This window comes from Spirosoma sp. KCTC 42546 (assembly GCF_006965485.1).
GTDB lineage: Bacteria > Bacteroidota > Bacteroidia > Cytophagales > Spirosomataceae > Spirosoma.
The window spans coordinates 691345-749015 of the sequence record NZ_CP041360.1; the positions used below are offsets into that span (position 1 = coordinate 691345).

Here is a 57671-nt window from a genome sequence, read left to right on the forward strand (position 1 = left end):
AGGTTTATTATGTTTTACTTTTATGCTATCGAGCAAGGGTTGAAATTGTGTTGTATCCCAGGGTGTATCAAACATAACAACGCCTTCAGACGTAACAAGATACATTCCATTGGCTGGTACCTGACTTTCCTGGTATGTATTATATGTTGTATAAATATAAAAATCGCCTGTTAATTGTGAGATTTTAAGTTTCGCAATCTCTGCCTGCCCGAAAATAGTTGTTACAGAAAAAAGACAAAATAAGGTTACTATAATTGATCGCATACTGTTTAAGTGAATTAATTGGTTTTTGCTTGTGAACATATTGCTAATGAGCAGGGACTTGTGAATGTTGATGTGTGTGCTAGTGTTTGTCAGCTACTTTTTAGTTTTCGCCTTAACAGGATAAGTCTGAATTTTATGTTATCGTAAATCAGCCCTAACACTAATGTAGCTGCTGCAAAAATTAACGCATGAAGTCCAGTTTTTGCATATAAAACGCCACCAATAATGCCACCAATAAAAAAGAAGCTTATTATGGTTAAACGCAACTTTATGGATGCTATGAGCGTGTATTTCTGCTCTTTGGCTTTGTAGAAAAATAATTGCGATAATTCAATGCCTAAGTCTGTGAAGAGTCCTGTTAAATGAGTTGTTCGAACTCGGGCACTTGAAATTGAGGTCACCAACGAGTTTTGCAAGCCCATGGCAAAAAGCAGGCTACAGGTAATTATATCGGGATTATTGCTCATTAAATCATGCCCCCAAAGGCCGATAATAAACAATATTAACGATTCTATTAAGGCAGGAAAAACGTAAATATAGTGGTCGTCGTGTCGTGAAATAATTTCGATGAGTAGATTGGAGCAAAATGAGCCCAGAAAAAAGAAAAATATATAAAGAAAATAAATAAATCCCTGCCAAAAATTGAGCTTAAATACTTCGTCCATAAAGAAAGCAAAGTGGCCCGTTACGTTAGTTGTCAGCCGTTGCACCGCAAAAAAACCTGCTACATTGACTAACCCTGCAACAAACGATAATAACGAAGCAATTTTTAGGTTATGGCTTAACGTTCGGGTCTTACCCTGATGTCTAAACATTTTATATTTTTTCGTTGTTCAACGCTCCTAAGCGGTCACTTTAAAACGGCACACAGCGAATAGAGCTTTGTGCAGGTTGTGGTATAGAATTCCATCTGCCTGGAACCACTACTGTTTTAAATTATAAATACTAAAGCGGATGGATTGTGTCAGCCGAAACCGAAGCGAATAGCGAACAAAAAAATGATTATGAAGCTACTCTCGGAGCGAATTCTCGACTCCATATCGTATTGCCGCTTCAAGTATATTAATGTTTATATCGTTTAGCGATTTGAACTTAATGCAATACCCGCTCACACTCGCCTTGCCGAGGTTTTTTCCATACGTTTGCGCTAAGTAAGTTTTATCGCTGATACCAAGGATGTAGATGGAGATTCCTGTTGTGTTTGCGCTTAAACCAATCTGGTAAAAATCTTTAGTTGTTCCATCTGCATACTTTATGGTGCGAAGTCCATATCCTATATTAGGATTAGAAACCGTTTTGTTTTCACTGTTTTTGCCGTCCAGAAACCACAGTTTACATGCTGGCACAATTTGTAGAATAAGTTGGTGCAACGCTTGCATGTCGGTTCGTTTTGCTTCAGGTTGACTAGCAATATATTCGTTGATTTGTCCTTCTACGTTCATGTGAAATTATAGGTCACCAAGCCCTTTTTAGTGGTTCGTTGTTTATTTATTTGCACGTCATCCCGCGTGACGCAAAACTCGTGTTAGTGCCTGCCTTTCTTTATCATTTTTGGTTTGTCTAAATATTTTTTCATTATCCAACCTGTCTGTGGTAAGTTGTCAATTGGGCTAAAGTAACTTACATAAATCCACTTATGATTAACTTGTAAAATAGTTACTTCAAAGTCAACTGGAAGTTTTTCAATTACAAATGACTTCAATCGTGACTTTGACATTACTTTGCAAACTCTGCTAGTAATTCGAAACTCTTTGCCTTCTTTTAATTTCTTTTCGTAAATGCCAAATTGTTCTTTGATTAATGTTTCAACTTCTTGCTTTGTAGCATATTCTGTTTTAGGTAACCAATTTCTTGCTTCTCCCATGACTGCAAGAATAAAACTTAATAATGCTAATAGTTTCCAAAACAGAGCATTAGCATCTGCATCGATTTTGTCAACTTTGATTTCAATTCTTTGAAAAAACTCTTTCAGTTCATTAAATCCTTATTTCGTTACTCCGTCCTTGTCAAATATTCTTTCATTTAGAGAAACGACTTCTTCAGTAATTTCTTCAAAGTCGTCTATTAAATCCCATTTTCTTTGAGCTGCTGCAATTGAAGCTAATTGTCCTGAAATACCGCTAATCGCAAACTGCCAATTATTAATTTGAGAAAATACGGATTTATTTTTAGTAAATGTTTCTGTTATATTTCTAAGATTCCCAAAAAGTAGGCTGTGTTGTCTATTGATAGATGTTATGGCGTCAAGCGTTGTCTGTGGAATAGCAAATCGAATTGATTTTGTTAGTGCGTCAATTGCTGAAAAAGAAGGGTTTGATCCTATTTGTTGTTGGATACTTTTGGTAAGGTCAGCCATCATACCTATGCTTCCCCAATTTTTTGTAAACCGTTCTTGCTGTTGCATGCTTTTAGCAAGTTCAGTTAACATACTTATTCCACTAAGGTTTCTTATAGACGTTTCTTGTTGTTGAAAGTTTTTAGCCAGTTGAGTAATCGTGTTAAGTCCACCGAAACCGCTTGTCATTCTTTCTTGAGCTTTTAGCATTTCAGAAATTTGTGAACTTAGCCCTAAAGATTTATGAACATTTTGGACCCACTGGGTAGATTTTATTATGTCGTCAAGTCCTGCCATTTTTACTTACAATTTTGCTGTTTACTTTGTAAACTAAGGTTGCTAATAACTCCTAAGTATAAGAAGTATTTATGATTATTTTTATACTTATTTGTATTTTTTTATGTTTTCACGTATGCGATTGTCGTTCCCTAGATGTCAAAACGTTTTTTTGCACGCTCTAGATACCCACTGGCCTGACTACCCTATCAAAGCGATAACGCAACCAATTCTCCGGGATGCCCGATAGCGCCAACGGCCACAACGATATATTGCTTGCCGTTAATGGAATACGTCATGGGTAACCCGGCCTGATTGGCGGGTAACGTGATCTCCGAGATGATTTGACCGGTTTGTTTGTCGTACGACCGAAACTTGTTTCCGCCACCACCATCAGAGCCATACAGACCCGCTCCTTCTCCGGCAAATAGCAGGGTTTTCGTTATCAGCATTCCCACGCGATCCGGCAAACCAGTTCGGGGAATTTTGAGGCCTTTTAACGCTGGAACATCCTTTACCCAGTTGGGCGTGTCGGCATTGGGCACCATCCATTTGTGGTCGCCGGTGTTCATATCAATGGCCGTGATTCGTCCGTAGGGTGGTTTTACCAACGGCAACCCATAGGGGCCGATGCGGGCATTGCCCATGTATGCGATGTAATCCATATCCGACAGATTGGGGGCCGACTCCAAACTCATGGGCCGGATAACCGTGCTTGACGACACATAGAGCATCCCGGTTTCTGGGTCCAGAACACCGCCCTGCCAATTCGCACCGCCCACGGCATCGGGGAGCATTAAGGTGCCTAAATTATTGGGCGGATCGTAGGTACTAATTGGCGTATAAAGCGGCCCTTTTTTATAGCGACTGACAATTTTTAAGGCTGCTTTTTTGATTTCAGGCGTAAAATCCACCAGGATGTCATCCGAATAGCCCTGTCGGTCGAAGGCGGCTGGTTTTGTTGGGAAGGGCTGCGTAAGCGATGTCCACTCGCCTTTCACATCACTTTGGGGTACGGGGCGCTCGTCAATTGGCCAGACGGGTTTCCCGGTAACCCGGTCGAACACGAAGGCAAAGGCCTGCTTCGTAACCTGCACAACCGCTTTTATGGCCTTGCCATCTACCGTAATGTTTGCCAGAATAGGGGGCGCTGGTAGATCATAGTCCCAGATGTCGTGGTGAATCAACTGGTAATGCCAGACGCGCTTGCCCGTTTTCGCATCTAAACAAACCAGGCTCTGCGAAAACAGATTGTTCCCTGGTCGGTGCCCGCCGTAGAAATCGCCCGTAGCGGCCTCTAACGGCAGGTAAACATAGCCTAACTCGGGATCGGCCGTTAGCGGTGCCCAGGCTCCGGCGTTTCCAGTATACGTCCAGCTTTCCTTTTCCCAGGTTTCATTCCCGGCTTCTCCCTGTTGCGGTATGGTGTGAAAAATCCATAACCGCTTTCCTGTTTTCACATCGTAGCCCATGATGTCGCCCCGAACCTGCTTTTTAGAAACAGGGGCCAGACCGACGGGGAAAGATGCCCCCATAATGATGACATCATTGACAATAATGGGGGGCGATGTAGAGCCAATCGTTGCGGTAAGTGGATCAACAGGCTGATCCAGGCCTTTCTTTAAATCTACAATCCCGTTATCGCCGAAATCGGGCACTACATGGCCCGTTTTGGCGTCCAGCGCAACTAATTGAAAACTTGGCGTAATGTAAATGACCCGATCGTTTCCTTTGTCGGGCGAGGTCCAGTAGGCGACTCCCCGCCCGGAATTCTGGCGTGGTACGTACGTTTTTCGCTCTTTTTCGTCGAACCGAAACGTCCAGAGCGTTTCCCCAGTTTCGGCATCTATGGCGGCTACCGTTCTGCTTAGCCCGGCTGTGGTATACAATACACCATTCACCATCAAGGGCGTCGATTTAAAATAAAATTCCGGGCTCGATCCAAAATTGTCGGTTTTCCATCGCCAGGCAATTTTTAGATTTTTGGCATTTTCTTTATTGATCTGATCTAAGGGAGAGTAATTCGTACTGGCGTAATCGCCCCGGTGCTGTCGCCAGTCTGCTTCAATGGTGGTTGGTTTCGCGTTGTACGCAGCTGGCTTAAACTGCATACTGACCCGCGACGAAGGAGGAGGAGTGCCAATCGGTATTGTCTTTAGTCGCGCTGTTGTTGATGATAACGCCACATCGCCCTCTGGAAATCCATTGGCATTCAGGATAAACGCTACCAGCGACGAGTACGAAGCATCATCCAGCGAATGAGGGTTGCTTTTGGGCATGGTCGATTTTGTCAACTCAACTAATTGCCCCACCGATTTACCGGCCCATTTGGCTAGGAAACGATCCCCAATCAGCACGTTGCCGCCTTCCGTTCCGCGTAAATCCCGCCCATGACAGGCAGCGCAATGCGTTGTAAATAAAGCTGCCCCAAGTTCTACCTGTTTTTTCGTAAAAACGCCCGAGTTAGCGGTTACTCCTGCTCGTTTAGTTGACGGCTGTTGCGCGTTTACGTGCGAGCCAAAAAGTAGATTGAGGACTGCCAGGCAAACAAACAGGGACAGGATTTTCATGTAGCCAAGGTTACAGGGGATGTCAGTCCAGTTAAAAGCAGGTTTGATAATGTAAATACCGCCGGGGATAGTTTTTATACAGGAGCGGTTAACTTTCTTATTCTATTGAATATGAGGTTATTTTCTGTCATTCCGACGCCAGGAGGAATCTCAAGTTCCATAATAGGCAAGCTTGAGATTCCTCCTGACGTCGGAATGACAGAAAACAAGAGCTTATCTGCTGTATGATTACTCCCGCGGCCAAACGTTGTCGGCTGGATTGACATCTGGGAAACGACCGTGCGGATCAAACGTTATCTTTTTGATCTTGCGATCGCCAAAATTCATGACGGCATTAAACGTGCGGTTGCCGTCGAACCAAACGGACGCAGGCCATGTAACTTCGGCCGTCGTGGCATCAATTAGTTTGGCGTTAGCCACTGGTTTAAGGGCCGGGCCTGCTGCGTCAAACTCAACCTTCAGCACAACTGGGGATGGCATTTGCCCTGCCTGATGAACCGTTACCGTTGTTTTGCCATTTGCGGTTTTCACTTCCTGGATCGATCCGTCAGCCGTCTCCGTTGTCCATAGCCAGTAGTACCAGAACCAGTCAAGATTCTGTCCCAATTCATTGTTCATAAAGAACATATAATCCCAGGGTGACGGATGTTTGTACGCCCATGCTGCCGTATATTTTTTCATGGCATTAATAACCGCCTGATCACCTACAATGCCGCCCAGCATGGAGAGCATCAGGGGCGCTTTGCCATAGGTTTGAAATCGATAGCCACTCCCGGCATCATTGGCGTTCCACATCATAGGCGCTTCGTTTTCGTCACCGCTCATCTGGCCATAGCTTTGCCCCAAACCGTCCAGATTATACGGCTTTCCGTCGCGGTCAGCAGCCGAGAGAATATTCATGTACTGGTTGAAACCTTCGTCCATCCAGCCGTAACGCGTTTCATTCGTGCCTAACATCATAGGCCACCATTGGTGCCCGGTTTCATGATCGGCAGCGCCCTGGTTTGAGTTAATGACCATCGGATATTCCATACCCGCGCTGGGACCATCCTGAAGCGTCAATTGAGGGAATGGATAAGGTGCCCAAAGTGCTGAATAAAACTCAAGTGCATGGCGTGAAATCTTACCGGCTTGGTCAAAAAGCTTGGCCCGTTCGGGCAGATAAACCATATGAATTGGAATGGCGCCTTTGCCGGGAATGGTGGCGCGTGTGGCCTTCCAGACAAAGTTTTCGGCGGTGGCCCAGGCAAAATCATTTACCCTGTCGGCAACAAAGTGCCAGGTCAGTTTGTCGCCCGGTGCTGTTGCTTTACCAGGGCCTTTTTCCGTCTCGCTTACAATGATTACGTCATCATTTGAGTTGAGAACCGTAGTAAGTCGCTGTCTGGCGGTTTCCGTCAATACCTCGTTTGGATTCTGAAGTACGCCTGTACCGCTTACGATCCACCCACCGGGTACGGTTATGGATACATCGAATTTGCCGAAGTTATTATAGAACTCCGAAGGTCCGAGATAAGGGCTGGTCTCCCACCCACGCAGATCATCATATTTCCCAATACGCGGAAACCATTGCGTAGGTTGAAAAAGCTTACTGTCAAACCGTTGCGTCATGCGATGGCCTCGTCCATTTGGCCCACCGGGAAGTTTGGTGTGCCACTCGATTTCCAGTTCAGCCGTTGCTCCCGCTTTCACCGGATCGACCAGATTGATGGTGGCTATCGTTTGAGTAAGTCCGGAGATGGTCATTTTTGTAGACGCATTAGGACCACCGCCATTCCCACGACGCGTCATCACTGGAGCCGCTGCGGTGAGGTCTACTGCCTGGCCCGCTACTTTCAAGCTCGTTACGATCATGCCATCGGTTGCTTCGGCTGGTACGGATGCACCGCGCTGGGCTTCCGGGCGAAAGAGGTTATGATCAAGGCGCAGAACGATCGTTTTCAGATCGTCTTTGCTGTTATTATGCATGCTGATCTTTTCCGAGCCGGTAATTGTCTGCGTTGCCGGATCGAGGCTTGCCTTAATGGTATAGTCGGCTTCTAATTGCCAGTAATTGGGGCCTGGCTTACCGGAAAAATCACGCGTACCCGCCTTGAACGCGTTGCGGATCGAGTTAGTCATCGGGACATCGAGCCGTATCGAACGTTTGGGCGTGTCAACCGTTTTCCGGATCGGAAGATTGGTTTGTTGGGCTGATGCAACCGTACTGGCGATCAGTAGTGTAAGAACGGTAATTCGCGTGATCATGAGTGAGGAAGTGTTAAATCGTTATTGGCTAGACAGGCAACAGCACTTAGTCTTTCTTGTCTCCTTTGAAAATCCAGGAAACGCCATATTTATCGGTGAATTGTCCATAGCTCCCAAATGGCACATTATGAAGCTTAATGAACGTTCTGTTATCCTGGTCTGCTCCGTCTGCAAGTTTGTCGAACACGGTTTTCAGTTCATCATATGCTTCGCCGACGACATAGATGCTAAACGTGTTCCCCGGTTTTGGTTCGAGTGTAGGAGAAGCCATCCAGTCGGTAGCCGAAAAATCGATGGCACCACTTTTCAGTTGGGCATTGATAATTCTGTCATGCTTTTCTGGTGGAAACTGGACTTTCATGGGTGTATCGCCGAGTTTGATTAGTGTTAAGTCTCCGCCAAGACACGTTTGGTAAAAGGTCATGGCCTCAGCACAATTTCCGTCGAATAAAAGAAAGGGGGTACAGTGTAGCATCGTTGTCTAATTAATTACCTCGTTTGGGTGTAAAACCGTATTGTTGTTTGTAGGCTTTAATAAAATGAGATACGCTCTCATAGCCGATTTCCATACTTACTTCCGATACGTTTTTATCGGTATTTCGGAGCAGGAAATGGGCATGATCGAGCCGTTTTCCACGAATCCAATGGCCCGGTGCCGTATGAAAATGGGCCTCAAAATCGCGTTTGAACGCCGATAAGCTTCGCCCTGATAGTCTGGCCAACTCACTCATTGATAAGGGTTTGAGTAAATAGGTACTCATCAGATAATCGAGGTCTGTTTTTTGACCCTGATAAATGTGCCATAGAATAGCCCGTAGTTGACCCAGCGTATCGAGTTCGAGCAAATGCAGCAGTAATTCCTGAAACTTAAGGCGTAGTAGTTCGTTCAGAAAGGGCGTTTTGGCCCCAAAATACGGCAGGAGCGAATTGATAAATGTCGTGAAGGTAGGCGATGACGAAAACGATAAAATAAGATCAGTAGGAAGTGAAGTTGATGCCGACTGAAATAGGGATAAATGCTGATTGACAAACTCTTTCAGCATTTTCTCATTGACGAAAAATACCAGGCTGCGGTAGCTGTTGTCAATTGACTCGTTCATGGAGTAACAGCCCCGCTGGAAGAATAGAATATCGCCTGTACGTACGTGCAACTCCTGTGTGGGTGAACTGAATTTCTTTTCCCCTTTTAGTACGACAATAACCGCGTGTTCTTCGAAGAATACCTCATTACGTTCAGGATATACGTCGCTTCGATAGGCCACAAACTTCATTTCTGAAGCATCGGGGCGCTGAATATTCAGTGATTCAAACTGATTGGCCTGGATGGAGGAGGGAACGCGGAGCATACTATGACAAGCTAACTACAGTTGCCCCAGTCGGGAGAGATCTACTGAGCGTTTCGCGCATCTGAGGAAGCAATGGTTCTAAAAACGGCATCGAGTTCCCCCAGGCATTAAGTACCAGAACGGCTATGGGATACTTAGCAAAATTCTGTTGATGACGTAAGTTTTTATCAAATGTAATAAGGACATTGAAGTTATCGGCCATCATCAGCATTAACAGTTCACCATTCTTTTTTCCCTGCCAGCCCATATCGCGAACTGTGTATATTTCGTGTTCAGGGAAATGCTGTTTTAAACCTTTAGGTAGATTTTCATCAAGCAGTAATTTCATAAATCAGTGGTAATAATTTATCTGAACTGAGTGCTTTGCCAGCTAGATCGAGTACGGAAATTGCCTGTTCTCGTGAAACAGAGGGGAACTCAGTCAAAAAAATATCCAACGAAATGCCACTCTCAAGATGCCAGAACAAAGACTCAACAGGTACTCGTGTTCCAGTGAAAACGGGCGTGCCAAACTGGATGTCCGGGTCAATTGTGATTGGGTTTTTCATAGTGAGAAAGCCTGTCTGGTTTACACGAAGCTACACCAAAAACTGAAATAAATCAGGTTGGTCATTCAGGTACTCAAACACGATGTTTTGGGCATGCATTCGCTGGATGAGCGGTTCGAAATCGTCGCGACTCTTTAGTTCGATACCTACTACGGCAGGGCCGGTTTCCCGGTTCGTTTTCTTGGCGTATTCGAACCGGCTGATATCGTCATTGGGGCCAAGCACATTTAAAAAATCGCGGAAGGCACCGGCACGCTGCGGAAACCTGATAATGAAATAGTGTTTCAGGCCTTCATACAATAACGAACGCTCTTTGATTTCTTCTGTGCGAGTAATATCATTATTGCCTCCACTGACTAAACAAACAACGTTCTTGCCTTTTATTTCATCCTTCAGCATGTCGAGCGCGGCAATGGTTAAGGCACCGGCGGGTTCGGCTACGATGGCGTCTTCGTCGTATAGCTTTAGGATTGTTGTGCAGACTTTGCCTTCGGGGACTAACAGAACGCGGTCGAGGTTTTTACGACAGATTTCGAACGTCGTATCACCCGGACGTTTTACCGCGGCTCCATCAACAAACTTGTCGATCTTATCGAGGGCTACAACGTGGCCTTCGTCGATAGAGACTTTCATGGATGGCGAGCCAAGTGGTTCTACCCCGATTAGTTTGGTTTTAGGGCTCAGTTGCTTGAACACGGTTGAGACGCCCGACGCTAATCCACCCCCACCGATGGCCATCAACAGGTAGTCGATTTTGCCCGTGGCATCCCGGAGGATTTCCAGCCCAACGGTTCCCTGACCTTCCATCACCAGCACATCGTCGAAAGGGTGCACAAACGTGCTGTCGTGGGTATTGACATAGTCCATAGCCGCGTTGTAGGCGTCATCGTACGTATCGCCAATGAGACGCACCTCAACGAACTCCTTGCCAAACATGCGCACCTGTTTCACCTTCTGGTTTGGTGTGGTGGTTGGCATGAAAATGATACCGGTCACCGCCATCTTGCGGCACGCATACGCCAATCCCTGCGCGTGATTACCGGCGCTGGCACACACAACTCCTTTGGCCAATGCTTCGGCAGACAGGCTGGCCATTTTATTATAAGCTCCCCGAATTTTATAGGACCGAACGACCTGCAAATCTTCACGCTTCAGGAAAATGTTGGCACCGTACCGGTCCGACAGGTTGATGTTTTCCTGCAACGGCGTATGCGCGGCAATACCCTGAAGTCGCTCAGCAGCCAGATAAATATTATCCAGGTCGGGGAGGGTTAATTTTGCGTCTTTGTCAACCACGTCGAGAATGAAAAATGTACAATGAATAATGTAAAATGTAAAATGAGTAAGAAACCAACACCCATTATAACAAATTTACGTTATCCATTGTACATTATTCGTTGTACATTAATTAGGATTAGCTCCGCTCTGGGCGCAGTGACCGAACCGCTTTACCGGCCTGCCACATTTCTGAGTCACGCAGTTCGGCCAGTTCTACTTCCAGTTTTTCGCGGTAGTCGGGCTGCGAGTTGCGAGTGATGCTGATTTCAGCTTGTTCCTGCGATTTTACCGAGTTGTATAATTTTTCGAATACAGGCTTAGTGGCATCGTGGAAAGGTTTCCACCAATCCAGCGCACCGCGCTGAGCGGTGGTCGAACAGTTGGCGTACATCCAATCCATACCGTTTTCGGCAACCAGTGGCATCAGCGATTGGGTTAACTCTTCAACCGTTTCGTTGAATGCTTCAGACGGGCTGTGGCCATTGGCGCGCAGCACTTCGTATTGAGCAGCAAAAATACCCTGAATGGCACCCATCAGTGTACCCCGTTCGCCGGTTAAGTCAGACGTTACTTCTTTGTAGAAATCGGTTTCGAACAGGTAGCCCGAACCAACACCGATACCCATAGCGATGGCTTTGGTACGTGCATTGCCTGAAGCATCCTGGTAAATAGCAAACGAGGAGTTCAGCCCTTTGCCTTCTACGAACAAACGGCGCAGCGATGTACCTGAACCTTTAGGAGCTACCAGGAATACATCGACATCAGCAGGGGGAACAATGCCTGTTTTCTCTTTATACGTTACGCCAAAGCCGTGCGAGAAATAGAGCGATTTGCCTGGTTTAAGAGCGGCTTTCACCGTTGGCCAGAGTTCAATCTGAGCAGCATCGGAGAGCAGGAAGCAAATAATGGTACCTTTTTCCAGCGCTTCTTCGATTTCGAACAAGGTTTCGCCGGGAACCCAGCCATCAGCAACCGCTTTGTCGTAGGTTTTACCTTTACGTTGTCCGACAATAACGTTGAAACCATTGTCGCGCATGTTCAGCGACTGACCTGGGCCCTGAACACCGTATCCAATCACGGCGATCACTTCATTCGCCAGTACTTCACGTGCTTTTTCTAGCGGAAACTCTTCCCGCGTTACCACTTGCTCTTCAACTCCTCCGAAATTAATCGTTGCCATGTTTAATTGGTTTTTGTACTCGTATTTAGGGTTACTAATTGGTTACGCAAATTTGTTTGTTTTTGTCATTCCGACGATAGGAGGAATCTTAAAGTATCCTTCTTGTGAATTAAATTAGCTTTAAGATTTCTCCTATCATCGGACCGGGTGGCCGCAGCTATGACAACACTATCCTTGAATTTCAGTATTCAGCGTTTTCCACTCAGGATTCATGGACTCAATTAAAGCTACTTTCTTTTCCCTGCGCCAACCTTTAATTTCTTTCTCGCGATCAATAGCATTACGAACATATTTATGGAACTCCCAGTAAACCAGATTATAGCAGTAGTACTGCCCTGCAAATTTCTCTGATTGGCCTCGCGATTCATAATGTTCTTGTAAACGTCTGACTAAATCATTTGTCATACCAGTATATAAAACTGTTTTATCTGGATTTGTAATGATATAGACGTAAAAAGCATAACCCATCAGCGCGAAAGATTGGTTTTTGTTTTTGTCATTCCGACGAAGGAGGAATCTTAATGTATCATTATTCTTAGGTTAGGCCATCTTTAAGATTCCTCTTTCGTCGGAATGACAAAAACTACAGGTAAGATTCCCACTCTGCTTCAGGCAGATACTCGACCAGACCCTTCTCGGTCTTGCCGACAGCCACGCGCCCGGAGCGAACAAACTCCAGAATCTCGTATTGTTTCAGGTAAGCGAAAAAATCAAAGATCTCGGTGTCATTCCCCGTCTTTTCAATCACCACGTAGTCCAAGCCCCAGTAAACAACCCAGGCCTTGTACTGCTTGTTGATAGTTTCGACATCCAGTGACTTCGTGCCGAGAGATGTCGAAATCTTGAATAATGCAATTTCATTATAGACAATCTCGTCGTTGAGATAGCCAAATACCGCCAGCACTTCTACGATTTTACGAATCTGCCGAACAAGCTTTTCGACCTCTTCCCGCGATTCGTGTTTAATCACAATCGTAAAACGAGAGATACCTTTCCGTTCTGTTTCTGATACGGTCAAGCTCTCGATATTAATGCGTCGTCGCGTGAAAATGATCGTGATGCGGTTCAGCAGCCCGATGGTGTTTTCCGTGAATATGCAAATGGTGTAAGTTGTCATGTTTCGTGGTCATTAATGGTCATTCTGTGTCATTTTATAATCATTTACAGCCAGTGACTATAAAATGACACAGAATGACACATAGGTAAATGACTACTTCAGTCTGATTTGCGCTACGCTGGCACCGGCTGGCACCATCGGAAATACGTTCTCTTCTTTCTCAACGATTACCTCGAGCAGGAATGGCCCTTCGTGGTTTAGCATCGTGTCGAGCGCATCGGATAAGTTATCCCGTTCACTACACGTTTGTCCATCCATACCGAAACCTCTGGCAATGGTGATAAAATCGGGATTTTGTAATTCCACAAACGAATACCGACGCTCATGGAATAGCTGTTGCCACTGACGAACCATACCCAAAAAGTTGTTATTCAGGATGATTGCCTTAACTGGCTGTTTGTTCTGAACGATAGTACCGAGTTCCTGTAAGGTCATCTGGAAACAACCGTCGCCAATTATGGCTACTACCTGACGGTCGGGAGCGCCAACCTGCGCACCAAAGGCGGCAGGTAAGGCAAAGCCCATTGTTCCCATACCGCCCGATGTGACTAAACTGTTCGGGCGACGGAATTGATAATAGCGCGATGCCATCATCTGGTGCTGCCCTACATCGGTTACCAGGATGGATTCACCCTTAGTTTTGGTCGAGAGCATGTCAATAACCTCGGCCATTCTAATTTTACCGTTGGTGCTGGTTAATTCAGGAACCGTAATGGTTTCATTCTCAACGGCATCGTATTTTCGGAACTCGTTGCGCCAAACGGTATGGTCGTTCGGTTTTACGAGTGGAAGTAGTGCGTTTAATGCTTCTTTCGCATCACCAACTACAGGTGCATCGGCCCGGATGATCTTATCAATTTCCGATGGATCAATCTCGATATGAACAACTTTGGCTTGCTTGATGTACTTACTGGCATCGCCCGTAACCCGGTCATCGAAGCGCATACCAATGGCAATAATTACGTCGGCATGATCCGTCATCACGTTGGGGCCATAGTTGCCGTGCATGCCCAGCCAGCCTACGTAGAGTGGGTGGTTGGTTGGAATGGTAGACTGGCCCAGTAAGGTTGTTGCGACAGGAATACCCGTTTTTTCGGCAAAGGTTTTGAGCTCGTTTTCGGCTTTGGCAATCTGAACGCCGTGACCAACCAGTATATACGGACGCTTGGCGGAATTGATCAACTTGGCAGCCGCTTCGACTTGCTCCTGTTTTGGAATCCGACGCGGCCGATAGCTCACCAGACTTTGGCAGCGTTCGTACACGTAGGGCTTCGTCATCAATTCCAGTTGTGCACTCTTGGTCATGTCGATTAAGACGGGACCTGGACGACCTGATTGGGCGATGTAGAAGGCTTTGGCCAGTATTTCTGGCACTTCGTTTGCATCCGTGATCTGGTAATTCCACTTGGTAATTGGCATCGTAACGCCCATTACATCGGCTTCCTGAAACGCATCCGTACCCAATAGTTTTTTGGCAACCTGCCCTACGATGCAAACAAGTGGCGTGGAGTCAATCAGTGCATCGGCAATAGAAGTTACCAGATTGGTTGCTCCTGGGCCCGATGTAACCAGACACACGCCAGCCCGGCCCGTTACGCGCGCATACCCCTGTGCTGCATGACCAGCACCCTGCTCATGACGCACCAGAATATGATTCAGTTGCTCCTGATAGTCATAAAGGGCATCGTAAACGGGCATAATGGCTCCACCAGGGTAGCCAAAAATGGTATCTACGCCTTCGGCTAGCAGGCCTTTCATCAGGGCGTGTGAGCCGTTGATGTAAGCAGGGGCTGCTTGAGTTTCTATAGTTTCCGGGATAACGCTGGCGATTGCTTCCATGACGTGTGGTCGGTTTATGGTCGTATTCAGTTTGTTGTATTTCTAAGATCTCTCTTTTTCAAGAGTTTCAAGAATTGTTTCAATAGAAATCAAAAGTGGCGTTGCATTTTCGGTGATTACTAACCAAACAATCATTAGGTCGACATCAATGTATTGATGAATGAGTCGATCTCTCATTCCTGCTATATCTTTCCAGGGTATGTCAGTGAAGCGTTCACGTACTGACATTGATAATCGTTTGGTAGCTTCTCCCGCAATTTCCAGCTGTCTGACACAAGCATCCTGAGTTTTTGAATCACTCAGAAATTCGGCCAATGTCATTTCTTCTGCATATTCCAGTAGTTTTCTAAAACTGTTTGCGATGTGATCCAAATAAGTCAGATCATTTTTCATGCTGAAATCAGTTTTAGGTCGGCTAAGACGCTCTTTCTCATACGCTCGTTTTTAAGTCCTCCTTCGGATACTAAATCAACTTTCAAGCTAAGTATCTCTGAGAGCTCTCGCTCCATTCGAACGAATGTTAATAGCGAAACAGGCTTGATAAATTTTATTAAAATATCCAAGTCACTACCAGGTCCATTTTCTCCTCGCGCCCATGATCCAAAAATTCCAACCCACTCAAGCTGATACGGCTTTAGGTAATTGAGAATCTGTTGATTTTGGGTTGGTGTTGTCATACTCTCAACTTATTGCTTATCTCTACGCTTCATCCGTCACACAGCCTTCGCTGGCTGATTTCACATTCCGAATGTATTTGCCCAATACACCTTTTGTGAAAGGAGGAGCAGGTTGTTTCCATTCGCTTTTACGCTGCGCCATCTCTTCATCTGAAATATGTAGCGTCAGTTCGCGGGTTGTTGCGTCAATGGTAATGCGGTCGCCGTTGTGCACCAGGGCAATCGGGCCACCGTCGAAGGCTTCGGGGGTAACGTGTCCGACTACAAAGCCGTGAGTACCACCGGAGAAACGACCATCGGTGATTAACGCTACTTTGTCGCCCAGCCCTGCGCCCATGATAGCTGAGGTTGGTTTCAGCATTTCGCTCATACCGGGGCCACCTTTAGGACCAGCATTGCGAATGACAATCACTTGCCCTGGCAGAATTTCACCTTTCTGAAGCGCGTCAATTACTTCGCCTTCATGTTCACACACTTTGGCAGTACCATCAAATTTCAGGCCTTCTTTTCCTGTAATTTTAGCGACACCGCCCGTTGGTGAAAGATTCCCGCGCATAATCTGAATGTGGCCGGTTGCTTTAATCGGCTGACTCAGCGGGAACACGATCTTCTGCGTTTCGAAATTTAGATCAGACGCTTCTTCCAGATTCTCAGCGACGGTTTTACCCGTTACGGTCATACAATCGCCATGAATAAATCCATTCTGATACAAGTATTTCGTTACGGCTGGAACGCCCCCAATAGCGAGCATATCCTCCATGTAATATTTGCCACTGGGCTTCAAATCGGCGAGTAGGGGAGTGCGGTCGCTTATTGCCTGGATTTCGTCGAGGGTAAGCTCGATGCCAGCGGCTCGCGCAATGGCCAGATAGTGCAATACGGCATTGGTTGATCCACCGAGCACCATCACAATAGTCAGTGCATTTTCTAGCGATTTACGGGTAATGATGTCGGCTGGCGTGATGTTGCGTTCGAGCAATATCCGCATAGCGGCTCCAATTTTCTTGCACTCTTCCTGCTTGCCTTCGTGCGTTGCTGGATAAGTGCTGCTAAAAGGTAGGCTCAATCCCATCGCTTCGATGCTGCTGGCCATGGTGTTGGCTGTATACATGCCGCCACACGCCCCGGCACCAGGAATGGCGTTTTTAATTACGCCTTCGTAATCTTCGTCGGAGATGTTATTGGCGTATTTTTTGCCAAGCGCTTCAAAGGCCGAAACGATATCTAATTTCTGTCCTTTATAATGGCCTGAACGAATCGTACCGCCATACACCATAATACCAGGCCGATCTAAACGAGCCATGGCCATTACAGCACCGGGCATATTTTTGTCGCAGCCAACAACCGTTACAACGCCATCGTACCATTGGGCCGTCACAACCGATTCAATGGAATCTGCAATCAGGTCACGGCTGGGTAGCGAATAGCGCATACCATCGTTGCCGTTCGTCATGCCATCGGATACACCGATGGTATTGAAAATCAAGCCTACCAGTCCATTTGCCTGAATTCCCTGTTTCACGTAGACAGAGAGCCCGTTCAGGTGCATGTTGCAGGTGTTTCCTTCATAGCCCGTGCTGGCAATGCCAATTTGGGGCTTCTGCATGTCGTCCTCACTCAGGCCCACTCCATAAAGCATTGCTTTGGCGGCTGGGTTACTAATTTCCTGGGTTAGGGTACGACTAAAACGATTTAGTTCGGCAGTTGGCTGTTCGGCAATCATAATTAACAATTAGCGAAATTTCGCTGATGGTGTAATAACGCTGTAAATAAACTTCATGTTTTTATGAAAGGCAAGAAAAATCGGATTATTTGTTAGTTAAAATAGGTACTTATTACTTTTGAGGTATGACAACAGAAACAGCCTCGCACTACGACCATCTAGAGCAAATGTCGGTTCACGACTTGCTGACTAATATTAATAAGGAAGACAAAACCGTACCACTTGCTGTTGAGAAGGCCATTCCGCAGATTGAAGCGCTGGTGACGGAAATTGTCAAACGCATGAAACAGGGTGGTCGACTCATTTATATTGGAGCCGGAACCAGCGGTCGGCTTGGCGTTGTCGATGCCTCCGAATGCCCGCCAACCTATGGTGTACCCCATGATTTAGTCATTGGTCTGATGGCGGGTGGCGATGGCGCGATTCGCAAAGCGGTCGAGTTTGCCGAGGATGATGCCGAACAGGCCTGGAAAGATATTGCGCCTTATCAGCCAGATGAACACGATACCGTTATTGGTATTGCGGCTTCGGGTCGAACGCCTTATGTTATTGGTGGGTTGCAGGAAGCCCGCAAAGCTGGCCTGCTAACGGGGTGTATTGTTTGTAACGAAGGGTCGGCAGTGGCACAAGCTGCTGAATATCCCGTGGAAGTAGTTACAGGGCCGGAATTTGTAACGGGCAGCACCCGTATGAAAGCCGGGACTGCGCAGAAACTGGCGCTGAATATGATTTCGACTTCCGTTATGATTCAGTTGGGCCGGGTGAGGGGTAATAAAATGGTCGATATGCAACTGACGAATATTAAGTTACAGGATCGGGCCGCCAAGATGGTGATGAGCGAGATAGGTGTTGGCCGGGAAGAAGCTGAAGCGCTATTGGCGAAATTTGGAAATGTTCGTGGAGCGATTGACGGATTTGCGCAGATGAAAAAGTAAGTTCCTGGTGGAGTAACTTGCCAAGTTTGGGCTGAATATTGACTCTAGTATAGAATTCAAGTTAAGTAGATTAAGACGTTTTTTTGTCATTTCGACCGTAGGGAGAAATCTCAACGTCTCATATTAGTCAAGTTTGAGATTTCTCCTGACGTCGAAATGACAGAAAAAAAAAATAATGAACAAAGCGGTATTACTCATCGGTCGTAACCCAAACGTATTGGCCAACCTGGCGTCAGCTTTAACCGAGGAAGGCTTTTTGGTAAAGACAACTAGTCAGGTTGAACAGGCTAGCCAAAACTTCAATGCAACTGACTTTGATGTAATAGCCTTTGGGCGAGGAATTGATGCCGCAACGAATACAACGCTTAGAGCCAGTTTTCTACATCAGAATCCGGCGATTCTGTTTGTGGATGGTCTGGCCCCAGTCATTCCACTTTTAGTAAAGCAGATCAAGCTGGAATTAGCCAACAAGTCTGTTGCCCGACAGGTAATTACAAATTTTAGTTGTGAGCAGACTGATGATACCTTACGCATTAATGTATCTACGGCAGTCGATTGCCAGCTAACGATTGACCTGTATCAGCTCGATGCTGTTCACCACACGCAGCAAAAAACAATCGTTTCGGAATTTGTGACTGAAGGGAGTCATATATTCTTACTTGACGACCTGCCCAATATGAAAACAACTATCAATTTCTTAGTGGCCGAGGTGCCTGATCTTGATTTAGCCGTCGTACCGATTTAATGGAGAACACGGGTGCCTGTTTGTCGGGGTTGAATTGGCTCACATTTCGTTAATAGCTGCGCTGTTTCGGCCAAGCAACGGATAAGCGAAAAACACCCAACGGCAGAAAGCGACTTGGCCGATACCAAGGGTTGGCCATGCTGATCGACGGCTATATGCCAACCGCTGTGTTTCGCATCAGGAAAATTATGGAAGCTGTAATCATGAATCCGTTTGAACCACTTTAAGCAATCAGGCTGGCGTGTATACACATAACATTTTACAAGAGTAGCCATTGCCTCAACCTGTACCCAAGCCCATTTCTGTCGTCCGTCCGGGAACAGAAGTGGTTGCTGTTTAACGTCGATATATTGATTTAATCCCCCCCCTGCAAGTTCATCCCACGCTTGTTCGCAAAGGCGTAAACACCAGCCTACAAGCTGCGTTGCCAGTTTTCGGTTCGTAATTGTACTGGAACCTGTTCTAGGCAAACCACTTTCCGCAGAAAAATCAAGAAGATAACTAGCAGTTTGGAAGGTCAGCCCAACATTGACCCGGCGACCTTCTGGGGTGTTAACGAATGCGCCTTCAGGTAAAATAAACTCACGAAGTACATCCGTCCGGCGATCGACAAACTCGTTCAGTAATTCCTGGACAACCCCATCTAAAGCTTGTTTCCAGGTTTCTTCGCTCAAAAGTGGCTGCATCTCCAATACTGTTTTAAGTACGGCGATGGGTTCGCTTAAGTGTCGGATTTGTCGGAAGCCGCCAATAGTTTCGGCTTGTTCAGCCCTAATTTCGTCGCGATGCTGAAGCAGGCCTGTAAAGGTTTGTTTAGCTAGCATGGCCCACTCATCATTGCCGGTGGCACGGTGGAGCTGAGCATAGGCCATAACCACCGAACAGTCAGGAATGGCATCTGTTGAAGCGGCTACGGCTCGACCTCGCCGGTCGAGTTGGGCGTAGCAGGAAAGGGTATCTGTATGGGCAAACTGACTTAAGAATGTAGCTCCATGTTGGGCGTGTTCCAGCCAGGTCGGCTGCCCATCAAGGGTATTATAAAGCCAGGCGAACGCCCATGTTTGCTGAGCCTGCTGCGTAATGCATTTATCTCCTTCAATTACCTCTCCCGTGGTTGATAGTAAATCGAAATACCCTCCACATTGCTCATCCCGGCCATGTTTGAGCCAGAACGGCACAACCTGCCGAAGCAGTGCCTGTTGATAGGTAGCAGAGAGTTTAAGAAAATCAAGCAAAGGGATTTACGAATTACGATGTACGGATTACGATGTACGAATTACTTTCGCGTCGTGCCAAATCGTAATTCGTACATCGTGATCCGTAAATCAATACACTTTCTCTACTTCGCGGTGTTCTCGTTCTTCGGGCAATATGAATTTCATGGGTTTGCCAACCTGACCAGGTAGCAAGGCAATGTTCAACACCTGATCTACTGTATCGGCATAGTGGAAAGTCAGGTCTTTGATATAGGACTGGTTGATTTCCTCAATGTCTTTCCGGTTTTTCGAGCAGAGAATAATTTCTTTAATACCTGCCCGATTAGCTGCCAGAATCTTTTCTTTGATGCCGCCTACGGGAAGTACCTTGCCCCGAAGCGTCACCTCGCCCGTCATAGCCAGGTACGGCTTCACTTTGCGTTGGGTGTAAATCGACGTCATGGAGGTCAGCATCGTGATTCCTGCTGATGGCCCGTCTTTGGGTACGGCTCCGGCAGGAATATGGATGTGCAGATCGTAATGATTAAAGACTCGATAGTCGATACCCAGTTCATCGGCATGGGCTTTCAGGTAGGAGAGAGCCGTAACGGCTGATTCCTTCATAACATCTCCCAATTGACCAGACAGGGTCAGAACCCCTTTTCCCCGGCTCAGGCTTGATTCGATAAGCAGGATTTCGCCCCCAACCTGTGTCCAGGCTAAGCCCGTTACTATGCCAGCGATATCGTCATCGGCGTAGAGTTCCTTATCAAAAATCTCGGCACCGAGCATTTTAGAAATATCGGTCGCTTTAACCGTATGGTTATAGTCCTCCTCCATCGCAATGGATTTGGCTATTTTTCTGATGAGTGCGCCAATTTTCTGCTCCAGATTCCGTACACCTGACTCCCGAGTATAGCCTTCAATGATGCGAAGAATAGCTTTATCTTCAATCACTAAATCTTTAGGCTTCAGTCCGTGATCTTTCCGCTGTTTTGGAACTAGGTACTTTTTGGCAATCTGCACTTTTTCTTCAACCGTATAGCCTGCAATATCGATGATCTCCATCCGGTCGCGCAGGGCGGGGTGAATGGTATCAAGTGAGTTAGCCGTTGCAATGAACAATACCCGCGAGAGATCGAACTCGGTTTCGAGGTAATTGTCCATGAAGGTTGAGTTCTGCTCTGGATCCAGTACTTCGAGCAAAGCTGAAGATGGATCGCCCCGGAAATCAGAACTTACCTTATCGATCTCATCCAGAATAAAAACTGGATTGGCTGTCCCACATTTACGGATATTCTGGATAATCTTACCCGGCATAGCCCCGATGTACGTTTTACGGTGACCCCGAATTTCGGCTTCATCGTGAACGCCACCTAGTGCCATGCGGCTATATTTTCGGCCCAGGGCCTTTGCCACCGACTTACCCAATGAGGTTTTACCCACACCCGGAGGGCCGTAAAGGCACAGGATTGGGGCCTTCATATCGTTTTTAAGTTTCAGAACGGCTAAGTACTCAATGATCCGTTCTTTCACTTTTTCCAGGCCAAAGTGGTCACCATCCAGAATTTTCTGGGCGCGCTTCAGGTCGAAATTATCTTTGGTGAACTCGTTCCAGGGTAGATCAACCATCAGCTCGACGTAATTCATCGTCACCGGATATTCCGGCGCCATCGGGTTGATACGCTGCAACTTGTTAAGCTCTTTATCGAAATGACTCCGAACTTCGGTAGGCCATTTCTTTTTATCAGCTTTCATGCGCAGTTCATCAATCTCACGGTCGGGGTTGTCCATACCAAGCTCATCCTGCAGGACTTTCATCTGCTGACGCAGGTAGTAGTCGCGTTGCTGCTGGTCGAGATCTGACGAGGCTTTTGACTGAATTTCGCGTTTCAGTTCCAGCAATTGCACTTCACGAAGCATGTATTCGAGCAGTAAGCTTGCCTGCTGGCTTCCATCGGTCAATTCCAGAAGGCGCTGTTTATCAGCTACATCAGCATTGATGTTCGATGACAGGAAATGTAGCAAAAAGGTCGAACTTTCTATATTATCTAAAGCAATCCGGGCTTCCTGTGGAATTTCGGGGTTAAGACGGAGGATCTTATAAGCTGCATCTTTCAGCGATTGCAGCATTGCTTTTCCTTCTTTTTTATTAACGCTCGGGAAGGCGTCGTCAATCTGACGAACCTGCGCCGTTATAAACGGTTCTTCCTGAGTGATTTGCTGAATTTCAAAGCGCTTCTTTCCCTGAATAATAATGGTGATATTGCCATCAGGCAGGGTAATCATTTTAATAATATAGGCCACCGTTCCGAACCGGTACAGGTCATCGGCGGTGGGTTCGTCTTTCTGTTGATTAAGCTGTGCCGTTACACCAATAATTCGGTTGCCTTTATAGGCTTTTTTTACCAGCCGAATCGACTTTGCCCGCCCTACCGTGACGGGAATTACCATACCTGGAAACAACACTGTATTGCGAACCGGAAGAATGGGAAGGTTTGCCGGTAACTCATAGTCTTCATCTAACCCTTCAGGTGATCCGAGAGGCACAATTTCTAAATTATCCGAATCAAAATCGGCCAACAGTAAACGGGTCGCAAATTCTTTTTGTGAATTCATACATACACTGCCAGTCTGGCAGCATTCAATATTGGGTTGGTTCCTAAACTGTAAGGAAAGGCAAGGGAAATGAGGTAGTTGCAAGCGTCGTGCCAATCGTATACTTATGACGAATTGACGGACTAATTGTTACTATTACAAAACTAACTATTTAGGAAGGTTAATGTCACAGAAATTTATTAATCGAACGAAATGTCCTGAACAGGCTGATTTTTACGGAAAACGAACGTTTTTTTCTGTCCCTGATACTGCACATTAACCATGTTTACCTGGTCGTCAAATAGCTCCATCAGCACGTTTTGCTTCAATAATCCACCTTTAAAAGGCTCTGTATAAGGCATTTCCAGGTAGAGCCAGTTTGCATCCGCTTCTACTTCGTGACCAACGTATTTGACCGGTTTCGTCTGCTTCTGTGGGGATACATACGAGAAATGGGCCTGTATGTATTTCTCGATTAGAGGATCGTGTTTAGCGGGTGGGCCATCTAAATTAATTTTACTGTTTGATGCGGCTGAAAGTGCTTTCTCAAAATCATCGGTGAAGATCCGAACACTAATTTCGAAGACTCGATCTTTCGCATTGTACTGCATCTGGGTCACACTGGCATGAAATTCGTGCGCCGACCGACTGGCTGTCGAAATGATTATTAAAACGCAAAGGCGCAAAGAATACGCAAAGAACGCTATGGTTCTCTTCGCGTTCTTTGCGCTTGTCTTCGCGCCTTTGCGTTTTAACAAACTATTAAAAAACAGCCTTGAATACATCATTGAAAATGGCGAAGGCCATTAAGCCAAGTAAAATAACCATACCCACTTTTTGGGCACCTTCCAGAAAGCGATCTGATGGCTTACGACCCGAAATAATCTCATAACCCAAAATGGTTGCGTGGCCACCGTCGAGGGCTGGGATCGGTAGGGCGTTCATAAAGGCAAGCGCCATCGAGAGTAAGCCGGTAACCGTCCAGAAACGGTCCCAAACCCAAATGCCGCCGAATAGATTCTGAGCGATACCAATTGGGCCACTTAGGGCTTTAGAGGCCGATACCTCTCCCCGGAAAATTTTACCGAATCCTTTAATGTTATCGAACACCACCTGAAACGCCTTCGCTGTACCCACGCTTAGGGCTTCACCAAAGGTATAGTCCTGCTTGGTGAAGGGCAGCAGAAACTCAGGATAAAAACCAATCGTTCCCTCGGCCGTAGTCGTCATCTTGAGCGTATCGAGCTTGCCGTTCCGATTAATGCTAAGGGTTATGGGTTTGTTTTTAAGCGGTTTTACGATCTCTGTAAACTCGTGATAGAATTGGATGGGTTTGCCATTGATGCTGGTGATCACATCGCCTGCTTTCAGGCCTGCCTTGCCAGCGGGTTGACCCGGTACTAACTCGGCAACTTTGAAGGGTTCAATGGGTTCAATAAATTGCCCGGCGGCTTTTTTGTCGGCCAGCTTGTCCACAAAATTATTGGGGATATAGATGTCCATCTGCTTCCCGTTTCGCTCAATGGTATAGGAGCTATTGTTGCCTAAAAACACATCTGAGCTACGGACTTCATTGAAGTCGGTAATTTCTTTTCCGTTGACTTTGAGAATCTTATCGCCGGTCTGTAAGCCAATACCTTTTGCCAGGTCGTAGGCTACAATACCGTATTTAGCGTCTTTGGCTGCCAGATAGGTATTCCCGTTTTTATAGGCTAGGATGACGAAAATCAGGATGCCTACAATAACGTTGACGATAATGCCGCCCAGCATGACGACCAGCCGCTGCCAGGCTGGCTTCGCTCTGAACTCATACGGTTGGGGCTCAGCATTGACGTGGGCTGTGTCGAGCGACTCGTCGATCATGCCCGAAATTTTTACAAAGCCACCCAGCGGAATAGCGCCGATACCATATTCGGTTTCACCCCGTTTAATACTCCAGACTTTAGGAGGAAAGCCAATAAAATACTGTTCTACGCGCATCCCAAAGGCCTTGGCAGCCAACAGGTGCCCCAATTCGTGTAATCCAACTAAAATTGACAGACCCAAAATGAGCTGCCCTGCCATTACTAAAATTTCCATTTGATTTGTCTTGAGTTCATTATTTGCGACTTAATAATCGCTCGATTACTAGTTGTTTATCAATGCCCAGATGCTCAGCCATATCGCTCACTATACTATTCAGCGTTCCAATTTTCAAGGGCTTATGCTGGGGAATACTAAGTGTATGTTCGCCGTTCTGCTGAGTTCTGATAATGATATGACTCCCTGTTTAATGATGAAACTGATAGCCATAACGCTCCAGACGCTTAGCTAAATCAGTCCCATTAAGGTCACGCGGTAATTTCATCCAACTCAGGCTAATGCGAAGACTTCATTAACCTGAAGCCGGATGGTTTGAGGTAATTCATCTGGTTTATCGGAAAAATAGCCCGAAACAGCGTCTTTAATCATTAGCTTTAATTCATCCAACGTATCACCTTGCGTGATAATTGAGCCACTTGCCAATTTTGTCCTGGCAACATAGCCACCATCTTCGTCTGGCTCAACCTGAAACACAAGTTCTTTCATAAAAAGTCAAGAGTTATTCGAACTGCGCATCGATGAATGCACTGGAATTTGCAGTGAATTACATCAAAGGTCAGCAATCCACGTGAATATAAACGCTGTGCTTTATTGATACCGTACAAACAGCTAAACCAAACTTTTAATTCGCTCCATGGCCAGCCTGCGGGTTTCCTGATCTGTGCTTACGTAGTCATCGTAAGTTGGGATTTGCACAAAGGTAGCTTTGGCTAAACAGCCTTCAATGATCTCCGAGATTTCCAGAAAGCCGATTTGGTCATGCAGAAAGGCATCTACGGCTACTTCATTAGCCGCATTAATAATGCAGGCTGCATTGCCACCTTGGTCAAGGGCATCAAAAGCAAGCTGTAAATTACGAAACGTTTCGAGGTCGGGTTGCTCAAATGTGAGGGACGGATAATCCATGAAGTTGAACCGTGGAAAATCCGACTTCAACCGATTTGGATACCCCAAGGCAAATTGAATCGGCAGGCGCATATCAGGTAGCCCCATTTGTGCTTTTAGACTTCCGTCCTCAAACTGCACTAAGGAATGAATGATGCTTTGTGGATGGACAATCACGTCGATCTGATCGGAGCGAAGACCAAACAACCATTTAGCCTCGATGACTTCAAGCCCCTTATTCATTAGCGTAGCCGAATCGATAGTAATTTTAGCCCCCATTGTCCAGTTGGGATGCTTGAGCGCCTGCGCCTTCGTCACCGTCGATAAAAACTCCCGTGATTTCCCCCGAAATGGGCCACCCGACGCTGTCAGGATGATTTTCTCAATGGGATTGTGAAACTCGCCCACCAGGCACTGAAAAATAGCCGAGTGTTCGGAATCGACCGGGTAGATATTCACCGCTTTCCGGGCGGCAAGTTGGGTGATGAGTTCGCCCGCGACAACCAACGTTTCCTTGTTAGCCAGCGCGATGGATTTTCCCGCTTCAATGGCCTTGATGGTTGGAAGCAAGCCTGCATAGCCAACCATGGCGGTCAGCACCATATCGATTGTATCCATCTGCACGACGGAGGCAATCGATTTTGCACCCGCGTAGACTTTAATATCGAGTGGGTCGAGGGCCGAGAAAACCTGATCGTAGCGATCTTCATTACAGATGACAACGACGTTGGGTTTCAGGTCGATGGCCTGCTGAATGAGTAATTCGGCGTTGTTGTTCGTTGTCAGTACCTCAACCTGAAACTGGTCGGGGTGGGCTTTAATCACATCGACGGCCTGCGTTCCAATGGAGCCGGTCGAGCCGAGGATGGCGATATGGCGTTTTTTAGGTTCAGTCATGTAGTTTTTACCAAGTCAAAATTGACTTTCACATTCAGTTCTTCTTCGAGGGCGCGGATGAAGTAAACGCCTTCGGGGTATTCAATCATAAGTTCGTCAAAATAGGCTTGTGCAGATTGATCAAGATTGGCAATCTGCTGTTTTTTTGACCTAACATATCGTTTACGTTGATCAGCTAACCTGGCATTGTCCAGGTCTAATAGTCGTATCAGATTGTCGGCTTCAATATCATTCGGATCAGCGGCAACATAATTCCCATCAAAATATAAAACTCGTTTTTCTAAGTCCTCCGCGGTAGGATGAAGTATAGGTTCAGCCCACTTAGTTGATTTTCTGATATTCCAAAGACTTTTGACCAGAAACCAATTTGTGTAATCGTCAACATCCGTGTTTTTAAGCGTCGGATTAAAGTGTTCAATATGGGCGTCGTCTGATGAAGCAAGATAGGTTTCAGTGTAGGCACAGATGCTACATTGTTCTTTTGCCAGAAGTTGCCGCAACTCACCATTGTCTCCGTCTTTGTACGCTAATTTTCGTTCAATAATTTTCGAATCAGCCGATTTTATAATACGTCGCATGCTGATTAAAATTTGTATTGATCGCCTAGTTTTGCCTGCTCAACTATTAGCTCTTTCTGCCGCTCGGGATCTTTTTCGTTTTTTATCTCTACAAATAAATTCCTATAACGTTCATAAGCATCTAAGCCCGGTTGTAGCATTAATTCTTCCATTCTGAAATCCTCGCTCAAAATATCATTTGGGTCATCACCAATAGGAGCAATTCCTCTGTGAAAATTTACTTCGCCATTTTCGTTAAAATACAAAATGAACCTCTCGCACGGCTCGAAAGCTGATGCGATGATGGGAGAATGTGTGGCGAAAAAGAATTGGGCTTCAGGGGCGAGGTCAGTGTAGTACTTTACTAAAATACGCTGAATATCTGGAAATAAGGAACGTTCAGGCTCGTCAAAGAGTATTACTGTTCCGTTTGTATCAAACTTATATACAGGAATGGCCGTAGCTAGAAATTGACGAGTGCCAGTACTAAGATTTGAACTAGGGATTTTAACATCCTTCTTTGTATGAATAGCAATTGGGGCTTTGCCCTTCTCCCCAACATTTACCTCTAGATGAAACTTATCTAAAATGGGATTGAGGCATTTTTCTGCTAATTCGATGCGGGGATCGGAAATTACCCACTTCTGAAGTTCCTCTGTTACCTTGCTTTTTGGGGTACTTTGGATAATTTTTGTGATCTGCTGTACAGTATCTTCGTCGTATTGATTAATTGCTTTAAGTAAATATTGCCAGGTAGATATGGACTGCATATCCCCTAACGAAACCACTTTTTTAGAGCCAGCTGCATTGATACGTTCGTCGTGAGCTACCTTTTCTTTTTCGATTTGTGTATCTGTCTTTACGAAATCTGAAAAAGTTTGTGGCTGGTCTTTCTGGTCAAACAGGAATGCATCTGCTTCGCGAGCAATGGATTCTTTAATGAACAGACATGCCTTATTCGTAGTATTAATAGTGTCTACAAGTCCATTTTTTTCGAGCCACTTCATTAAAATACCTAATCTTACTTGTCTATGATTATCGTATTTGCTTAAGTCTTCTGTCTGGTAAGAAACACTAGTTCCTTGACTTTCTATCTGTATAGAGATTGGATTATAAAGGATGTCAAAATCCGCCCAATTATTATGAATAACCTCCCGGTTGTTTATTGCCAGATGGCTATCTTCAATCAGTCTAAAAAAATCCCAAATTACATTCAACAACGTAGTCTTCCCAGTCCCACTCTGACCAATAAAACACACCTTCTCCAATGGCTTTCCGACTTTGGCTTTGTCGTGATAGTCTGCAGGGTACGTAAAATCAAACTTTATATTCTTGAACTGGCGGTACTCGCCAATATCGACGCCGGTTATTTTCATTCTACGTTATCCATTACACATTATGCATTACTTCCAACAACCCATCTGCAATTTTCCGGTCATTGGCCAAACGAGGTACTTTATTCTGCCCGCCTAGCTTTCCCTGCGATTTCATATACCGCTGAAAGGCCCCACGTGGCAAGCTCGTCAGTTTTAATGGTTGCAGGATAGAGCCTGTAATCAGGTCATCGTAATATACGTTCAGTTTAATTAGCCGGTTGTCTACATCGCGGGCAAAGGCAACCAGATCGTTTGGGGGCGTGGCGAACTCAATGAGCCATTCGTGATACGGCAAGCCTTCTTTTGGGCTGACCATGGGCGCAACGGTGAACTCAACGACTTCGGTTTCGGGGTGTTTTTCCATTGCGTCTTTGAGCGCCTTCTCCACCTCTTCACCAATGACGTGCTCGCCAAAGGCCGAAATGAAATGCTTGATCCGGCCCGTTACCAGCAAACGGTACGGCTCCCGCGATACAAACTTCACGGTGTCGCCGAGGGAGTACCCCCACAGGCCAGCGTTGTTGTTGATAATGACCGCGTAGTTTTTGCCTAGCTCCACTTCATCAATGGTGTATCGGCGCGGGTTTTCAGTAAAATAGTCGTCGGCGGCAATGAACTCAAAAAAGATGCCGCTGTCTAACAACATCAATAAGCCTTCTTCAGTCTGGCTGTCTTGAAACGCAATGAAGCCTTCGGAAGCTGGATACGTCTCAATCGAATCAACGCGTTTGCCAATGCTCTCGAATAACTTGGCCCGGTACGGCTCAAAGTTGACGCCCCCGTACACGAACACCGAGAAATCAGGGAAAACATCTTTAATCAACTTGCCCGTACGTTCCTGAATTCGGTCGAAGTACATCTGCACCCAGGGTGGAATCCCCGAAATGAGCGACATCGGTTGCGGCAGGGTCTCGTCTATGATCCGCTCCAGTTTGGTCTCCCAATCGTCGATGACGTTGGTTTCGTAACTAGGCAACTGGTTCGTGCGCAGATAAGCGGGTACGTGGTGGTTAGCAATGCCTGATAGCCGCCCGATGTTGATGCCGGCTTTCTGGGTGAGTTCGGGACTGCCAGACAGAAAGATTAATTTCTTGTCCAGAAAGGCACTGTTTCCTGTTTCGTTAATGTAATTCAGCAGGGCATCCCTGGCTGAGTTAATGTGGTTGGGGATGGATTCCTGAGAGATCGGAATGTACTTAGTGCCGGACGTTGTACCCGAGGTTTTAGCAAAATAAAGCGGTTTCCCTTTCCAGAGAATATCAGATTCGCCATGCAGAATTTGCTCGATGTAGGGCTTTAGATCTTCGTAATCACGAACGGGCACGGCCTGCCGAAATTCTTCGATTGTCTGAATATCCTTAAACCGGTGGTCGCGGCCAAAAACGGTAGTACGACCGCCGTCGATCAACTGCCGAAACCAGCGTTGTTGAGCCTCGGCGGGCTGGTACATCCAGGTTTGCTGACGCTCGACAACCCACTTTGCCAAAGGCTTACTGACAATTGAACGAATTCCCATAATGGTGCAAAAGTAATGTATAATGAAGAATGAATACTACAAAATGGGGATAGGAGCTGGTAGAACGGTTTTACCATTATTCATTTCACATTATCCATTATTCATTGAAGACATTCTCTTGAATAATCTATATTTTTGCACACCTTTCAATAAACAGTATTTGTAATAAGGCGTTCTGCGCCAACCTATAATGGGACTTTTCAATTTTTTAACCAGCGACATTGCTATTGACCTGGGCACGGCGAATACCTTGATTATTCACAAGGATCGGATTGTGGTAGATGAGCCTTCAATTATTGCAATGGACAAAGTCAGCGGTAAGGTGCTGGCCATTGGTCATAAGGCCATGCAAATGCACGAAAAGACCAATGAAAACATCAAGACAATTCGCCCGTTGAAGGATGGTGTGATTGCTGACTTTACGGCCGCCGAACTGATGATTCGGGGCATGATTAAAATGATTGATACGGGCAGCAAGCTGTTCTCTCCATCGCACCGGATGGTTATTTGTATTCCATCGGGTATTACAGAAGTAGAAAAGCGGGCCGTTAAAGATTCTGCCGAACACGCCGGAGCCAAAGAGGTATATATGGTTCACGAACCTATTGCAGCCGCTATTGGCATTGGCATTGATATAACCCAACCTAATGGAACCATGATCGTGGACATTGGAGGAGGAACAACCGAGATTGCGGTAATTGCTTTGTCGGGTATTGTCTGCGAACAGTCGATTCGTATTGCGGGCGATGTGTTTACCCGCGATATCGTGGATTATATGCGTCGGGAGCATAACCTGCTTATTGGTGAGCGTTCGGCTGAGCAGATCAAAATGGAAGTTGGTTCGGCTCTTCCCGAACTCGACAACCCACCGGCTGATTACGAAATCCGGGGTCGCGATTTGATGACCGGTATTCCGAAAGAAATCAAGGTTACCTACAGCGAAATTGCCTATGCGCTCGACAAATCCATCTCGAAAATTGAAGAGGCTACCATGAAGGCCCTCGAAATTTCGCCACCGGAGTTATCGGCCGATATTTACACCAACGGGATTCACCTGACAGGCGGGGGAGCTTTATTGCATGGTCTCGATAAACGTCTGGGTGCTAAAACCAAGTTGCCGATTCACGTTGCCGATGATCCGCTCAAGGCCGTTGTAAAAGGTACGGGCGAGGTAATCAAGAATCTGGAAATGTATCGGTCTGTACTGATTAGTTAAAGTATTTTTGTGTAGCCTGGACGTCTACGTCCGGATGTAGATCAATAGGCTACACCCGGACGTAGACGTCCAGGCTACACAGTTTACTATGGGAGAGTTAGTCGATTTTTTTATTCGAAGCCGGAACTTCATTTTGTTTGTGTTGCTTGAAGTGCTTTGTTTCTACTTCATTATCAATACAAGCAATTACTGGAGCGCCACTTTTTTCAACACCTCGAACCGGTACGCGGCTCAGGTGCTGGCATGGTCGAATGCGGCTAATCAATACGCCAGTTTGCGTCAGGTAAATGCCGATCTGGCGCTGGAAAACCAGCAACTCAACGCTCGGCTCACAAAATTACTCCAAAGCAAACCCGCTGCTCCTGCGGAATATCGGGCCGACTCTGCCTTTGCCGACCGATTTAAGTTTACTGTAGCGAAGGTGGTAAATAACACAACGCAGTTTGCCAACAACTATATCACTATTGATAAAGGTACCGATGATGGCATCCGGCCGGGCATGGGGGTCATTTCGCCAACGGGGGTAGTCGGTAAAGTAAAGATTTGTAACCAGCATTTTTCGGTTATCACATCCATCTTGCATTCGGAGTATATGATATCTTCACAACTGGTGAAAGCCGGTGAAATTGGTTCGGCCAAGTGGGATGGCGTAGACCCACATCTGATGAAATTAGATGCCATTCCACGCTATAAGCCTGTCAGTAAGGGGGATTCGGTCGTGACTTCAGAACATAATTCGACTTTCCCACCAGGAATTCTGGTTGGACGAGTTCGGTCTGTAGGAGTTCAGCAGAACCAGACCTTCCACGATATTACGCTGAATCTGGCTACGAATTTCAGTAATCTGTCGTTTGTGTACGTAGTAGAAAACCGATTACAAGGCCAGCAAGACCAATTAGAAAAACAAATTGAAACGGAGAAATAGTCGGTAAGTTGGTAAATCGGTAAGTGGCTGACAAATATAGTTCTTGCGCGTCAGCCACTTACTGACTTGCCAATTTACCGACTCACTTAAAAATGACTTTTCGCGAAATCGTATCAACATCCCTGCTTTTTTTACTGTATCTGGTCCTGCAAATTCTGCTGGTTCGGAATCTGGTGCTGTTCGATTATGCGTTCTGCTTCGTCTACATTGCCTGCATTCTGCTACTACCAAACGAAACCAGCCTGACCTGGTTGTTACTTATTGCGTTTGTTACGGGCATAATCGTCGATACGTTTTACAACACGCTTGGCATGCACGCAGCCGCAACGGTGTTAATGGCGTACTGTCGACCCCTGATTGTGCGGGCGCAGATCGACGTGCCGGGACTTGAATCAAGAATTGAGTTTTCACTTAAAGAACTGGGGACAGGAGCATTTTTTCGGTATGTGTTTGTGCTGGCTTTTATTCATCATACCGCTTTATTTTTCATTGAAGCCAGTAGCCTTACCCTTATTATTCCAACCCTTATTCGGGTAGCCGCCAGTACGCTTTTCACGACCGTAAGTATTGTGCTAATTCAGTTTTTTACGCGGAACTAAAGGAATTACGATATACGAATTATGGTTTACGATTTATAAATCAATACATATTTTAAAGCATCAATCGTACCTCGTAATTCCATACATGGCTGAAACACTCATCATCCCCCAGACAGAAAGCCGTCAGGCTATTTATGATAGCCTGATTCCGCAGATAGCCGCTCTTGTTGAGGGCGAGCCAGACCTTGTGGCCAATCTGGCCAACATTGCTGCTGCATTGAAAGAAGCTTTTGGATTTTTCTGGGTGGGTTTCTATCTCAAAAAAGATGATCAATTGGTTTTAGGGCCATTTCAGGGTCCAATTGCCTGCACACGTATTGCATTCGAGAAAGGCGTTTGTGGAACTGCCTACACCCGAAAAGAGACCATCCTCGTGCCTGATGTTGAGCAGTTTCCGGGGCATATTGCCTGTAGCTCGGCCTCAAAGTCGGAGGTTGTTGTTCCAGTGTTCGATCAGGCCGGGAATGTTACAATGGTGCTGGACGTAGACAGTGATCAATTGAACGACTTTAGTGAGATCGATGTAGTTGGACTTGAGCAGATTGCACGGTTGATCACCAATTTCTGATGCCCATTCTGGCAATTAAGATGTTATTAAATAGAGGGTGACGATTAAACCGTTGGCGCTATTGTCCGTCTTATGATCGTATTTAATTAGCACGATCATGTTTAAGAACTTAATTGCGTTGGGCGGCTTACTGCTCACTCTATTCTCATTCCCGCTTTTAGCGCAGCAAACCGCAACCCCCGATGACCCGGCTCAAACGGGTCAGCGTATGGGCAGGAGCCGGGGTATGCAACAATATCAGGCGGGTGACCCGACTACGCGGGCGCAACGGATGACCGACCAGATGACGAAACAGCTGGGCCTGGACGAAGCTACCTCTAAAAAAGTGTATGATCTGACCTTAGCGCGGGCGCAGAAAGTAGATGCCATTCAGAAAGGTACTGACGATAATAAGACAAAGAGTCAGGCACTGAAAGCAAATGCGGACGACTTTAAAACGAAGCTGAAAGGCATTCTGACCCCCGATCAGTTCACCAAGTTCGAGGCTATGCGTGGCCGTATGGGAAGGGGGCGCGGTAACGGTGGCCCTGCTGGCGAAAAGAGCGATCCAGGCCAGGAATAAGCTTAAGTAATAAGTTGAGAAGGCGAAGTCCTGATCGTCGATTTTGTAGTCGGCTGTCAGGACTTCGCTTTTTTGTGAACATAAAATTAGGTCTGGATAGTATCTTTTCTCTTATGTTACGTATAGTCAGTTGCAGTAAAGTTTACTCATTCTTCTCTTTTTTAGTAAACGCTACAATAGAATATGGCTTCTTTCTTATCGCGCCGGTCGTTCGTGCGGCAAACCTCATTGATTACAGTGGCTGGAATTGCGGTTCCTGCCAGTTTATCCGCGAAATCATACAAAGCAGGCCTGGAACCAGACATTCTTGGTCACAATGGATTCAAGTACCGCGTTGTACCGGGATGGGGGGTGTTGGATGCTGGTAAAAATCCAGTCAATGATTGCCATGAGATGGTGCAGGATGCCAAAGGACGAATTATTCTGCTGACAAACGAGACAAAAAACAATATTCTCGTATACGATAAATCGGGCAAATTGCTCGAAACATGGGGGCACGATTATCCCGGAGGTCATGGCCTGACGCTCGGTGGAGAAGGTAATGACCAATACCTGCTTATCTGCGACACGGATCGTCATCAGGTCATAAAAACCGATTTGAAAGGTCGTGAACTGATGAAAATCGAGTACCCCAGGGAAACGGGTAAATATGATTACCCAACCCAGTTCAAACCAACCGAAACGGCAATCAATCCGACCAACGGCGATATTTATGTGGTGGATGGATATGGACTGAATTATGTGACACAGTTTGATAAATCCGGTAAGCTCATTCGCTATTGGGGTGGAAAAGGGGAGACGAACGAAACCTTCGATTGCTGTCATGGCATTACCGTTGACCGTCGCGTGGCGGCTAACCCTACCCTGCTAATTACGGATCGGCGACATAATGCCCTGAAACGCTTTACGTTAGATGGCAAATATGTATCGACCATTGCGTTGCCAGGTTCCTACATCTGCCGTCCGGTTATTCATGGGGATAACATTTACGGAGCTGTGTTTCGCAGCACTTCCGATTCGTATCCTGATTCGGGCTATATCACCATTCTGGATAAAAATGACAGAGTCGTTTCAACACCGGGTGGTACGGCTCCCGTTTATCAGGACGATAAACTGGGCGAGCAGCGCAAAGATCGAAGCCTAAGCACGTTTCTGCATCCGCACGACGTGCTGATTGACCAGGACGATAGCATTTACGTGGCGCAATGGGCTTCTAAAAAAACATATCCTATTAAATTAGAGCGCGTTGCCTAAGAGTATACCCTGATTATGAATAAGTTTATTTTAGTACAGGCCGCTGCGCAACCATCTGATTGGGTTTTGTTTTTTGGGCACTTTCATCCGCTCATTGTTCACTTACCGATTGGCTTTCTGCTAATTGCCGGTCTGCTCGAACTGGATCGACTGACCCGGCGCAACTCGGTTAGTCCGCATACAATTACCCTGATTTTATTCTGGTCGGCGGTGAGTGCTACACTTGCTTGCGTGTTTGGCTTTATGTTATCGCAGGGGGGCGGCTATGAGGAAGATACGCTCAGTTCACACCAGTGGCAGGGTATTGGCGTGGCTGTTTTTGCCTGGCTGGCGTGGGCGGTTAAATCAGAGAATCTGGGTCGGATTTTTCCTTTTTCACAGCTTCTTTATTTGCCTGCGCTGGGCATCTCCCTGCTCCTATTACTGTCGACTGGCCATCTTGGAGGCAACCTGACACACGGGGCGGATTACCTGACCCAATACATGCCGGGGCCAATCCGAACGCTAGCGGGTGTACCACCTAAATTGCCAGAATTAAAAGTTGAACCGATTACCGACGTAAATCAGGCAATGGTGTATCAGCAGATAATCAACCCAATTCTGCATAGCCGCTGCGTACAGTGCCATAACGCCAATAAATCGAAAGCGGGGTTACGGTTAGATACACCTGGAATGATTAAGAAAGGCTCGGAAGATGGTCCGGTATTCGTGGCAGGAAAAGGCACAGCCAGCGACCTGATAAAAGTCTGTCTGTTGCCCGAAGACGATGACCATCATATGCCGCCTAAAGGTAAAACCCAATTACAGGAAGGCCAGATTGCGTTACTGACCTGGTGGATTGATCAGGGCGCTCCTTTCGATAAAAAAGTCTCAGACGTACAAGTCAATGATGCAATTCGACCCGTATTGGCCTCCCTAACCGGTGGTGGGCCAGTTAATACAGGTGCCAATGTTGCCACAACCGGCCCTTCGCCCGAATCACCGGTGTTGACCATGAAAGTAGCAGCCGCCGACCCGAAAGTAATTGACGAATTGAAGAAAGCGGGCTTACTCGTATTGCCGCTCTCAAAAGAGCAGAACCAACTGGAAGTGAGCGCAGTGAATGCCCGTACCTTCAATGATACACAGGCCCAATTGCTGCCTAAACTGAGTACTCAGATTGTCTGGTTAAAATTAGGAGATACGGAAGTCTCAGATGCAACGTTGACCCAGGTAGCCAAACTTAAAAACCTTCAAAAACTGCATCTGGAACAAACGAACGTGACCGATGCGGGCTTAAAACAACTCAAAGGGCTGGATAATCTGGAATATTTGAACCTCTATGGTACTAGCATAACGGATGCCGGTCTGGTTGATCTGGCAACGCTGAAAAATCTTAAGGCTATTTATCTCTGGCAAACCAAAGTCACGGAACAGGGCATTGTAAACCTGAAAAAAGCCATTCCCAAACTTGAGGTTATTGGCGGTATCACGGAGAAAGCCGCTGCCGAATTTGCCAAAGCAGCCTCGCCCGAAGCAAAGCTTGGGGAGGCCAAGAAGTGATACTTTCATTGAAAGTAGGTTATAAATGATGTCGAGTTCTCAAACCCGACATAATATTGATTAACTGGTAAAATAGGCTGACAACGCGAAAATATAGTATGATTTTTATGGGCATTTGCGCGTTATTTTTGTAGAGTCATTTTATTGTCAATCAGTTCCTCCGTCGGAGGCTTATATATGCACATCTGGTCTGACATACGGTTTCGATACGTTCTGCTTAGTACAACAGCGGGTCTGTTTGGCGCGTCTGTTTGGTTAACGGCCTGTCAGAGTTCTGTCGAAAAACCGGCGGAAATTGTCGCTATTGAGGCAACCCTGCCCGAAAAAGTTGATTACAACCTGCACGTCAAGCCGATTCTGTCGGATCGTTGTTTTGCCTGTCATGGTCCTGATAAAGCTAAACAACAGGCAGGTTTACGTTTAGATACGCCCGAGGGGGCTTATGAAGCGTTGGCTAAAAGTGGTCATACGGCCATAGTACCGGGTAATTTAGCCAAGAGTGAACTGGTTAACCGAATCATCAGCACCGACCCCGATGTGATGATGCCAACGCCGAAATCTAATCTGAGCTTAACGACAGAAGAAAAAGCGATGCTCATTCGCTGGGTTGAGCAGGGGGCAGAATATAAAGAACATTGGTCGCTTATTGCCCCAGTCCTGCCGGAGATTCCGAAGGTGAAAGACGAGCAGTGGGTAAAGAATGACATCGACCGATTTGTTCTGGCCAAGCAGGAAGCCAAAGGCTTATCCCACGCCCCCGAAGCCGATAAAACGACCTTACTTCGTCGGGTTAGTCTGGACTTAACAGGTTTGCCGCCAACACCCGCCGAAGTCGATGCGTTTCTGGCCGATAAATCCCCGAATGCCTACGAAAAAGTAGTCAATCGATTGCTGAAGAGCCCTCATTACGGTGAACGTCAGGCGGTTGAATGGCTCGATGTGGCCCGTTATGCCGATACGCATGGGTATCAGGATGATGGCTTACGTACCATCTGGCCCTACCGCGATTGGGTGATTCGGGCCTACAATTGCAACCTGTCGTTTGATCGGTTCATTACCTGGCAATTGGCCGGTGACTTACTGCCTAATCTGAAAGCTTCCGCCGACTGGAAAGAGAAACTCATTGCCACGGCCTTCAACCGGAATCACCAGCAGAGCCAGGAGGGTGGCATTGTTGACGAAGAATATCGGGTAGAATATGTGGCTGATCGAACCAACACGTTCGGCAAGGCTATGCTGGGGCTAACGGTAGAATGTGCCCGTTGTCATGACCATAAATACGACCCCATCAGCCAGAAAGACTACTATTCGTTGTTTGCCTTTTTCAATAGCAACAATGAGCGCGGGCAAATTCCCTACAATGGTGAAGCGGCTCCAACAATCACGCTCACTAAGCCGGAAACAGAGGCCAAGTTGAAGTTTATCCGCGAACAGCTTACTCCGCTTGAACAAAAACTCAATCCGAACCGCCCCGATTATCAACAACGTTTCGGACAGTGGCTGGCAACAACTCACTCAATAGCCTCGTCAGATTCTGGGTTGTTGGCGCATTACACGTTCGATGAAGCGGATCGGGCCGATGTCGGTGCGTATGTGAAAGAGCAGAACGAGAAACGGAAACTGGAGGACGCCCGAAAAAAGAAAGAGGAAGAAGCCAAAGCCAGGCTGAAAAAGCCTGACGTCAAGATAGCTGAAAAGAAAGAAGCGCCAAAACCAAAAACCAAAGAAGAGCTCTGGAAAGACCCGCGTAACGCTTTCGCCAATTTGGTGAATGATACCTTGCCCGCTCGCTTAGGTGGCGATCCTGATAAGGTGCCTTACTCGGTGCCCGGCCGATTTGGGAAAGCGCGCTATTTACCGGGCGATAGCTATATTGAATTGCCCAGCAAGTTCGGTGCTTTTGAGCAAAATGAGCCATTTACCATTAGCAGCTGGTTTAATCTGGCGAAGCCGGGTATGGCACTCACGCTGCTGGGCCGTACAACTGGCCCTATGGATGGTCAGCGTGGGTACCAACTTGATTTACTGGCGGATGGGCGACTAAAACTGGCCTTTAGCCACGTTTGGCCTGCCAACGCTATAGATATCGAAACGATTGACAAAGTCCCTGTGCATCAGTGGTTTCAGGTTGCGTTTGCCTACGATGGAACTGGTCAGGCGAAAGGGATTACGCTGTACTTGAATGGACACCCTATCCGTACTAAAGTGATTGCCGATCACCTTATTCACAGTATGGTATACGGCAAAGACAAAACCCACTGGGCACAACACAATTTCTATGTGGGTCGAATGCACGACAATTTCTATAAAGATTTTGCCGTAGATGAACTGCGCATTTACAAGCGCTGCCTGACTCCGCTCGAAATGCCTGCTTTGGCTGGTCAGCCAGACGCGCTCGCTATTGCGCTTAAAACTCCGGTCGCCAATCGTACATCGGCCCAACGGACAGGCTTATATACCTATTACGTGACCAATCAGGACCCGGTTTATCGGGCCGATTATGCCAAAGCGATGAAATTGCGGGGTGACCAACTTATGCTCTACACCAACTCCGATCAGCTCATGATTATGGAAGAGCGCTCGGTACCGCGCGAAACCCATCTGCTGAAACGGGGCGCCTACGATGCGCCTGCCGAAGTGGTAACACCCGCCGTTTTGCATAGCCTGAATCCAATGGATGAGGATACGCCGAAGAACCGGCTTGGTCTGGCGAAATGGCTTCTGGCCCCAGAAAATCCATTGTTCAGCCGGGTTATGGTGAACCGGATGTGGCAGCAATATTTTGGCCAGGGATTAGCCAAAAACAGTGATGATTTTGGTAACCAGGGCGCGTTGCCCAGTCATCCCGAACTGCTGGACTATCTGGCCGTTAAATTCCGAGGTGAAAAAGGGTCAGCTGACGCCTGGAATGCGAAAGCCATGCATAAACTGATTGTTATGTCGGCTACCTACCGGCAGGCATCGGCGGTACCTGAAAACGCGCGGGAAGCCGATTCTGAAAATCTATTTTTAACGCGAGGGCCGAGCTACCGGATGTCAGCGGAACAGGTGCGTGACAATGCATTGGCGGCAAGTGGTTTGTTAACGCAGCGCATCGGCGGCCCCAGTGTTCTGCCTTACCAGCCATCGGGTATCTGGGAAGCCCTGGCTACCCGGAATGCAGTAAAATACGAACAGGATCATGGCGATAGCTTATACCGTCGGTCGATGTACACGATCTGGAAACGCTCGTCTCCAGCACCGATGATGCTTGATTTCGATGCGGCCGAGCGGCATACGTGTATTGTAAAACGCCAGAAAACGAGTACGCCTTTGCAGGCACTGGTTACGCTAAATGACCCGCAATTTGTGGAGGCTGCCCGCGTATTGGCGCAGAGAGAAGGAGGAAGGAAAGAAGGGAGTAAAGGAGCAACAGTAATAAATGAGCTTTTTAAAGCTGTCATTAGCCGCCCCGCTCGCTCAGAAGAAATGGCGTTGATGCAGCAACTGTACGCCGAAGAACTGGCTGATTTTAAACAAAACCCGAAGCGGGCAGCAGAGTTATTATCCGTAGGAGAATATCCGGTTGATACTAAACTTAATCCGGTGGAATTAGCTGCCTGGACTGTAGTGACCAGTACCATAATGAATTTCGACGAAGCGATAATAAAAAGATAGCCATTAATGGTTATTGATCGTCATGCGTAGTAGACCAACCAATGACAATTTTATGACGATCAATGGCCATTAATGACCATATACAAGTACAATGGACATTCAGGATGAACTTCACGATCAGCTAAGCCGCCGGAATTTTCTGGGCCAGGCCAGCGCGGGCTTAGGCACCATTGCCCTGGCCTCATTGCTGAATCCAACTAATCTGTTTGGTGGCGCTACGCCCGGAGAGAATCCGGCAGTCGGGAAACCACACTTTCCACCGAAAGTAAAGCGGGTTATTTATTTGTTTCAGAGCGGTGCCCCTTCTCAGTTGGAGTTATTCGACTACAAGCCGAAGCTCGAAACCATGTGGGGACAGGATTTACCTGCATCGGTACGTAATGGGCAGCGACTGACGGGCATGAGTGCGGGGCAGAGTCGTTTCCCGCTGGCAGCCTCGAAGTATAAATTTGCTCAGTATGGACCAAGCCAGATGTGGATCAGCGAACTGCTACCTCACACAGCTGGTATTGCCAGCGACCTGACGTTTATTCGATCCCTACATACCGAAGCCATTAATCACGACCCGGCCGTAACGTTCTTTCAGACTGGAAGTCAACAAGCGGGCCGACCTTCAATGGGTTCCTGGGTTAGTTATGGCCTGGGATCAGATAACCAGAATCTGCCTTCTTTTGTGGTGCTTCTGTCCAAAGGACGGGATGGCGATCAGCCCCTATATGCCAAACTTTGGAGTAATGGGTTTCTGCCATCGGTGCATCAGGGCGTCGTATTTCGGTCGGGGCCAGATCCGGTTTATTACCTCAACAACCCGCCGGGTATCGACAAATCGAGCCGTCGGAGAATGCTTGACTATCTGGGTAAATTGCACCAGGAGCAGTTCAAACATGTGTTGGATCCCGAAATCAACAGTCGGATGGCGCAGTACGAAATGGCTTATCGAATGCAAACGTCCGTCCCCGAAACGCTCGACATCTCGAAAGAACCCAATTATATTTTCGACATGTACGGTCCCGATAGCCGCAAGCCGGGAACGTTTGCTGCCAACTGTCTGCTAGCCAGAAAGCTTGTAGAAAAGGATGTAAAGTTTGTCCAATTATACCATCAGGGCTGGGATCAGCATGGCAACTTACCAAACGACATCAAAACCCAGGCGAAAAGCGTTGACCAGCCATCGGCAGCTCTTATCATGGATCTCAAACAGCGTGGGTTGCTTGATGATACACTTGTGATTTGGGGTGGTGAGTTCGGGCGGGGTGCTTACTCACAGGGGAAGCTCACCCGTGATAATTATGGGCGTGACCACCACCCACGAGCATTCTCGGTCTGGATGGCGGGAGCTGGTGTTAAAAAAGGGATGGTTTACGGCGAAACCGACGATTTTGGCTACAACGTCATTAAGGAGCCGGTTCATGTGCATGATTTTCAGGCTACCATCCTGCATTTATTAGGTGTAGACCATGAAAAGCTCACCTTCAAAAGCCAGGGCCGACGTTATCGCCTGACCGATGTTCATGGAAAGGTTGTGAAGCCACTATTGGCTTAATTATCTTTTCGATGTACCTTTCGCAGTAAAATAAGATACTTGCTGCGCTTGAGAGGGATTCTACTTGTACTTACTCTGTTTCTATTTCCTTGCGTTGGCCAGGCGCAAATGCGTTATGGTAACGAATGGATTGTTCCGTTGCAACCCTATGCGAAAATCAGCATCACTGAAACCGGCATTTACCGTATCAGTTATGCTGAATTAGTCAGTGCCGGTTTTAACCTGGATGCGATAAATCCCAGAAATCTACAGCTATTTCATCATGGTCGCGAACTGGCAATCGAGGTAGTCGGTGAGTTGGACAATCGGTTTGACGCCACAGATTTTATTGAGTTTTATGCCGAAAAAAATAAAGGCGAGCAAGACAGTTTAGTTTACTACCACACCACGCGAGCTAATCCCTATCATAGTTTATTTTCTGACGAGACGTTCTATTTTCTCACGGTTGGGCAACATGCCGGAAAACGTATCGTAACCTACGCTGCTAATCCAACAAACCAGAATCCCGAGAAATACCACCTTGAGGAACAGGTTGTTTCGTATTCAGAGCAATATTCATTCAATAATTCGATTGGCTTAATCCCATCCGTTCAGCAGAGCTATTTTGAGGAAGGCGAAGGCTGGACCGGGCACTATATTGTTCCGGACACAGCAGCTAGATTCAGGCTGACATTTAAAAACCGGGTCAAAACCGATGAGGTATACCCCACACTTGAGTTCCAGCTAAATGGTCGATCGCTCAATAACCACCAGCTCTGGTACGCGCTAAATGAAGGCAGCCCACTCGATACAGTTACGTTTGGCTCATTTAGTCCTCAGAAAATAGAGTTGGCTCTACCCGAAAGTACAATAAAAAACGAATCGGTTTTACTCAAAACGCAGACATTGAAAGCCGGCAATTACGATTGGTACTCAATGACGTATTTTAAAGTCGTTTATCCACAGAGTTTTCCACTGAATGGGCAGCGAAGTAAATATTTTACGTTACGACCAAACTCCATGAACCAGTCTGTCGTGCAGATTAGCGATTTGGGACCGGATTACATTACCTATATCATAACTGATCGCTACAATATTGCCAAAATAACCAGTCAAACAAATCAGTTGGTGGTTCCCAATACCGCAACCGGGCAACAGCTATTTGTTAGTAATGAAATCAAAAAAGTAACTGGCATTTCGGTTGTTACATTCCCGATATTGAATCCCAAGGAGTATACCTATCTGATTGTTACACACAATTCGTTGCTTGAATCGGCCAATCAGTATGCAGCTTATCGGGCGTCGGTAGCTGGCGGCAGCTATAAGCCGTTGGTCATCGAAACGAAGGCCATTTACGAGCAATTTAATTTTGGGGAACGAAGCCCCATTGCTATCCGTCGCTTTGCTGATTATATGCTATCGGGTGGGAGTGGTAAATATCTATTTCTGCTGGGCCGGGGTATTAGTTTTCCCGATGTGTTGAAAACGTCGGAAGCAGAGGATCTGGTACCCACGTTTGGGTATCCTGGTTCCGATGCTTTACTAACGATGGGCCTGACTGGTTTGCCCGAATTTGTACAGGCACTGCCAACCGGTCGTATCAATGTAACGACTAATCAACAGGCGTTGAACTATTTGGCCAAAGTAAAGGAGTTTGAACAGAGTGTACCAGATGAATGGCAAAAACGAATGTTGCATCTGAACGGAGGCCATGACAAAGCTGAGATTACCTATTTGAAGAGCCTGATGGAGCAACTTCGTCCCATTGCAGAAGGCCCATATATGGGCGCGCAGGTCAAAACAATTTCCAAAAAAACCTTCGAGGAAGTCGAAGCTATTGATATTTCTGCTGAAGTGAACGAAGGAGTTTCGATGATAAGCTACACGGGTCACGGCTCCTCAAACACCCTCGACTTTAATTTTGGCTATTGCTCATCGCCAACTAGTAATTTCCACAATAAAGGGAAGTATCCTATCCTGTTTTTTAATGGCTGTAGCATCAATAATATTTTCTATAAATATGACCCGCTCAGTACCGATTGGCTAATTACGCCCGACAAAGGTGCGATTGCCGTTCTGGCAGGCTCATTCTGGAGTTACCCCAATAGCACCCAGCAGTATATTTATAGTCTGTATCAGAAGCTATTTGCTGATAGCACAACCCTTACCCAGACAATAGGGGAAATGCAGCAACGCGTTAATCAACACCTGTCATCGCAAAGTAACGATCTGACATTGAGGAGCGATATGCAGCAAATTATTCTTCAAGGCGATCCTGCACTGCACCTATTTCCGTTATCGAAACCAGATTACGTAGCCCGAAGCCTTTTTCTCCAGGCACGAAAAACCGGAACTAGTATCGCCACTAATGATTCACTTACCGTTAATCTGATTCTGGCTAATGTTGGAAGGTATATTGCCGGGCAAACGGTTTCAGTACAACTGAAAAAGACCTATACAACTAATGAAACAAGTGTTCAGTGGGTTACCGTTCAAATCAAGTCGGGTCGGGATACATTGGTATTCCCCATCAAAAAAGAGCTTTCGATAACGCAACTAGAACTCACGATTGATAGTGATGCTGTTATTGACGAGCTTAGTGAAGGTAATAATGTCGTCCAAATCGAGTTGGCCGATTGGCAGGAAATTCAGAGAAACAGCGTTTACCCAATTAATGCCTTACCTGATCAATCAAACCCAGTACTGTCGGTATTGATTGATAATCGGGTTCTTAAAAATGGCGACTATGTTTCGGCTGATCCTACTATTCAAATCAATTTGATGGATGAGAATATATTGCCTATTGATAACCTGGCTACTATTCAGGTTTCCATAAAACAATGTGAATCCTGTCCATTTGTCGCATTGACACCAAAAACAGGCTCGGCAACGTCACCTGTATCGCTTATAGCCACGTATCAATTGACGCAACTTCCGGCTGGTAGGTATGAGCTTCTGGCAACCGGCCGTGATGCTGTCGGAAATGCATCCGGTAACGCTTATCGTATCACGTTCCGGGTAGCAGATGCATCGGCTCCCACCCAATGGAAGGTATATCCCAATCCAGGTAATGAAGTCGTGCAATTTAACTTTTTGGTGGTTGGTAAGGTGCCGCCAAAGGAAGCTAAGTTGCAGATTTTAAATGGTATAGGTGTGCCAGTCGATATGTATAACCTTATACCTACTATAGGCGAAAATACGTTTTATTGGGATAATCTCAGTAGTCAGCCATCGGGTATTTATACGGCTACCCTTCAAATTACCTGGGATGATGGACGGCAGGAAACTCTCAAAACTAAGCTAATTAAACGATAGGTATTTTGTTACTCTTTGCCTGCTTCACGTAAAACCCATTTCTGGCGGTAACCAAATTCAATTTGCCCTGTCCCAATGCAACTGGGGGAACTTTGACAATAAGCCAGTGCAGTGGCTTCCTTATAAATTAGCCCTGTCTGATAGCCATATACTACAAACTGACGATTTAATGAAATGGCTGTCGAGTCGTTTTGTGTGCTGCTAACCTGAATCGTATTGGCGTAATTACCATAAGGTTTTCCAATCTGGTTGTAGCGGTAAGTAGAGATAGGCATGACATTAAACTCATTTTGATTCCAGACATTTTTGTTTGTAACTGGAAACGTGAGTTTTACATAAGCCGTGTTATTCTCAGTACGAATCAACTTATCTGGCCATTGTTGTACCGTCCATATTGAATCTGCTTTCCAGGTATCAAACAGACGGCTTCGTTTGTATCGAATCAATTTGTACGTTTTTCCTCCTTGACCTATCGAGAGTAGCTCACCAATTGTTTCTTTAACATAATAGGTACTCAAAATTGGTAAGTTACTTAAGGAATAACGCTCATCCTGTACTTCATACACCCAGTAGCGCCCTGTCTCAACCGGTGCATAGTTACTATCATGTTGCTCTAAAACATCCTGTTGCTGACACGCCTGCAGAAGTAATAAAGTGCCTATAATGGTAATGGGGTAGTTAAACAAGTCGATGGAACAATGATTACTTAGTCTACAATTACTTTGAGTGATTTCTGCTTAGTTTGTCCCAGTCCGAAAAACTGCAACAAATAAATGCCTTTTGATAAGAGATGTGTGGGAGAAACGGACACGATAGTTGGGTTCCCCGTTTTGGTGGTATTAATAGGGATCTCAATACCGGCAACAGTATATAGCCTGATGACAGCTGACTGAGCATCTTTCATGGACAGCATAAAGCTGCCATCTGCACTAGCGTTTGGGAATATTTTGGTATTTATATCCTCCTGGAGCGTATAACGAACAGCAATAATGCGTGAATAATCAACAGATCCATCTATATCTTTCTGTTTTAGTCGATAGTAATAGGTTTGATCAACTTGAACATCGGTATCGATAAATTCATAAGTCGATACCTGACGGCTAGTAGTTTGGCCTTTTACAAAGCCTATTCCTTCGAATGCTGTGGCATTTCTACTTTTCTGTAAATCGAAACCTTCATTGTTGGTTTCTGATTCAGTAGACCAATTCAACCGCACCCCGTCAGGTTTGGATATACCCGTAAATGATAGCAGTTTCACTGGAAGAGGTCCGTTAAAAATAGATTGTGTTGTACAAGTACTGGTTCCTTGTGCCGATTTACTTCCAGTTAGCACCAAACTTCCACTACCGCAAGGTAATACTACCGTAGCAGTTGGCAATTGTTGATTGGCTCCCGAAGGGAGGTCCGAGAATGAGCCATTACAATTGACAATGGCTACAGGATTTCCAGAATAGCAAACAGATACGGTGGTACCCCCTGCTGTGAATGTATAGCGCGCCAGTTTGACTGCGGATCCCGATTGATTAACTGTTACTGTAGGTGTAAAAAGGAAGGTACAGTTGCCACCGCTAGTCGATTGGTAGGTTAATGTATAACTTTGCGTAACCACACATTCGGTGGAAGATGTTTGGGCAAAGCTTTGTCCATAACAGATTAGAAGTGAGATGCATGCCAAGATTTTCATAATCGTGTGGAATGTTTTTTATATACCTACTATGTATTATGCCTGGAAGTCATTGGTTGATGACATGGCATCAAAAGCACTACCACCTTTCAGGGTAAGTTTAGATACGTTTCCGAGCTTTATTAGCGTCGGTTTCTTGTAGGTTCTTTTGGTAGATTTAAGTACGGTGGTATACTGGTTAATTTTCATAAAAGTGAAATTCTAGTGTTTGAAACAGGTTATTGGATAATGATCTTTAGAGGTTGTTGATACGAACCATCGGTTGTTTGAAGTTGCAGGTGGTATATACCTGTAGGGGCGACAACATCTATGGAAAGTTGAGCAGGCGCCTGAGTCTTGTTGATCGTAATAGGAATTTCGATGCCAGCAGAATTATAAAGATGAATAGCGGCTATCTCCTTTTCCTGGGTAGAAAGCATAAAGTTGCCCCAGGTCGGATTAGGATAGGCCAAGGCTTTGGTTTCTTCTGAGGCAGCGCCTACTCGTACGCCAATAATAGTAGATAGCGCTGAGCTACCACCCATATCTTTTTGCCTGAGTTGATAATAATATACTTGCCCATCCTGAACATCGTTATCCGTAAAAGAATAGGCCAATAATTCCTGGGTGGAAGTATGGCTCGGAACAAAGCCAATTTTCTCCAATCGTGTAGCTGACCTACCTTTCAGTACATCGAATCCTTCATTTTTTTCCTCCCAGGATGTAGCCCAATTCAATTGGACAGCATTCGTCGTTGACTCGCCTGTAAATGATATGAGTTTGACAGGAAGTGGAGCAACCCCGCTAACAGTTAGTGATTGATCCAGCCTGAGGGTTCCTGCTGCATTACTAGCTCCCCATGCGTAGAGTCTGAACCGAATAGGTTGTACGGTATTGACGGTAAAACTTACATTGATTGCTGCATCTATAGTACCGGATAATGGGCCTGTTGATATACTAACCTCTGTACCTCCTCCAATACTATAGGCAATTAGATAATTAGTCGGGCCAGTGCCAGATCTACGCTCAGTTAGGTTTATACTGGCTAAGTTTAATTGATGACCTGTAACAGGCGTTAGGGTAAATTCGTAATAATCATTCAAATCCTGTGCACTACTAGTCCAACCACTGGAATTGATGCTACCGGTTGCTGTTACAGGAGTTAGGCCTGTACCTCGTGTAATATCAGAAGCTGTAATGTTAGCGTTGGTAGACGTTACCGCTTTAGATGTTTGATTACCTGGGTCTGCGTTTGTGAAGGTGTAGGTGGCTACTTGGGCAACACTTGTTAGTGAATGCAGGAATAATAGTAGTGGTACGAACTTATTCATAAACGAATACATAATTTTTGGGTAAAATTATGTATATTATTTAATTAAAATAGAGTCTTTATGTGTTTTTTTGCTAGTATAACCAATTTTAAATATGGTTTGGGGAGAGAATTGTGTATGTAAGAACGTACACGAAGCCATAAAGCCTGTCTGTAGCTACAGACAGGCTTTATGGCTTCGTGTACAACAAATTGATAAGAAACTGGGAGATAAGATGTAAAGGGCGCTTATCGCAACTTAAGCGTTACCAATGCCAGAACAGCGAGCATAATACCCACAATCCAAAAGCGTGTTACGAGTTTTGCTTCGTGATAGCCTTTCTTCTGAAAATGGTGATGCAAGGGCGACATCAGGAAGATTCGCCTGCCCTCCCCATACTTACGCTTCGTATACTTAAAGTAGCTGACCTGCATAATTACCGATACGAGTTCGACCAGGAAAATGCCGCAGATAATTGGAATCATCAATTCCTTTCGGATGGCTAGAAACAAAACCGCAATAACACCACCCAGCATCAGGCTACCTGTGTCGCCCATAAATACCTGAGCAGGATAAGAATTATACCATAAAAAGCCGACGCAGGCACCTACAAAAGCAGCACAGAAGATTACTAACTCACCCGCATTTGGGATGTACATGATATTCAGGTACTGCGAGAAAACCTTATTGCCAGATAAATAAGCTAATACACCGATCGTTAAGCCAATAATTACTGAAGTTCCAGCTGCCAGCCCGTCAATACCATCTGTAATATTTGCCCCGTTGGAAACTGCTGTGATGATGAAAATACAGATCAGCACATACACAATCCAGGTGTAACTGTCTGGCAAAAAGCCAAAGAGAAGTGAGCTATAATCGAACTCGTTGTTTTTAACGAATGGTACAGTCGTCAGTGTAGATTTAATATCGGTATAGATATCCGGTACAGTCGATGTACTAAGCAACCGCGGGGCATATCGGCGAATTTTAACGTACTCATTAAACGATAAGGTAAGACCGACAATGAGCCCTAAGCCAACCTGGCCAACAACCTTAAATTTACCTTGCAACCCTTCTTTATTCTTCTTGAAAACTTTAATGTAGTCGTCCAGGAAGCCAATCATCCCGGTCCAGACGGTAGAAACGAGAGCTAGTACCACATACACATTGGAGAGCTTGGCAAAGAGCAGGGCTGGAATCAGGAGAGAGGCCAGAATAATAAAGCCACCCATGGTTGGCGTGCCCCGCTTTTGCATTTGACCTTCCAGGCCAAGATCACGAATAGATTCGCCAATTTGCAGATTGCGGAGTATATCGATAATACGCCGACCAAAAATAGCTGCAATTAGCAGAGAGGTTATAACTGCACCCAGTGCACGAAATGAGATATATTGAAAAACCCCCGCACCAGGGAAGTTGTAGCGTTCGTCAAGAAACTGGAAGAGGTAATAGAGCATAAGGACGAATGATAGAATGAGCGAATGAATGATTAAGTGAATAAAACATGCGATAGCTATTCACCGCTCCGGCGGCCCGGTCAATCACTCATTCGCTCATTCACAATTAAATTCCAGGCCAAAGTTACTGATTTCCGCGTTCTGCAAAAGCCTCCTGTAACACGGCCTTATCATCAAAGTCGTATTTGATGCCTTTGATTTCCTGATAGGTTTCGTGGCCTTTACCAGCAACCAGAATAATATCGTGCGGATACGCAATTGAAACCGCTTGACGTATTGCTTCGTGCCGATCCTCAATTGTTTGCGTTTTCTTTACATCAACGGGGGGAACACCAGCTTGCATTTGCTCTAAAATGGCTATCGGGTCTTCGTTGCGCGGATTGTCTGAAGTCAAGATGACGCGGGTACTGAATTTACACGCAATACCGGCCATAATAGGCCGTTTGGCTGCATCACGATTTCCCCCACAGCCAACAATCGTAATGATTTGCGGCAGGCGACCCTGTTCGTCTGTCTGGCGCAGACCGTTGATGGTTTCCAATACGTTTTGCAGCGCATCAGGCGTGTGGGCATAATCGACAATTCCCACAATTTTGTTGTCTGAAACAACCTGTTCAAATCGACCCCGCGGTGGAGTAATGCCAGATAGTAAGGTTAATACATCAGTTGGCTCCTCACCTAACAAAACGGCCGCTCCATACACGCTTAACAGATTATAGGCATTAAAACGGCCAATAAGTTTAAACCATACCTCGCGCGCATCGACCAGCATGTGCAGTCCAAACAGACTATCGGCCAGGAGTTTACCTTTAAACGTAGCCAGTGTTTGTAATGAGTAGGTTTCTTTGCGTGCAGCGGTATTCTGAAGCATCACCAGACCCCGTTTATCGTCAACGTTCGTTAAGGCAAAGGCGGATGACGGAAGCTGGTCGAAGAATCCTTTTTTTGCCCGGATGTAGTTATCGAAAGTCCCGTGAAAATCGAGGTGATCGTGGGTGATGTTCGTAAAAATACCACCGGCAAACGTCAGGCCTGCAATACGTTCCTGCACAACCGCATGTGAACTAACTTCCATAAATACATGCGTACAGCCATGGGTACGCATTTTTGTCAGTAGCTGATTGGTGGTGATGGCGTCGGGTGTGGTATGTGTTGCCGGAATTACTTCATCATCAATCTGGTTCTGAACCGTAGATAACAACCCACACCGATAGCCTAAGCCGCGAAACAGTCGGAAGAGTAGGGTTGCAACGGATGTCTTGCCATTGGTCCCTGTTACACCAACTAGTTTGAGCTTTTGGGAGGGATGATCGTAAAAATTAGCAGCTGCTAATCCCATTGTCCGGGCCGAGTCCTGCACCTGTACATAGGCCACAGAGGAGTTAATCTCAGCGGGCAGCTCTTCGCATAAGATAGCGGCTGCTCCCTGGCGAATGGCCGTTTCAATAAAGCTATGGCCATCAGTAAGGGTGCCACGAATGGCTATAAACAAACTGCTTGGACCCACTTTACGCGAGTCCATCGTCAGATTTGTAATCTCAGTAGTCATGCTGCCGGATGTAGCCAGCAGAGGAGTTTTATAGAAGAGGTCTTTGAGTTGCATACGGATATAACGAACAGCACGTTCGTTTGGCGTCTGCAAAAAAACGGCTTGCGCGTGGGACTACCTAATTTGATCGAAAAGTCCTTTCATTGAAAGTAAACAACTGCTACCCTAGCCGCAGTGTTATAGCTTTGCCTGCCGTTTTCGCCGTCTCCATTCCTGGCGAAACGGATTGCTCTTTCACCTTTCCCCTACCTTCAACAGATACCCGGAAACCACGGTTTTCAAGCAGGAACAGGGCATCACGAAGGGTTAATCCTCGTACGTCAGGCACTTGATCAGGGCGAGTTGGCCGCGATTTCCAGCGTCCACCGGATGTTGATTCAACCCAGCCTTCGGTAGCGGGTTCGTTGGTAATATTAAGTGCCGAGCTAATCGTATGCAAGTCGTCGGCATAACCGGCCATCATCCCTGTTGTTGAGCGTGGCTGCGATGTGCGAGCCCGTATTGGGGAATGAATCCGATAATCGTAGGCTACAATTCGATCCGCTACCGTCTTGAAGACGGGCGCTGCTACAGCACCAGCATACAATAAATCTATATTATCTCCCTGAGGGCTATCGACAACCGTAATCATACTATATTTTGGATTATCGGCAGGGAAATAGCCAATGAACGAGGTGTAGTATTTTCCAACCTGATACCGCCCATTCACAATTTTCTGGGCTGTCCCTGTCTTCCCGGCAATGGCGTAATAGGGGTTATTAATGTGTTTAGCAGTGCCCTGAACAACCACACCGCGCAGCAGTTGCTGCGCCTTCCGGATCGTTGCTGGTGAGGCTATCGGCTCCGGAACTACATACGGTTTATTGTCCTCAATGATCTCATTCGCGAGTTTGATCTGCTTGACAATAACGGGGCGTACCCACCTACCATTATTGGCTACGGCATTGTAAAACGCCAGCATTTGCAAGGGGGTAATCTGCATCTCGTAGCCGTACGACATTGACGTTAACGAGACCTTGCTCCAGCCTTTCATGTCGGGGTTGCGAACAACGGGAACGGCCTCACCTTTCATATGGATGCCCGTTGGTTTAGTCAGGTGAAACTGACGCAGGTACTGGCAATACAGATCGGGTCGTTTGTAAAAATAGCTGCGCATCAGCAGGTGCGTGCCCACATTTGACGATTTCTCAAATACCTGTCTGGCTGTAATTGTTCCATGACCAACCCGGCTGGCGTCGTGAATGCCAAGCCCATTATAGGTTGCAGAGCCACCACCAGTGGCCACCAACTGGTCGAGCGAAATGGCTTTTTCTTCCATCAACGCCATCATAGTGGCTAGCTTGAAAGTTGAGCCGGGGTCCGTTCGATCGGCCAGCGCATGGTTGAAGTTTTCGACATAGGTGTTGCCCTGTTTCGTAAGGTTAGCCATCGCCCGAATTTCGCCGGTAGCTACCTCCATGACAATAACACAACCTTTAGACGCATTGTATTTCTCCAGAGCCGAGCGTAACGCCGATTCAGCCATATCCTGATAATTAACATCGAGCGTTGTGTACAGATCCATGCCCGGCTCTGGCGTCATATCCGGGCCATCTTCAACAGGCTTACGGATACCACCCGATAGAACCTCAACCAGACCAACAGCGTTTTTACCCGCCAGCGCGGGTTGAAAACTGGCTTCCAGGCCAATTAGACCCCGGTTGGTTTTGGCATTGAGGTTGCCAATAGTCCGTTCGGCCATCTGACCATAGGGATGATACCGTTCGTAATAAGGACGCAGAACGCCACCTCTTGCCGCAACTTTGGGAGAGGATCGAAAAAACGGCCATTTTAGCATCTCCTGCCGCTCCTTAAACGTTACCCGCCGACGATTCAACAGTACATACCGACGTTTGTGGATACGGGCATTGATGATATCGTCTTTATAATCGTTGGCCGAACGGTCCCGGTAAATTCGGGAGAGCAAGAGGGCCAGCGAATCTATTTTTTTTGTAAAGTATTCGGGCTTGGCCATGGTTGGGTCGAGGCCAACCACGTAAGTGGGTAGCGACGTTGCCAGTAGGCTTCCATCGTTTGCGTAGATGTTTCCACGCATAGCCGGGATCGTGTCGCGCCGGATGAGTGTTTCCTGTACGCGCTCACGCCAGAACTTGCCTTTAAACGTTTGCAAATACTGTACATAAACAAGCCGGACCATAACGCCGAACGCCAGAGCAATCACGACGTAGAAAACGTGATTTGCCCGCTGTATAATGTCCTGTTTAATGTTCATCTGACTTGACAACAATTTTATGGGGTGGAGTTTGGCTATCAGCCAGGCCAAGACCTACAACATGCTTACTGATTTCAGATTGTTTGCCGCTTTTATTAAAATCGGCTTGTAAAACGGTGAACTGAGAGCGCAGTTCATCGACCTGGTTTTTGGTGCGTTGAATGCGCCGGACCAGGCGTTCAGCATTGTGGTTCAGGCCAATATAAAGGATGAGTAGAAATGTGACCCACAAAATGCGGTCAATGTGTTGAATTGGCCAGGCGTTATCTTCGCCGAAAAGCCGATCCAGGCCGATGGCATCATTGAGCCAGGATGCCAGTTTGAGTTTGCGCCGTTGTTGCTTTTGTTTGGCGACCCGTTCGGGCTGACGGAATGTATTTTTGGCCATGGCTGGGTTAGGTCACGATGGTAGTACAAATAAACAAAAACATCGCTGCCAGACCGATACCAAATCTGTCTTTCCCTAAAAAATTACTCTTTCCATCGCCATTCGTTGGCAATTTGCAGCGGTGTCCGTAGGCCCTGGGCTACCAGATAGTCACGGGTTTGGGTGTCGGTTTGCCGTTTCGTCGGAATCGCGTCAGCATCAGCCAGAGCGTATAAGAGCATGGTTGAATACCGGACTGTATTTTTGAGTTGATCGGCGTTGACAAGATTCATGCGATCGCAGTTAGCGTGGTAACAATCAAGCACCTCTCGGGCCAGATGGCCGTTCATGCCAACTACCGGCACACCTTCGAGCATGAATGGCTGATGATCGGAGTGCAAACCAGCCTGATTCTGCATCTGATTGGCAAATACAGGTTCGACCTCTTTCATGGTTTCGCCAACGGCGTTCAAAAAGGGGACCATGTCCGTACGGCCAAATGCGTTCAGGCCCGTTGGGTCGTTGGTCATATCCAGGTTCATCATATAACGAACCATGTCCAGTTGACCGGATTTTTTTAGGTTCTCAACCATTGCTTTCGAGCCCAGTAACCCCTGTTCCTCGCCCATAAACAAAACGAACTCAATGGTACGCTTTGGTTTCAGTTTCAAGGCTTTAAAGGTGCGGGCAATATCCATGATCGCAAATGAGCCAATGCCGTTGTCAATGGCACCCGTGGCCAGATCCCACGAGTCCAGGTGCCCACCAACAATGATTTTTTCGTCAGGATATTTAGAGCCTTTCAGGGTAGCAATTACGTTACGAGCCCGGATTTTCCGGCTAGTATTCGTCATATTAATCTGAGCCAGCAGAGGGCTGTGTTCCTCCTGCATCCAGGATCGAATAGCCTCCCCACTTTCGAGTGAGATACAGACTGATGGAACTGAAATCAGTTTACCCGTTACGGAGGCTGTACCTGTCAATAGTACGTTGCCCGGCACCAGATTGACCATGATAACTCCAGAGGCTCCGTATTGAATAGCGAGTGCTGTTTTTTCGGAGCGGTGAAGGTTTCTGGCTCCTTTGGTAGGTGCTGCTAAACCAATATTGACCAGGGCAACTTTACCTTTTAATTTACCCTTCAAGGCCGCAAAGTCGCCTTCCAATCCATTCCCAACATCCACAATCTCACCCTGTACATGTGCCTCTACGGGTGAATGCGCCAGAGAAACTACAGATACATCCCGGAAATTATCGCTTTTGTTGGGTGCAATCGAGAGGGTAACCGTATCGCGCATCCAGGCTTCTACCTCAAAAGGCTCGTAGCGAACTTCTTTAAAACCATAGGATGCCAGCAAGTCGAACGCATAGGCCTCCGCACGTGTGCCGTTGGGGCTGCCCGTGAGCCGGTGCCCGACCTGTTGAGAGGCTTTGGCGAGCGTTTCGTACGCACGGCTATGTTCAGTTACCTCTTTGTTAATACGAGTAAATGCCTTCTGGAAAGAAAGTTTGTCGGGGTAAAAAGCAGTGAGCGTACCGGCAGTACCGATACAGAACAGCACGAGCCGAAATCGGGGCACGTAAAATGTCCGGGCCATGAGAGGATGGGTGGTAGGATTCTTTGCTAAAGATACAAAAAGGATAACTGATTTTCGATGCCGAATGATTAGACACAGTAACCCATAAAAGCGTTCGGACGAATTGAAAAAAAAGTACAAAATTTACGTACGGAACGCCATTTTAGATTTGCTTTCCTCTGACCACTTGCTTTTAAATTGCTGTTAATCAAGGGAAGTGAGGCTCCGTTTGATTAGCAGTTTAAGGCAATTCTCACTTCATAGTGAGTCTAATCGGTCTGTTGATGCCTCATTGGCTTCAGTTGAACGGTTAATCGTCCAGCCAGCCAGCCAGGATCGAGTCCCACTACATCAAAAACACGATCCCAGCTCCGTTCAAAACAATGGGCGGCATCAGGAAACAAAACAGATATCTCAAGTGCCCGTTTATAGAACGATACGGGTTTTTGATGCAAAAGGTTGCGATGAACAGCAAATTGTGCGCCCAACACAAACGTGTAGAGCGTTGGTCCATCGCTGTCAAACAAGGTACGGTGAAACCCAACCAGATCTAGCCCACGGCCATCGTCATTTTTACTCCACGGCTGGAATAACCGGTGCCCCAGATTGTCGTCGGTATCAATCAGGTGACCAAACCAGTGAAACTCTTTTCCCTGAAACGATAAGGGTTCGGTTACCAGTTCACGCAGTGTTTTTTTGAAATCGTAGGCATGATCGAAGGGCTTGCCCTGGCAAAAAACAGTCCACTCGGCCAGGGAGTCGTAGCGGTTTATAATGTGATGTAAATACGTATGTGCCTCACGTCCAACGTTAGGTAGTGGAATAACCGTATGTTCCGACACAGGATCGGGGCTTTTGCTATAGACCGTCTTTGTCAAACCAGCAGGCAGATTTCGCAACCAGTTCAGATTTTCGGTATAATGGGCAACAACGAGTTCGATCATGATTTTTCAACCGCAAAGACGCAAAGGAAAGCGCAAAGGTGGCAAAGTAAATATACCCTTTGCCACCTTTGCGCTTTCCTTTGCGTCTTTGCGGTTAAAGAAAACCTTATTTTTACAGCAATCTTCCGAAACAAACTGAAACGACGTCCCCCTTATGAAACGGACTTGTCTACAATTCATTTTTTTTCTCACGCTACATAGCATGACTCAGGCACAAACCCCAATAGTAAATCCTCCCAAGGCCGTTATCAAACCGAAAGAGTTGATCACAAACGGTCATAAACGGATCGATAATTATTACTACCTCAACGAACGTGAAAACCCAGAGGTTATCAAGTACTTAAACGCTGAAAATACCTACCTCGATCAGGTGCTGGCTCCCGTAAAGGACTTGCAGAACAAACTGTTTGAGGAGATGAAAGGGCGGATTAAACAGCAGGATGAATCAGTACCTTATAAAGAAGGGGACTATTACTACTACACCCGCTTCATTACGGGAGGAGAATACCCCATTTATTGCCGTAAGAAAGGCTCATTGCAAGGCACTGAGGAGATCATGTTCGATGGCAATGCCATGGCGAAAGGACATAACTATTATCAACTCGGTGGGTATGAGGTGTCGGATAATGATGAGCTGGCCATTTTTGCGGAGGATACCGTAAGCCGACGACTCTATACGTTACGGGTGAAAAACCTGAAAACAGGTAAACTATACCCGGAAGCCATTCCAAATACCGAAGGTGGAAGTTTTGCCTGGGCAACAGATAACAAGACGCTCTTTTATATTAAAAAAGACCCGCAAACGCTGCTTGGTTATCAGGTTTATCGACACGTACTGGGTACCGATTCGAAGACCGATGTGCTGGTCTACGAAGAGAAAGACAACCAGTTTTATATGGGGCTTGGGCGCTCGAAATCCAAAAAATATATCACGATCGGCACCGACCATAACGGTGTTTCAACCGAATACCTCTTACTGGATGCCAGCAAACCCACCAGCGCATTTACCGTGTTTTTGCCACGCGAAAAGGGTCATGAGTACGACATTGTGCATTACAAAGACAAGTTCTACGTTCGTACCAACTGGAAGGCGGAGAATTTTCGGCTGATGGAAGTACCGGAAGGTAAAACGACGGATCGTGCTGCCTGGAAAGAAGTGATTGCCCATCGGCCTGATGTGTATCT

At 46.4% G+C, this 57671-nt stretch carries 51 protein-coding genes (2 of these 51 only partly in view); 13 read left to right on the forward strand and 38 right to left on the reverse strand.

Annotated features, from left to right (window positions below):
- The 19 genes from bla to ilvD form a co-directional block, all read right to left on the reverse strand.
- Window positions 1–264 carry the 5' portion of a BlaB/IND/MUS family subclass B1 metallo-beta-lactamase gene (gene bla, locus EXU85_RS03030; RefSeq protein ID WP_142770653.1) on the reverse strand. It extends 474 nt beyond the left edge of the window, so only the first 264 of its 738 coding nucleotides appear in the window; its start codon is at window positions 262–264; the stop codon falls past the left edge of the window.
- An 89-nt stretch (window positions 265–353) separates the two neighbouring features.
- On the reverse strand, window positions 354–1079 hold the full coding sequence (locus EXU85_RS03035) for a YoaK family protein (protein WP_142770654.1): 726 nt from the start codon (window positions 1077–1079) through the stop codon (window positions 354–356).
- 195 nt (window positions 1080–1274) lie between these two features.
- A complete protein-coding gene (locus EXU85_RS03040; RefSeq protein WP_142770655.1) occupies window positions 1275–1706 on the reverse strand; it encodes a DUF1801 domain-containing protein in 432 nt (143 codons plus the stop codon).
- An 83-nt stretch (window positions 1707–1789) separates the two neighbouring features.
- Window positions 1790–2128, reverse strand: coding sequence for a hypothetical protein (locus EXU85_RS03045; RefSeq protein WP_142770656.1), 339 nt, complete (start codon window positions 2126–2128; stop codon window positions 1790–1792).
- Between the two features lie 120 nt (window positions 2129–2248).
- Window positions 2249–2896, reverse strand: coding sequence for a hypothetical protein (locus tag EXU85_RS03050; protein WP_142770657.1), 648 nt, complete (start codon window positions 2894–2896; stop codon window positions 2249–2251).
- 188 nt (window positions 2897–3084) lie between these two features.
- A complete protein-coding gene (locus EXU85_RS03055) occupies window positions 3085–5445 on the reverse strand; it encodes a PQQ-binding-like beta-propeller repeat protein (RefSeq protein ID WP_142770658.1) in 2361 nt (786 codons plus the stop codon).
- Window positions 5446–5673: 228 nt separating this feature from the next.
- A complete protein-coding gene (locus EXU85_RS03060; protein WP_142770659.1) occupies window positions 5674–7692 on the reverse strand; it encodes a M1 family metallopeptidase in 2019 nt (672 codons plus the stop codon).
- A gap of 46 nt (window positions 7693–7738) precedes the next feature.
- Window positions 7739–8116 carry a VOC family protein gene (locus tag EXU85_RS03065; protein ID WP_246859412.1) on the reverse strand — a complete coding sequence of 126 codons (378 nt, stop codon included), beginning with the start codon at window positions 8114–8116 and terminating at the stop codon, window positions 7739–7741.
- Window positions 8117–8177: 61 nt separating this feature from the next.
- Window positions 8178–9038, reverse strand: coding sequence for an AraC family transcriptional regulator (locus EXU85_RS03070; RefSeq protein ID WP_142770661.1), 861 nt, complete (start codon window positions 9036–9038; stop codon window positions 8178–8180).
- Between the two features lies 1 nt (window position 9039).
- Complete coding sequence (locus tag EXU85_RS03075; protein WP_142770662.1) at window positions 9040–9366, reverse strand: DUF5615 family PIN-like protein; 327 nt, start codon at window positions 9364–9366, stop codon at window positions 9040–9042.
- The gene (locus tag EXU85_RS03080; protein ID WP_142770663.1) at window positions 9350–9586 is read right to left on the reverse strand and encodes a DUF433 domain-containing protein; all 237 of its coding nucleotides are present in this window, start codon (window positions 9584–9586) and stop codon (window positions 9350–9352) included. The genes EXU85_RS03075 and EXU85_RS03080 overlap by 17 nt, the downstream gene beginning before the upstream one ends.
- Before the next feature lie 30 nt (window positions 9587–9616).
- Window positions 9617–10882 carry a threonine ammonia-lyase gene (gene ilvA, locus EXU85_RS03085; RefSeq protein ID WP_210422432.1) on the reverse strand — a complete coding sequence of 422 codons (1266 nt, stop codon included), beginning with the start codon at window positions 10880–10882 and terminating at the stop codon, window positions 9617–9619.
- 118 nt (window positions 10883–11000) lie between these two features.
- Window positions 11001–12044: a ketol-acid reductoisomerase gene (gene ilvC / locus EXU85_RS03090; protein WP_142770665.1), complete on the reverse strand. Its 1044-nt coding sequence runs from the start codon at window positions 12042–12044 to the stop codon at window positions 11001–11003.
- 168 nt (window positions 12045–12212) lie between these two features.
- Window positions 12213–12512, reverse strand: a complete 300-nt coding sequence (locus EXU85_RS03095) for a GIY-YIG nuclease family protein (protein ID WP_371731984.1) — start codon at window positions 12510–12512, stop codon at window positions 12213–12215.
- Window positions 12513–12627: 115 nt separating this feature from the next.
- Complete coding sequence (gene ilvN / locus EXU85_RS03100) at window positions 12628–13161, reverse strand: acetolactate synthase small subunit (RefSeq protein ID WP_142770667.1); 534 nt, start codon at window positions 13159–13161, stop codon at window positions 12628–12630.
- 93 nt (window positions 13162–13254) lie between these two features.
- A complete protein-coding gene (ilvB, locus tag EXU85_RS03105; protein WP_142770668.1) occupies window positions 13255–15000 on the reverse strand; it encodes a biosynthetic-type acetolactate synthase large subunit in 1746 nt (581 codons plus the stop codon).
- Between the two features lie 42 nt (window positions 15001–15042).
- Window positions 15043–15393, reverse strand: a complete 351-nt coding sequence (locus EXU85_RS03110; RefSeq protein WP_142770669.1) for a DUF86 domain-containing protein — start codon at window positions 15391–15393, stop codon at window positions 15043–15045.
- Window positions 15390–15677, reverse strand: a complete 288-nt coding sequence (locus EXU85_RS03115) for a nucleotidyltransferase family protein (protein WP_142770670.1) — start codon at window positions 15675–15677, stop codon at window positions 15390–15392. The genes EXU85_RS03110 and EXU85_RS03115 overlap by 4 nt, the downstream gene beginning before the upstream one ends.
- 22 nt (window positions 15678–15699) lie before the next feature.
- Window positions 15700–17400 carry a dihydroxy-acid dehydratase gene (gene ilvD / locus EXU85_RS03120; protein ID WP_142770671.1) on the reverse strand — a complete coding sequence of 567 codons (1701 nt, stop codon included), beginning with the start codon at window positions 17398–17400 and terminating at the stop codon, window positions 15700–15702.
- Window positions 17401–17525: 125 nt separating this feature from the next.
- Between ilvD and murQ the strand changes: the two genes are divergently transcribed.
- Together murQ and EXU85_RS03130 are read left to right on the forward strand one after the other, a co-directional pair.
- Window positions 17526–18335: an N-acetylmuramic acid 6-phosphate etherase gene (gene murQ / locus EXU85_RS03125; RefSeq protein ID WP_142770672.1), complete on the forward strand. Its 810-nt coding sequence runs from the start codon at window positions 17526–17528 to the stop codon at window positions 18333–18335.
- A gap of 175 nt (window positions 18336–18510) precedes the next feature.
- Window positions 18511–19080, forward strand: coding sequence for a hypothetical protein (locus tag EXU85_RS03130; RefSeq protein ID WP_142770673.1), 570 nt, complete (start codon window positions 18511–18513; stop codon window positions 19078–19080).
- Here EXU85_RS03130 and EXU85_RS03135 read toward each other — a convergent pair.
- The 9 genes from EXU85_RS03135 to EXU85_RS03180 form a co-directional block, all read right to left on the reverse strand.
- Entirely contained in the window at window positions 19077–20315 is a 1239-nt protein-coding gene (locus tag EXU85_RS03135) for an AGE family epimerase/isomerase (protein ID WP_142770674.1), read from the reverse strand. The genes EXU85_RS03130 and EXU85_RS03135 overlap by 4 nt on opposite strands.
- Window positions 20316–20405: 90 nt before the next feature.
- On the reverse strand, window positions 20406–22895 hold the full coding sequence (lon, locus tag EXU85_RS03140; RefSeq protein ID WP_142770675.1) for an endopeptidase La: 2490 nt from the start codon (window positions 22893–22895) through the stop codon (window positions 20406–20408).
- 179 nt (window positions 22896–23074) lie between these two features.
- Complete coding sequence (locus EXU85_RS03145; protein WP_246859413.1) at window positions 23075–23560, reverse strand: DUF6702 family protein; 486 nt, start codon at window positions 23558–23560, stop codon at window positions 23075–23077.
- Between the two features lie 76 nt (window positions 23561–23636).
- Window positions 23637–24953, reverse strand: a complete 1317-nt coding sequence (gene rseP, locus EXU85_RS03150; RefSeq protein WP_142770676.1) for an RIP metalloprotease RseP — start codon at window positions 24951–24953, stop codon at window positions 23637–23639.
- 273 nt (window positions 24954–25226) lie between these two features.
- On the reverse strand, window positions 25227–25442 hold the full coding sequence (locus EXU85_RS03160) for a type II toxin-antitoxin system HicB family antitoxin (RefSeq protein ID WP_142770677.1): 216 nt from the start codon (window positions 25440–25442) through the stop codon (window positions 25227–25229).
- A gap of 123 nt (window positions 25443–25565) precedes the next feature.
- Entirely contained in the window at window positions 25566–26738 is a 1173-nt protein-coding gene (locus EXU85_RS03165) for a 1-deoxy-D-xylulose-5-phosphate reductoisomerase (protein ID WP_142770678.1), read from the reverse strand.
- Window positions 26735–27316 carry a hypothetical protein gene (locus tag EXU85_RS03170; RefSeq protein ID WP_142770679.1) on the reverse strand — a complete coding sequence of 194 codons (582 nt, stop codon included), beginning with the start codon at window positions 27314–27316 and terminating at the stop codon, window positions 26735–26737. Before EXU85_RS03170 ends, EXU85_RS03165 begins: the two co-directional genes overlap by 4 nt.
- 5 nt (window positions 27317–27321) lie before the next feature.
- A complete protein-coding gene (locus EXU85_RS03175) occupies window positions 27322–28671 on the reverse strand; it encodes an AAA family ATPase (RefSeq protein ID WP_142770680.1) in 1350 nt (449 codons plus the stop codon).
- Window positions 28672–28684: 13 nt separating this feature from the next.
- Complete coding sequence (locus EXU85_RS03180) at window positions 28685–30187, reverse strand: GH3 auxin-responsive promoter family protein (protein WP_142770681.1); 1503 nt, start codon at window positions 30185–30187, stop codon at window positions 28685–28687.
- Window positions 30188–30377: 190 nt separating this feature from the next.
- Between EXU85_RS03180 and EXU85_RS03185 the strand changes: the two genes are divergently transcribed.
- The 10 genes from EXU85_RS03185 to EXU85_RS03230 all read left to right on the forward strand — a co-directional run bounded on the left by EXU85_RS03185 (window position 30378) and on the right by EXU85_RS03230 (window position 45347).
- On the forward strand, window positions 30378–31403 hold the full coding sequence (locus EXU85_RS03185) for a rod shape-determining protein (RefSeq protein WP_018619308.1): 1026 nt from the start codon (window positions 30378–30380) through the stop codon (window positions 31401–31403).
- An 88-nt stretch (window positions 31404–31491) separates the two neighbouring features.
- The gene (gene mreC, locus EXU85_RS03190; RefSeq protein ID WP_142770682.1) at window positions 31492–32328 is read left to right on the forward strand and encodes a rod shape-determining protein MreC; all 837 of its coding nucleotides are present in this window, start codon (window positions 31492–31494) and stop codon (window positions 32326–32328) included.
- Window positions 32329–32420: 92 nt separating this feature from the next.
- Complete coding sequence (locus tag EXU85_RS03195) at window positions 32421–32927, forward strand: hypothetical protein (RefSeq protein ID WP_142770683.1); 507 nt, start codon at window positions 32421–32423, stop codon at window positions 32925–32927.
- Between the two features lie 85 nt (window positions 32928–33012).
- Window positions 33013–33495: a GAF domain-containing protein gene (locus EXU85_RS03200; protein ID WP_142770684.1), complete on the forward strand. Its 483-nt coding sequence runs from the start codon at window positions 33013–33015 to the stop codon at window positions 33493–33495.
- 97 nt (window positions 33496–33592) lie between these two features.
- Window positions 33593–34057 carry a DUF4890 domain-containing protein gene (locus EXU85_RS03205; protein ID WP_168207728.1) on the forward strand — a complete coding sequence of 155 codons (465 nt, stop codon included), beginning with the start codon at window positions 33593–33595 and terminating at the stop codon, window positions 34055–34057.
- Window positions 34058–34240: 183 nt separating this feature from the next.
- Complete coding sequence (locus EXU85_RS03210; protein WP_142770685.1) at window positions 34241–35311, forward strand: 6-bladed beta-propeller; 1071 nt, start codon at window positions 34241–34243, stop codon at window positions 35309–35311.
- A gap of 15 nt (window positions 35312–35326) precedes the next feature.
- A complete protein-coding gene (locus EXU85_RS03215; RefSeq protein WP_142770686.1) occupies window positions 35327–36853 on the forward strand; it encodes a c-type cytochrome domain-containing protein in 1527 nt (508 codons plus the stop codon).
- A 177-nt stretch (window positions 36854–37030) separates the two neighbouring features.
- On the forward strand, window positions 37031–40510 hold the full coding sequence (locus tag EXU85_RS03220; RefSeq protein ID WP_142770687.1) for a DUF1553 domain-containing protein: 3480 nt from the start codon (window positions 37031–37033) through the stop codon (window positions 40508–40510).
- A gap of 91 nt (window positions 40511–40601) precedes the next feature.
- Complete coding sequence (locus EXU85_RS03225; RefSeq protein ID WP_142770688.1) at window positions 40602–42053, forward strand: DUF1501 domain-containing protein; 1452 nt, start codon at window positions 40602–40604, stop codon at window positions 42051–42053.
- A gap of 108 nt (window positions 42054–42161) precedes the next feature.
- Window positions 42162–45347, forward strand: a complete 3186-nt coding sequence (locus EXU85_RS03230; RefSeq protein WP_142770689.1) for a C25 family cysteine peptidase — start codon at window positions 42162–42164, stop codon at window positions 45345–45347.
- An 8-nt stretch (window positions 45348–45355) separates the two neighbouring features.
- Here the strand turns inward: EXU85_RS03230 and EXU85_RS03235 are convergent, their stop codons facing one another.
- The 10 genes from EXU85_RS03235 to EXU85_RS03280 form a co-directional block, all read right to left on the reverse strand.
- Window positions 45356–46033 (reverse strand): hypothetical protein, encoded by a 678-nt coding sequence (locus tag EXU85_RS03235; protein ID WP_142770690.1) that lies wholly within the window; start codon window positions 46031–46033, stop codon window positions 45356–45358.
- Between the two features lie 20 nt (window positions 46034–46053).
- On the reverse strand, window positions 46054–47031 hold the full coding sequence (locus EXU85_RS03240) for a T9SS type A sorting domain-containing protein (RefSeq protein WP_142770691.1): 978 nt from the start codon (window positions 47029–47031) through the stop codon (window positions 46054–46056).
- A 36-nt stretch (window positions 47032–47067) separates the two neighbouring features.
- Window positions 47068–47220 carry a lasso RiPP family leader peptide-containing protein gene (locus tag EXU85_RS03245; RefSeq protein ID WP_142770692.1) on the reverse strand — a complete coding sequence of 51 codons (153 nt, stop codon included), beginning with the start codon at window positions 47218–47220 and terminating at the stop codon, window positions 47068–47070.
- A gap of 29 nt (window positions 47221–47249) precedes the next feature.
- A complete protein-coding gene (locus tag EXU85_RS03250; protein WP_168207729.1) occupies window positions 47250–48341 on the reverse strand; it encodes a T9SS type A sorting domain-containing protein in 1092 nt (363 codons plus the stop codon).
- Between the two features lie 227 nt (window positions 48342–48568).
- On the reverse strand, window positions 48569–49777 hold the full coding sequence (gene mraY / locus EXU85_RS03255) for a phospho-N-acetylmuramoyl-pentapeptide-transferase (RefSeq protein WP_142770694.1): 1209 nt from the start codon (window positions 49775–49777) through the stop codon (window positions 48569–48571).
- A gap of 124 nt (window positions 49778–49901) precedes the next feature.
- A complete protein-coding gene (locus tag EXU85_RS03260) occupies window positions 49902–51380 on the reverse strand; it encodes a UDP-N-acetylmuramoyl-L-alanyl-D-glutamate--2,6-diaminopimelate ligase (RefSeq protein ID WP_142770695.1) in 1479 nt (492 codons plus the stop codon).
- Between the two features lie 106 nt (window positions 51381–51486).
- A complete protein-coding gene (locus tag EXU85_RS03265) occupies window positions 51487–53598 on the reverse strand; it encodes a penicillin-binding protein (RefSeq protein WP_142770696.1) in 2112 nt (703 codons plus the stop codon).
- Entirely contained in the window at window positions 53588–53986 is a 399-nt protein-coding gene (locus EXU85_RS03270; protein WP_142770697.1) for an FtsL-like putative cell division protein, read from the reverse strand. The genes EXU85_RS03265 and EXU85_RS03270 overlap by 11 nt, the downstream gene beginning before the upstream one ends.
- Window positions 53987–54069: 83 nt before the next feature.
- The gene (locus tag EXU85_RS03275) at window positions 54070–55563 is read right to left on the reverse strand and encodes a M20/M25/M40 family metallo-hydrolase (RefSeq protein ID WP_142770698.1); all 1494 of its coding nucleotides are present in this window, start codon (window positions 55561–55563) and stop codon (window positions 54070–54072) included.
- Window positions 55564–55811: 248 nt separating this feature from the next.
- Window positions 55812–56486, reverse strand: a complete 675-nt coding sequence (locus EXU85_RS03280) for a DUF3431 domain-containing protein (protein ID WP_142770699.1) — start codon at window positions 56484–56486, stop codon at window positions 55812–55814.
- A 202-nt stretch (window positions 56487–56688) separates the two neighbouring features.
- Here EXU85_RS03280 and EXU85_RS03285 point away from each other — a divergent pair, with 202 nt between their 5' ends.
- On the forward strand, window positions 56689–57671 hold the beginning of the coding sequence (locus EXU85_RS03285; protein ID WP_246859414.1) for a S9 family peptidase. Its footprint extends 1093 nt past the window's final position; the window shows 983 of its 2076 coding nt (coding positions 1–983); its start codon is at window positions 56689–56691; the stop codon falls past the right edge of the window.

Coding starts and splice junctions, on each gene's coding strand:
- EXU85_RS03050 (WP_142770657.1), bottom strand. CDS start 2,896: ATGGCAGGACTTGACGACATAATAAAATCTACCCAGTGGGTCCAAAAT.
- EXU85_RS03165 (WP_142770678.1), bottom strand. CDS start 26,738: ATGACTGAACCTAAAAAACGCCATATCGCCATCCTCGGCTCGACCGGC.
- murQ (WP_142770672.1), top strand. CDS start 17,526: ATGACAACAGAAACAGCCTCGCACTACGACCATCTAGAGCAAATGTCG.
- EXU85_RS03040 (WP_142770655.1), bottom strand. CDS start 1,706: ATGAACGTAGAAGGACAAATCAACGAATATATTGCTAGTCAACCTGAA.
- ilvC (WP_142770665.1), bottom strand. CDS start 12,044: ATGGCAACGATTAATTTCGGAGGAGTTGAAGAGCAAGTGGTAACGCGG.
- EXU85_RS03045 (WP_142770656.1), bottom strand. CDS start 2,128: ATGGGAGAAGCAAGAAATTGGTTACCTAAAACAGAATATGCTACAAAG.
- EXU85_RS03065 (WP_246859412.1), bottom strand. CDS start 8,116: ATGACCTTTTACCAAACGTGTCTTGGCGGAGACTTAACACTAATCAAA.
- EXU85_RS03230 (WP_142770689.1), top strand. CDS start 42,162: ATGCGTTATGGTAACGAATGGATTGTTCCGTTGCAACCCTATGCGAAA.
- EXU85_RS03275 (WP_142770698.1), bottom strand. CDS start 55,563: ATGGCCCGGACATTTTACGTGCCCCGATTTCGGCTCGTGCTGTTCTGT.
- EXU85_RS03180 (WP_142770681.1), bottom strand. CDS start 30,187: ATGGGAATTCGTTCAATTGTCAGTAAGCCTTTGGCAAAGTGGGTTGTC.
- ilvB (WP_142770668.1), bottom strand. CDS start 15,000: ATGGAAGCAATCGCCAGCGTTATCCCGGAAACTATAGAAACTCAAGCA.
- EXU85_RS03265 (WP_142770696.1), bottom strand. CDS start 53,598: ATGAACATTAAACAGGACATTATACAGCGGGCAAATCACGTTTTCTAC.
- EXU85_RS03170 (WP_142770679.1), bottom strand. CDS start 27,316: ATGCGACGTATTATAAAATCGGCTGATTCGAAAATTATTGAACGAAAA.
- EXU85_RS03060 (WP_142770659.1), bottom strand. CDS start 7,692: ATGATCACGCGAATTACCGTTCTTACACTACTGATCGCCAGTACGGTT.
- mreC (WP_142770682.1), top strand. CDS start 31,492: ATGGGAGAGTTAGTCGATTTTTTTATTCGAAGCCGGAACTTCATTTTG.
- EXU85_RS03110 (WP_142770669.1), bottom strand. CDS start 15,393: ATGAAAAATGATCTGACTTATTTGGATCACATCGCAAACAGTTTTAGA.
- EXU85_RS03080 (WP_142770663.1), bottom strand. CDS start 9,586: ATGAAAAACCCAATCACAATTGACCCGGACATCCAGTTTGGCACGCCC.
- EXU85_RS03200 (WP_142770684.1), top strand. CDS start 33,013: ATGGCTGAAACACTCATCATCCCCCAGACAGAAAGCCGTCAGGCTATT.
- EXU85_RS03070 (WP_142770661.1), bottom strand. CDS start 9,038: ATGCTCCGCGTTCCCTCCTCCATCCAGGCCAATCAGTTTGAATCACTG.
- EXU85_RS03185 (WP_018619308.1), top strand. CDS start 30,378: ATGGGACTTTTCAATTTTTTAACCAGCGACATTGCTATTGACCTGGGC.
- EXU85_RS03210 (WP_142770685.1), top strand. CDS start 34,241: ATGGCTTCTTTCTTATCGCGCCGGTCGTTCGTGCGGCAAACCTCATTG.
- EXU85_RS03195 (WP_142770683.1), top strand. CDS start 32,421: ATGACTTTTCGCGAAATCGTATCAACATCCCTGCTTTTTTTACTGTAT.
- ilvN (WP_142770667.1), bottom strand. CDS start 13,161: ATGACAACTTACACCATTTGCATATTCACGGAAAACACCATCGGGCTG.
- EXU85_RS03215 (WP_142770686.1), top strand. CDS start 35,327: ATGAATAAGTTTATTTTAGTACAGGCCGCTGCGCAACCATCTGATTGG.
- EXU85_RS03245 (WP_142770692.1), bottom strand. CDS start 47,220: ATGAAAATTAACCAGTATACCACCGTACTTAAATCTACCAAAAGAACC.
- EXU85_RS03205 (WP_168207728.1), top strand. CDS start 33,593: ATGTTTAAGAACTTAATTGCGTTGGGCGGCTTACTGCTCACTCTATTC.
- lon (WP_142770675.1), bottom strand. CDS start 22,895: ATGAATTCACAAAAAGAATTTGCGACCCGTTTACTGTTGGCCGATTTT.
- EXU85_RS03160 (WP_142770677.1), bottom strand. CDS start 25,442: ATGAAAGAACTTGTGTTTCAGGTTGAGCCAGACGAAGATGGTGGCTAT.
- EXU85_RS03260 (WP_142770695.1), bottom strand. CDS start 51,380: ATGCAACTCAAAGACCTCTTCTATAAAACTCCTCTGCTGGCTACATCC.
- rseP (WP_142770676.1), bottom strand. CDS start 24,953: ATGGAAATTTTAGTAATGGCAGGGCAGCTCATTTTGGGTCTGTCAATT.
- ilvD (WP_142770671.1), bottom strand. CDS start 17,400: ATGATTGCCGAACAGCCAACTGCCGAACTAAATCGTTTTAGTCGTACC.
- EXU85_RS03095 (WP_371731984.1), bottom strand. CDS start 12,512: ATGGGTTATGCTTTTTACGTCTATATCATTACAAATCCAGATAAAACA.
- EXU85_RS03055 (WP_142770658.1), bottom strand. CDS start 5,445: ATGAAAATCCTGTCCCTGTTTGTTTGCCTGGCAGTCCTCAATCTACTT.
- EXU85_RS03075 (WP_142770662.1), bottom strand. CDS start 9,366: ATGAAATTACTGCTTGATGAAAATCTACCTAAAGGTTTAAAACAGCAT.
- EXU85_RS03270 (WP_142770697.1), bottom strand. CDS start 53,986: ATGGCCAAAAATACATTCCGTCAGCCCGAACGGGTCGCCAAACAAAAG.
- EXU85_RS03130 (WP_142770673.1), top strand. CDS start 18,511: ATGAACAAAGCGGTATTACTCATCGGTCGTAACCCAAACGTATTGGCC.
- EXU85_RS03225 (WP_142770688.1), top strand. CDS start 40,602: ATGGACATTCAGGATGAACTTCACGATCAGCTAAGCCGCCGGAATTTT.
- EXU85_RS03035 (WP_142770654.1), bottom strand. CDS start 1,079: ATGTTTAGACATCAGGGTAAGACCCGAACGTTAAGCCATAACCTAAAA.
- EXU85_RS03175 (WP_142770680.1), bottom strand. CDS start 28,671: ATGAAAATAACCGGCGTCGATATTGGCGAGTACCGCCAGTTCAAGAAT.
- EXU85_RS03240 (WP_142770691.1), bottom strand. CDS start 47,031: ATGAAAATCTTGGCATGCATCTCACTTCTAATCTGTTATGGACAAAGC.
- EXU85_RS03280 (WP_142770699.1), bottom strand. CDS start 56,486: ATGATCGAACTCGTTGTTGCCCATTATACCGAAAATCTGAACTGGTTG.
- EXU85_RS03250 (WP_168207729.1), bottom strand. CDS start 48,341: ATGAATAAGTTCGTACCACTACTATTATTCCTGCATTCACTAACAAGT.
- EXU85_RS03220 (WP_142770687.1), top strand. CDS start 37,031: ATGCACATCTGGTCTGACATACGGTTTCGATACGTTCTGCTTAGTACA.
- mraY (WP_142770694.1), bottom strand. CDS start 49,777: ATGCTCTATTACCTCTTCCAGTTTCTTGACGAACGCTACAACTTCCCT.
- EXU85_RS03115 (WP_142770670.1), bottom strand. CDS start 15,677: ATGACAACACCAACCCAAAATCAACAGATTCTCAATTACCTAAAGCCG.